This is a genomic window from Streptomyces sp. NPDC044063, assembly GCF_056434285.1.
On sequence record NZ_JBWKFM010000036.1, the window covers coordinates 1 to 55,792 of the forward strand.

Consider the following 55,792-nt stretch of genomic DNA (forward strand, 5'->3'; position numbering starts at 1 on the left):
CCCCCCCCCCCCCCCCCCCCCCCCCCCCCCCCCCCCCCCCCCCCCCCCCCCCCCCCCCCCCCCCCCCCCCCCCCCCCCCCCCCCCCCCCGCCGTGGTGCCGGTGTGCCGCCGTCGTCAGACGGTGGTCACGGCCTGCTCGTAGGACAGGCGCGGCGAGCGCGGACGGTAGGCGTCCGCGCCCGGCTTGCCGATGTTGATGATCATCAGCGGGGTGTGGTCGCCGTCCAGGAACTCCTTCTGCACGGCGCCGAAGTCGAAACCGGTCATCGGGCCGGCGGCCAGGCCGGCGGCGCGGACGCCGAGGATGAAGTAGCCGGCCTGGAGGGCGGCGTTCATCGCGGCGGAGCCCTCGCGGACCGGGCGCTCGCTGAAGAAGAGGTCCTTGGCCTGCGGGAAGTGCGGCATCAGGGCCGGCAGCTCCTCGTGGAACTCGTTGTCCGCGGCGAGGATGGCGACCAGCGGGGCGGCGGCCGTCTTGGCCTGGTTGCCCTCGGCCATCAGCGGGATCAGGCGCTCGCGGGCCTCGGCGGAGCGGACCAGCACGACGCGCAGCGGCGACTGGTTGAAGGCGGTGGGGGCGAGCTTGATCAGGTCGTAGATCGCCTGGACCTGCTCGTCCGAGACCTGCTCGTCGGAGAAGGTGTTGGCGGTGTGGGCCTCGCGGAAGAGGAGGTCCTGGGCGGCGGAGTCAAGAGCGAAAGTCATGCCACCACTGTAGGAATCGGTATGTGAAATTTCAACTAAATGGGCCCGGGTGGGACGGACGTCACAACCGCCCCGGGTTTAATCGCCGTTGGCGGCGCCCTGGCCTCGTTCCCCGCCCTGCTCCTCGGCCTCCTCCCGGGCCAGCGCCGCGTCCAGGCGCGCCCGGGCGCCGTCCAGCCAGCGGCCGCAGATCCGCGCCAGCTCCTCGCCGCGCTCCCACAGCGCCAGCGACTCCTCGAGCGTGCTGCCGCCGGCCTCCAGCCTGCGCACCACGTCGATCAGCTCGTCCCGGGCCTGCTCGTAGCCCAGCGCGTCCGCGTTCCCGTCCGGTGTCGTCGTCGCCATGCCCGACAGCCTATGCGGGGGGCGGGGCCACGGCCCGCACCGTGAGGGCGCCCTCCGCGACCCGCGCCCGCAGCTCCTCGTCCGGCTCCACCTCGTCCGCCGCCCGGACCACCCGCCCGTCCGCGTGCTGGAGCACCGCGTAGCCGCGGCGCAGCGTCGCCGCCGGGGACAGTGCCACCACGCGCGCGTGGGTGTGGGTGAGCTCCGAGTGGGCCCGGTCCAGCAGGTGCCCCAGCGTGCGGCGGGCCCGGTCGGTGAGCGCGTCGATCTGCTCGGCGCGCTCGTCCACCATCCGCCCCGGCCGCTCCAGGCACGGCCGCGCCCGCGCCGCCGCCAGGCCGCGCTCCTCGCGGTCCAGGTGCGCCGTCACCGAGCGCCGGGCCCGGTCGCGCAGGTGCCGCACCCGGGTGAGCTCCTCGCCCACGTCCGGTACGACGCGCTTCGCCGCGTCCGTCGGCGTGGAGGCGCGCAGATCCGCGACCAGGTCGAGCAGCGGGGTGTCCGGCTCGTGCCCGATCGCCGACACGACGGGCGTCCGGCACGCCGAGACCGCCCTGACCAGCTGCTCGTCCGAGAACGGCAGCAGGTCCTCGACGCTGCCGCCGCCCCGCGCCACCACGATCACGTCCACCTCCGGGTGGGCGTCCAGCTCCCGGACCGCGTCGATGACGGCCGGCACCGCGTGGACGCCCTGCACGGGGACGTTGCGCACCTCGAACCGGACCGCCGGCCAGCGGTGCCGGGCGTTCTCCAGCACGTCCCGCTCGGCCGCGGACGCCCGGCCGCACACCAGGCCGATCAGCTGCGGCAGGAACGGCAACGCCCGCTTGCGGTCCGCGTCGAAGATCCCCTCGGCCGCCAGGGACTTCTTCAGCTGCTCCAACCGGGCCAGCAGCTCGCCGACGCCCACCGGCCGGATCTCGGCGGCGCGCAGCGACAGCTGGCCGCGCGGCGCGTACCACTCCGGGCGGGCGTGCACCACGACCCGGGCACCCTCGGAGACGACGTCGGCCACGCGGTCGAAGACGGCCCGGTAGCAGGTCACGGACAGCGAGACGTCGTGGGACGGGTCGCGCAGCGTCAGGAAGACGACGCCGGCGCCGGGGCGGCGGGAGAGCTGGGTGATCTGCCCCTCGACCCAGACGGCGCCGAGGCGGTCGATCCACCCGCCGATGAGGCGCGAGACCTGGCCTACGGGGAGGGGGGCGTCGGGCGAGGTGGTCTGGGCCATGGGGCGAGCGTATCGGCCGGGGGCCGGCCGGAGGGGCGCCCCCTGAGGCTCGGTGCCCCTGCCGGCTGAGGCTCGGTGCCCCTGCCGGGCCCGGGGCGCGTCAGGCCCCCCGCACGGCCGCCACCCGTCGTACCCCCAGCACCAGCAGCCCGGCCACCAGCCACACCACCCCCACCAGCCGCGCCGCCGGCGCCGCCTCGGCGATGACCGCGACCACCACGATCAGCCCCAGCACCGGCACGATCACGTGCCGCACCACCCCGACCTCCCGCCCGCGCCCCCGGACCGCGAACCAGCCGATCACCGACGCGTGCAGCAGCCCGAAGGCCGTCAGGGCCCCGATGTCCACGACGGACACCAGGCGGTCCAGGCCGTCGTCCCGCCGGGCCGCCCACACGGCGGCCAGCAGCGTCACCAGCGCCGCGCCCAGCACGGCGGTCCGGGGCACGCCCGAGCCGCGGTCGACCTTCGCCAGGGCGGCGGGGAGCCGCCGGTCGCGGGCCATGGCGAAGAGGAGCCGGCCCGCGGCCGCCTGCCCCGCCAGCGCGGCGAACGCGGCGCCGATCGCCTTGCTGACCGCCACCAGGTCGTGGAGCCAGGTGCCGGTCGCCGCGTCGACCGTCTCGTAGAAGGCCGCCCCCTGGGTGCCCGGCCGGGCGGCGAGATCGGCGGGCGTCATCGGCGCCAGGAGCGCCGCGAGGTAGGTCTGCGCCGCGAAGAGCACGCCCGCCAGCGCCAGGCACGTGACGACGGCGCGCGCCACCTTCTCCGAGCCGCCCGCCGCCTCCTCGGCGAACGAGGCGATCGCGTCGAAGCCCAGGTAGGACAGGACCGCCACCGAGACCGCGCCGATGACCGCCGCGGCGTCGAAGCCGCCCTCGCCGGTCAGCGGCGCCAGCCAGCCGCGGCGGGGGCCGTCCTCGGCCAGCGCGACACAGGCCGCGGCGACGAAGACGACCAGCACCGCGACCTCCAGGGCCAGCACCAGGGAGCCGGCCCGCGCGGCGGCCCGTACGCCGGTGAGGTTGAGGCCCGTCGTCACGACCACGGCGACGGCGGTCCACACCCACGAGGGCACGGACGGGACGAGGGCGTGGAGGGCGATGCCGGAGAAGAGATAGGCGACCGCGGGGATGAGGAGGTAGTCGAGCATCGCCATCCAGCCGGCGACGAACCCGGCGGTCTCGCCGAGGCCGACCCGCGCGTACGTGTAGACCGAGCCGGCCCGCGGGGCGACGCGCACCATCTGCGCGTAGGAGTACGCCGTGAACGCCATCGCGGCCGTCGCCACCACGTAGACCAGCGCGACGGCCCCGTGCGCCTTCGCCGCGAGGGTGCCGAAGACACCCACCGGCGCCATGGGGGCGATGAACAGCAGGCCGTAGACGACCAGGTCGCGGAAGGAGAGCGTCCGGCGGAGGGAGCCGCCGCCGGCTGCGGGGGAGGGTCCGGCCATGGGCCCAGTATTCGGGCGCCCCGGCCGGGCGGCGGGCGGGCCACGCCGGTGGTACCGGGCCCTTACGATGGACCGCATGACAGCTACCCCCGCCCGCAAGGTTCTGCTCGCCGCCCCCCGTGGCTACTGCGCGGGCGTGGACCGTGCCGTGATCGCCGTCGAGAAGGCCCTGGAGCAGTACGGCGCCCCGGTCTACGTACGGCACGAGATCGTGCACAACAAGTACGTGGTGAAGACGCTGGAGAAGAAGGGCGCGATCTTCGTCGACGAGACGGCGGAGGTGCCCGAGGGCAACATCGTGATCTTCTCCGCGCACGGCGTCGCCCCGGTCGTCCACGAGGAGGCGGCGCGCGGGAAGCTCGCCACCATCGACGCCACGTGCCCGCTGGTGACCAAGGTCCACAAGGAGGCCGTCCGCTTCGCCAAGGAGGACTACGACATCCTCCTGATCGGCCACGAGGGCCACGAGGAGGTCATCGGCACCAGCGGCGAGGCCCCGGACCACATCACGCTCGTGGACGGGCCGGACGACGTGGCCAAGGTCGAGGTCCGCGACCCGGACAAGGTCGTGTGGCTGTCCCAGACCACGCTGTCGGTGGACGAGACCATGGAGACCGTCGACGCCCTCAAGGGCAAGTTCCCCAACCTGCTCAGCCCGCCCAGCGACGACATCTGCTACGCCACGCAGAACCGCCAGATCGCGGTGAAGCGGATGGGCGCCGAGGCGGACCTGGTCATCGTGGTCGGGTCGAAGAACTCCTCGAACTCCGTCCGCCTGGTCGAGGTCGCGCTCGGCGCCGGCGCCCGCGACGCCCACCTGGTCGACTACGCCGAGGAGATCGACGAGGCCTGGCTGGAGGGCGTGAGCACCGTCGGCGTGACCTCCGGTGCCTCCGTCCCCGAGATCCTCGTCGAGGGCGTCCTGGAGTGGCTGGCGCAGCGCGGCTACAGCGACGTCGAGACCGTCAAGGCCGCCGAGGAGTCCATCACCTTCTCCCTGCCCAAGGAGCTCCGCCGCGACCTGCGGGCCGAGGCGAAGGCCGCCGTCACCGAGGGGTGATCAGCGCCGCCCGCGCCTACGCTGCTGGGCATGGACGTATTCGGCGTGGACATCGGCGGATCCGGCATCAAGGGCGCCCCGGTCGACCCGGGGCGCGGCGCGCTCGTACAGGAGCGGTACAAGGTGCTCACGCCGCGTCCGGCCACCCCGGACGCGGTCGCCGACGGCGTCCATGAGGTCGTCGCCCACTTCGGCACGCCCAACGGGCCGGTCGGGGTGACCTTCCCCGGCGTGGTGGTCGGCGGTACGACCCGCACGGCGGCGAACGTCGCCCCGGAGTGGATCGGCCGGGACGCGGCCGGGCTGCTCGGCGAGCGGCTCGGCACCCCGGTGACCGTGCTCAACGACGCGGACGCGGCCGGGCTGGCCGAGATGCGGTTCGGCGCCGGGCGCGGACGCCGCGGCACGGTGATCGTGCTGACCTTCGGCACCGGCATCGGCAGCGCCCTCTTCGTCGACGGCCGGCTGGTGCCCAACACCGAGCTCGGCCACCTGGAGCTGCGCGGCCACGACGCCGAGACCCGCGCCTCCACGCGCGCCAAGGAGGACGAGGACCTCAGCTGGAGCCGCTGGGCCAAGCGCGTGGGCCGCTATCTGGCACACGTGGAGATGCTCTTCTCGCCCGAGCTGTTCGTGATCGGCGGCGGGGTCAGCCGGAAGGCGGGGAAGTTCCTGCCGCTGATCGAGGGCGTCAGCGCCGAGGTCGTTCCGGCCGAGCTGGAGAACGACGCGGGGATCGTGGGGGCCGCGATGGCCGCTGCCGCTGTTCCCGCCGGGCCCGCTGCCGCAGCTTGACCAGCGCGATCCGCCGGACGAGCGCGATCAGCGCGGCCAGCAGGGTGCCCGCGTAGAGCCAGCCGGCGCTCAGCGACAGCATCGTCACCAGGCTCATCAGCCGGCTGCCGAGGCCGCCCGCACCGTCACTGACGGGCACCGCGCCGGCCGCGTACGCGATCGGCACGCTCACGGGCGCGGCCATCAGCTCGGCCGGGCGCACCCACAGGGCGCAGACGGCGCTGGCGATCACGAAGAAGACGCCGTAGACGCGGGGCGAGCCGCCCAGGAAGGCCGCGTCGAAGGCGCCGACGCCCACCATCGCGACGGTGGTGAGCAGCCCGCCGCCGAGCCCGGTGAGGCGGGGCGGGGGCAGGCGCCGCACCAGGGGGGCGGCCGGGCGGCGGGGACGCTGCGAGGCGTCACCGCGGCTCTGTCCTACGGGCACGGCGGGGCGGGGCACGGGGGACCCGCGCCGCACCTTGCGCTGGGGGATGCGCGTGCTGGGTTGCTCCACGCGACCAAACTAGGTGCGGGCGGTCGTGGAATCCGGCCTTGGACACGCCGGTACCACCGGCTTGGCCGTGTGTTCGGGCCATCCTCCGTGCGGGGACCGTGCGCGACCGGACCCGTAGACTGGTGGACCGGGCGCGTCACGGGGCGCGAACCCCTCGCTCCTACGGAACAAACGGGAAGTCGTCACGTGTCGCTCACGATCGGAATCGTCGGTCTGCCCAATGTCGGCAAGTCGACCCTGTTCAACGCCCTGACCAAGAACGACGTCCTGGCGGCCAACTACCCGTTCGCCACCATCGAGCCCAACGTGGGCGTCGTCGGCGTCCCGGACGCCCGGCTCACCAAGCTCGCGGAGATCTTCGGCTCGCAGCGGGTGCTGCCGGCCACCGTCGACTTCGTCGACATCGCGGGCATCGTGCGCGGCGCCTCCGAGGGCGAGGGCCTGGGCAACAAGTTCCTGGCGAACATCCGCGAGTCGGACGCGATCTGCCAGGTCATCCGCGCCTTCAAGGACGAGAACGTCGTCCACGTCGACGGCAAGGTCTCGCCGAAGGACGACATCGAGACCATCAACACCGAGCTGATCCTGGCCGACCTCCAGACCATCGAGAAGGTCCTGCCGCGCCTCCAGAAGGAGATGCGGATCAAGAAGGACGTCGCCCCCAAGGTGGCGGCGGTCGAGGCCGCCAAGGCCCTCCTGGAGGAGGGCACCACCCTCTTCTCGGCCGGCATCGTCCAGGGCTCCGAGAAGGCCGAGCTCCTCCACGACCTCCACCTGCTCACCACCAAGCCGTTCCTCTACGTCTTCAACGTCGACGAGGACGAGCTGACGGACGACGCCTTCAAGGACGAGCAGCGCGCGCTGGTCGCCCCGGCCGAGGCCATCTTCCTCAACGCCAAGCTGGAGGCGGACCTCGCCGAGCTGGACGAGGAGGACGCCATGGAGCTGCTCCAGTCCGTGGGCGCCGAGGAGCCCGGCCTGGCCACGCTGGCCCGCGTCGGCTTCGACACCCTGGGCCTCCAGACCTACCTGACGGCCGGCCCCAAGGAGTCCCGCGCCTGGACGATCAAGAAGGGCGCCACGGCCCCCGAGGCGGCCGGTGTGATCCACACCGACTTCCAGAAGGGCTTCATCAAGGCCGAGGTCATCTCCTTCGAGGACCTGGTCGCCACCGGCTCCGTGGCCGAGGCCCGCTCCGCCGGCAAGGCCCGCATGGAGGGCAAGGAGTACGTGATGGCCGACGGCGACGTGGTGGAGTTCCGCTTCAACGTCTGATCGGACGCCGCGATGCGCTGAGGGGCCGGACTCGGGGAGTCCGGCCCCTCACGCGTTCAGGCGCCATACACGGTGGAACGGTGCGCGATGTGTACCACCCACACGATCAGTTCGCCGTTGTCGATCGTGTAGATCACGCGGTAATCGCCCACCCGGAGGCGGCGCCGGTCGGGCTGAGAGACGAGAGCCGTGGTGTTGAACCCCAGGGGGTCGCTCTCCAGCTCGGTCAGCCTGGCCAGGATGCGGAGGGCCATGTCCCGCGGGATCTTGCGGAGCTCGGCCTGCGCCTCGGGCCGGAAGACGGTGCGGTAGTCACTCACTGCGCGTCAGCGTCTCCCTCATGACGTCCTCGATGGGGATACCCGGCGAGGAGTTCGCCATGCGCTCGTCGATGATCCGGTTGATCTCGCGCTCTTCCCACTCCTGGTACTTGCGCAGGACCTCGATCGACACGACGGCGGCGACCTGCTTGCCCCGGCGCGTGATCACCGTGGGCACGTCGTCGCGGTCCGCACGCTCCACGACTTCCGCCAGGTGGGCGCGCACGTCACGGATGGACTCTATGGGCAGCGGCTGCGTCATGCGCTCAAGCGTACCGAGTGTGCCATGTGTACACAACGCGAGCCGTGCCGCGACGTGGAAAGGGCCGGGCTCGGGGAGCCCGGCCCCTCCTGCGATCAGGCGCGCCGGGGCGGGACGAGCCCGTCCAGGTCCAGGCTCACCTCGAACGGCACCGGGCGCTTGAGGGTGCCGCGGAAGATGCCGGCGGGGGCGTAGGTGCGGGTGGGCTCGTCGAGCTCGTAGACGTGGACGACGGGGGCTCCGCCCTCGTCCTCGACGCACCAGTAGTGGGGAATGCCCGCCTCGGCGTACTTGTGGAGCTTGACCATGCGGTCACGGTGGGCGGACTCGGGGGAGACGACCTCGACGACGAGCTGTACCTCGTCCGGGGTGAACCAGGTGCGGTCTCCGTTGAACTCGGCCGTCGTCACCAGCAGATCCGGTTCGGGCCGGTTTCGCTCGTCGAGGCGGATGGTCATCTCCCGCCCGATCGTGAAGCCTGCCGGAGATTGTGCCCTGAGGGCGAGGTTGAGGTCGGTGACGATCTCTCCGTGCCACCAGCGCTGGGGCGACATCATGAATACAAGGGCTCCATCGATCAGCTCGGTGTGGCGAGGTGCCTCGGGGAGGTTGTCCAGGTCCTCCGCGAACCAGCCTTCCGCACGCGGTGGGCGCATCCAGTCGGGCAGTGCGGTCATGGCCCCACCGTAGCGACCGGGCGTGGCGCGCGGCGCGGGATCGCCGGCGAGGAGCCTTTTATGGAGACTTGCCCCTCATTCCCGCATAGATGCGGAACTGCCGCCGGTGAATGCTCCTCGCATGTGCCCGGCGATCTCACCTACGCACCGCTGAGCTGCAATTCACCACATCCGGTGATTCCTTGGCCTAGAGTTGCGGACCGCAACCTTCGGTTGCCAAGCTGTTGCGGACTGTCAACCCCTTGGGAGTGGACGTGGCCTTCGGTGACCAGCCCGCATACCTTCGCGTCGCCGGCGATCTCCGGCAGAAAATCGTCGCGGGTGAGCTGCCGCCGCACACCCGCCTTCCCTCCCAGGCCCGGATCCGTGAGCAGTACGGGGTCTCCGACACCGTCGCCCTGGAGGCCCGCAAGGTCCTGATGGCCGAGGGGCTCGTCGAGGGCCGTTCCGGGTCGGGTACGTACGTCCGGGAGCAGCCCGTGCCGCGTGCCGTGGTGCGTACGGGGTACCGCGCGGTGGGGGAGTCCACGCCGTTCCGCCAGGAGCAGGCGGACGACCGGGTCAAGGGCACCTGGGAGTCCCGCAGCGAGCAGGGCGTGGCCGACGCCGCCGTCGCCCGGCGGCTGCGGATCGGGCCCGGCGACCGCGTGATGCGCACGGACTATCTCTTCCGCTCCGGCGGCGAGCCGACCATGCTCTCCACCTCCTGGGAGCCCCTGGCGATCACCGGCCGTACGCCCGTGATGCTGCCCGAGGAGGGGCCGCTGGCGGGGCGCGGGGTGGTCGAGCGGATGGCCGCCATCGACCTGATCGTGGACAACGTCACCGAGGAGGTCGGCGCCCGCCCGGGGCTGGCCGAGGAGACGCTCGCGCTGGGCGGGGTGCCCGGCCACTGTGTGCTGGTGGTCTCCCGGACGTACTTCGCGGGCGGCTGCCCGGTGGAGACGGCCGACGTGGTCATGCTCGCCGAGCGGTTCCGGGTCGCTTACCACCTCCCGGTGAAGTAGGCGTGAACCACGTGTGAACTGACTCGCGAGTCAGCGTCACGGCCCTGGCCGCTGGTCCGTACCAGCGAGTAGGAACTGCGGCCTTTGTCCGAGTTTCGTCTAGATTCCCCCACCTCTCCTTACTGTTGTAAAACTCACATAGCCCCAGGTCAGAGCCCTTAGGCGGAATCAAGTCGGCCAAATCGCTCGTACGATGGCGCGGTTTGTGTCCTGCCGTGGGGGAGTTAGAAAGCAAAGGAGATCCGGGGCTTTGAGTACCGAACAGGGTTCGAACTCCAATTACCGCCGGACCCTCGGCACGACGGCGCTGACCGCCGTCGGCCTCGGGTCGATCATCGGCTCCGGTTGGCTCTTCGGTGCTGAACGCGCCGCAGTGCTCGCCGGCCCGGCCGCCATCTTTGCCTGGGTCATCGGTGCCGTCGTGGCCCTGACCATCGCCCTGACGTACACCGAGCTCGGCTCGATGTTCCCCAAGGCGGGCGGCATGGTGCGGTACGGGCAGTTCTCGCACGGCTCGCTGGCCGGCTACATGGCCGCCTGGGCCAACTGGATCGCCATCGTCTCCGTCATTCCCGGCGAGGCGACCGCGTCCATCCAGTACATGAGCTCGTGGAAGTTCGACTGGGCGGCGAAGCTGTTCGACGGCAAGGAGCTGACCGGCACCGGCCTCGCCGCCGCCAGCGTCCTGGTCGTCTTCTACTTCTTCCTGAACTGGTTCGCGATCACGCTGTTCGCCAAGACGAACAACGCGATCACGGTGTTCAAGGTCGTCGTCCCCGCCCTGACCGCGGGCGCGCTGATCTTCGCGCACTTCGACACCAGCAACGTCGGCTCCGCCCACGGCGGCTTCGCCCCCAACGGCTGGAGCGCCGTCTTCAGCGCCGTCGCCGTCGCGGGCATCGTCTGGGCCTTCAACGGCTTCCAGTCGCCGCTGAACATGGCCGCCGAGGCCCGTAACCCCGGCAAGTCGCTGCCGAAGGCCGTCGTCGGTTCCATCCTGATCGCGCTGGTCATCTACATCGCGCTCCAGATCGCCTTCCTGATGGCCGTGCCCGCCGCGGACCTCTCCGGCGGCTGGAACACCCTGGCCTACAAGTCCCCGCTGGCGGACCTCTCCATCACCTGGGGCCTGAACTGGCTGGCGCTGCTGCTCTACGCGGACGCCTTCATCTCGCCCTCCGGCACCGGCATGATCTACGCGGCCACCACCTCGCGCATGATCCACGGCGTCCAGGAGAACGGCCACCTGCCGAAGGTCTTCGGCAAGGTCGACCCCAAGACCGGTGTCCCGAAGCCGGCCCTGCTGCTCAACCTCGCGATCTCCTTCGTCTTCCTGGCCGTCTTCCGCGGCTGGGGCTCGATCGCCGAGATCGTCGGTGTGGCCACGGTCATCTCGTACATCACCGGCCCCGTCGCCGTGATGTCGCTGCGCCGCATCGCGCCGGACATGAAGCGCCCGGTCAAGCTGAAGGCCATGCCGGTCATCGCCCCCATCGCGATGATCTTCGGCTCCCTGGTCATGTACTGGGCCCGCTGGCCGCTGACGGGCAAGGTCATCTTCATCATGGCCATCGGTCTGCCGATCTGGGCCTGGTACGAGCTGCGCAAGCCCTGGGCCGAGCTGAAGCCGCACCTGATGGCCGGCGCCTGGATGGTCACGTACCTGCTGGTCATGGCCGTGGTCTCGTGGGCCGGTGGCACCGAGTTCGGCGGCAAGGGCTACCTGCCGCAGGGCGTCGACATCGCCGTCGTTGTCCTGATCGCGCTGACCTTCTACGTGTGGGGTGTGCGCAGCGCGTGGCGCAACCCGACGCTTGTTCAGGTCGAGCAGGAAATGAAGGACGTCCACCCGGTCGAGGAGACCGACGAGGCGGAGCTCGCTCCGGCCAAGTAACCCTCACGGGTGGCCGAATGCGTACCTCTTCGTGAAAACCCGTATCCGCTGCGTAAAGGTCGGGCGTACGCTCGGGCATATGCGGACTGCGGTTTCTTCGGAAGTCACCGAAGGGCGTGCGCCGGTGCGCGCGGCGACGGGAGGGCAGGGGCGATGAACGACACCGGACCGGTCCTGCCCTGGCTGGTGATCCGCCAGGACGAGAACGGCAACCGCTACCGCGTCGGGCGCTACGCCACCAGAACGGAGGCGGAGCGCGTGGCCGACCGGCTGGACGCGGAAGGCCGTCGCCGCCTGTACATAGTCGAGCGGGTCGGGCGCGCCCTCCCCTAAGGGGTGACATCGTCGCTTCCCGGAGCGGGGGCGCGCGGGAGCGCGCGTACGGCTCCGGGAGTGCGCCCCCGGGGCGGCGCTTCCCAGGCCCGGCGTCGCCCCGGGCCCGGCACCCTCGGTGCCGGGCCCTACGCTTTCCCTCCATGGCGACAGTGCGTGTGGTGGTGGGTGGAGCGGTGTTTCATCAGGGGCGGCTGCTGGCCGCACGGCGCAGCGCCCCGCCCGAGCTGGCCGGCCGGTGGGAGCTGCCCGGCGGCAAGCTGGAGCCCGGCGAGAGCGCTCCCGAGGCGCTCGTCCGGGAGCTGCGCGAGGAGCTCGGCGTCGAGACCGAGCCGCTGGAGCGCGTCCCGGGGGAGTGGCCGCTGAAGCCCGGTTACGTCCTCCAGGTCTGGACGGCCCGGCTGGCGGCCGGCGATCCCCGTCCGCTCCAGGACCACGACGAGCTGCGCTGGCTCACCCCCGACCGCGTGGGCGAGGTCGACTGGCTGGAGCAGGACCGCCCCGCGGTGGCCCTCGCGGCCCGGCTGCTCGCCACCGGGGCCTGACCGGGATCCGATCGAGGCCCGAAAGGCGCTCCCGGGCAGTGCCCAGGGCCTCGCTCTACGCCGAACGTCGCAACGCTCGTGGATGGAGCCCTGCGGGGCGATAGTCCGACCCCTATACCGGGTATGTGCTGATTATTAGCCCCAAAGCCGGACATGCCGGCGTGGGGGCGTCAGCGGTCTGGGAAGTGGTCGGCGTGAGCGAGAGCGCAGGGACCTTGGAATGGACACCCGGCTTCGCCGAGTGGAGCTTCCCCGCCGACGCCGCCGCCGTGCGCACCGCCCGCACCCTCGTCCGCGACACCCTGCGCGAGTGGGGCCTCGACGACGTCACCGATGTCACCGTCCTGCTCGTCAGTGAGCTCGTCACCAACTCCCTGCGGTACGCCAGCGGCCCCATCGGCGTCCGTATGTACTCCCACGCCGGCCCCAGCCTGCTCGTGGAAGTCTCCGATCCGCTCCCCGATCCGCCCCGCGAACGGGTGGCCGAACCCGACGACGAGGGCGGCCGCGGACTGCAGCTCGTGGCACTGGCCTCCCGGCGCTGGGGAACCCGCCCGGGTACCACCGGAAAGACGGTGTGGTTCGAGCTCGGTCTGCCCGGTTAGTAACCCGGGGAGAAGACATAGCGGGTTGAGACCGTGCTGTGATCGTGAAGTCCGTGTTCCGAAGGGCCCCCGTGCTGGATACTCGGCCTTCTGATGCCGGTGCGAGCACATGAGCCGGAGGGGACGGGCACGTGAGCGAAAAGCCAGCGGGGACTGCGGGCAGGTCGGACGGTACGGACGCCACTTCGCTGTGGCAGAACAGCCCGCCCGGGTCGCTGTACGACCACATCCGCGTGGCGTCGTTCTCCCTGGACTCCGACGGCCGGATCGAGCAGTGGAGCCGGCGGGCCAGCGAGCTCTTCGGAATAGCTGCCCGGCACGCCGTCGGCCGGAACCCCCTGGAGGTGTTCGCGCCCGCCGACGCCCGCCACCACCCGCCCCGCCCGGCCCCGCCCTTCCTCACCGAGGGCGGCCTCGACGGCAAGGCCTGGACCGGGCTCGTCCCCTACCAGCGGGACGACCGCCAACAGGGCCTCGCCGAGATCTATGTGATGCCCAGTGAGAACGGCGACGGCGACCGCGCCGCCCTCTGCGTGGCCGTCGACGTACGGGCCCTGCGCGGAATAGAGACGGACATCGCCGCGTCGGAAGCCGTTTTCGGCCAATCTCCGCTCGGCTTCTTCTTCTTCGGCACCGATCTCACCCTGCTGCGCGTCAACGAGAGTTTCGCGCAGACTTTCGGACGGCCCGCCGACTGGCACCGCGGCCGCACCCCCCACGACTTCCTGCCCCGCGGCGAGGCCGACCGGCTGACCGCGGCCCTGCGCCAGGTCCTCGACAGCGGCAAGCCCGTCGCCGACCTCCAGCTCGTCGGCCCGGTGCCCGGCCAGAACGAGCGCCGCCGCTGGTCCGTCTCCCTCTACCGGCTGCACAGCGGCAGCGGACGGCCCATCGGGGTGGCCGCCATCGCCACCGACGTCACCGGCCGCCGCCGCGCCGAACGCGAGGCCGCCGGCGTCCGCCGCAACCTCGCGCTCCTCAACGAGGCCGGCGCCCGCATCGGCAACTCCCTCGACCTGGAGACCACCGCCCGCGAACTCCTGGACGTCGCCGTCCCGCAGTTCTGCGACCTGGCCTCCGTCGACCTCTACCAGGGCCTGCTCGTCGGCGACGAGGCCCCGCCCGGCCTCGCCGACGGCAGCGCCGAACTGCGCCGCGTCGCCTACTCCAGCGCGGTCTCCGGGGCGCCCCTGGACGAGGCCGACGCCAAGCCCATCCAGGTCGGCGAGGTCCACCGCTACCCCTTCCACTCGCCCTGCGCCCAGGCGCTGCGCACCGCCCACGTCCAGGTCGTCCCGGGCCGCGAGGGCGACGACGGGCCCGAGCTGGGCGCCGTCGTCCACTCCACGCTCGCCGTGCCGATGGTCGCCCGCGACACCGTCGTCGGCCTCGCCCAGTTCTCCCGCACCAAGGGCAGCGAGCCCTTCGGCGAGCGCGACACCGCCCTGGCCGTCGAGCTCGCCGCCCGGGCCGCCGTCTGCATCGACAACGCCCGGCTCTACCGCCGCGAGCACGAGCGCGCCCTGATCCTCCAGCGCAGCCTGCTGCCGCCCGGCGACCCCGAGGCCGCCGGGGTGGAGATCGCCTGCCGCTACCTCCCCGGCAACGCCGCCACGGAGGTCGGCGGCGACTGGTTCGACGTCATCGAACTGCCCGGGCACCGCACCGCGCTCGTCGTCGGCGACGTCATGGGCCGCGGGCTGCGGGCCGCCGTCGCCATGGGCGAACTGCGCACCGCCGTACGCACCCTGGCCATGCTCGACCTGGAGCCCGCCGAGGTGCTCTCCGCCCTCGACGAGATCGCCCACGGCCTGGGCCGGCCCGGCGGCAAGCAGTCCGCCTCGCGCGGCGTACGGGGCAGCGTGCGCCCCGCCGACCTGTCCGAGGTCTACCTCGCCACCTGCGTCTACGCCGTCTACGACCCGGTCACCCGGCGCTGCACGGTCGCCAACGCCGGTCATCTGCCCCCGGTGCTGGTCGAGGCCGGGGCGCCCGCGGAGCTGCTGGAGGTGCCGCCCGGCATGCCGCTGGGCGTGGGCGGCGAGCCCTTCGAGGAGACCGAGATCGAGCTCCCCGACGGCGCCCTGCTCGCCCTCTACACCGACGGGCTGGTCGAGTCCCGCGACCATCCGCTCGACGAGGGCCTCCAGGCCTTCCGGGAGGCCCTCTTCGACCCGGAGCGGCCCCTGGAGGACGTCTGCGACCACGTCCTGAGCGCCCTGGACACCCACCACGGCGAGGACGACATCGCCCTGCTGATGGCCCGGCTGCGCGGCCTGCCGCCCGACTGCGTGGGCGACTGGACCCTGCCGCCCGAGCCCCGCTCGGTCGCCCGGGCCCGCGAGCTGGCCCGGGAGAAGCTGGAGAGCTGGGACCTGGACGACCTGGTCGACACCACCGAGCTGCTGGTCAGCGAGCTGGTGACCAACGCGCTGCGCTACGGCGAGGGCGAGATCCGGCTGCGGCTGCTGCTGGACCGCACCCTGGTGTGCGAGGTCTGGGACGGCGGCCATGTCCAGCCCCGCCGCCGCCGGGCCCGCGACACCGACGAGGGCGGGCGCGGCCTCCAGCTCGTCGGCCTGCTCAGCGCGGCCTGGGGCAGCCGGCGCATCCCGCACGGCAAGACGGTCTGGTTCGAGCTGGGCCTGCCGGAGGAGGGCTCCCCGGCACCGGACGCGGTGGAGGCGCTGCTCAGCCTGTACTGACGCGGGGGCGCGGGCCACCGGCCCGTCAGCCCGTCAGCCGGCCCCGGGTCCGTACGCCCCCGAAGGCGGCCGGCAGCAGCCCGGCCAGGACGACGCAGCCCAGGCCGGCCGCGTCCGCGACGTCCTTCTCGGCCAGGGCGCGCGCGGCGGCGGCCAGATCGGCGGCGCGCAGCGCCTCGGCGGCGGTCGTGGCGGTGGCCAGCCGCCGTTCGGCGGCCGCCAGCCGGGTCCGGGCCGGGCAGCCGGCCGCGCCGCGGTGGGTGGCGATGTAGTCCGCGGCCGCGGACACCTCGGCGCGGGCGGCGAGCAGCGCGCGGGCGGCCCGGCCGGGCGGCGGGGCGAGGGTCGCGAGGTGGAGGCGGCGCAGGGCGGCCGCGGTGACGGCGCGGGCCTGGGCGAGGGCGGTCTCGGCGGTGCGCAGCGAGGCCGCGGCCCGGACCGGGGTGCCGGTGAGCAGCGCGGAGCGGGCCTCGGCGAGGGCGGCGCCGGCGAAGGCGAGGCGCTCGCGGGCCCGTGCGGGGTGGCCGGCGACGAGGGCGGCGTCCGGCCCGGCGCGGCACCGGGCGAGCGCGGTGAGGGCGGCCTCCACGGCGCCGACGCGGGGTTCGAGGGCGCGTACGGCGGCCTCCGCGCGTTCCAGGACGGCGGCGGCGCCGGTCCGTACGCCGCGCAGCCGGTCGAAGGCGTCGGACTCGGCGTCGAGCCGGCGGTTGGCGCTGGTGCAGTGGGAGCAGATCTCGTCGAGGACCTGGCGCCGGATGCCCTCGTCCTCGTACGGCTCCTCGTCCAGGCGCTGGCGGAGCCGGAAGGCGTCGGCGAGCTCGCCCCGGGCGTAGGCGACGGCCTCGGTGAAGCGCCGGGTGGCCCGCTCGCCCAGCTGGGCGGTGGCGAAGACGAGCTCCTCGGCGCTGGTGCGCACCGCGTCGTCGGTCGCCACGAGGCTGTGCGCGGCCTCGGCGTCCAGCTCGGGCAGTGGGGTGAGGGGCTGGGCGAGCCGGGCGAGCCCGGGGGCGGTGGTGGTGGCGATGACGGGGCGGTCGGGGGAGACGACGCCGGCCCGGCGGCGGCGGGCCGACCGGCCGCGCCGGGTGGCGGCGTAGAGCCCGCCCAGGCAGAGGGCGGCGGCGCCGGCGACGGGCATCCAGGTGCCGCGGGCGCCGGGGACGAGGCCGTCGCCGCCGGGGTCGCCGGGGCCGGGGCGGATGGGGGGCGGGCGTACGGGCTCGCCGCGCAGCACGGCGGAATAGCCGTCGGCGGCGCCGATGGCGGCCCCGGCCCAGTCGTGTTCCCGGACGGCGGGTGTGATGGCCTCGGCGGCGACGTGGGCGAGCTGTGTGCGGCTCAGGGGCAGGCCGTGGTCGGCGGAGACGGCGAAGGCGCGGGTGTTGGTGGCGACGGCCAGCAGGATGTCCTCGGGGCCGAGGCCGTTGCGGTCGGCGGTGGTGTCGGCCCACTTGCGCGCGGGGCGGCCGGAGAAGTCGTGGACGTAGGTGATGTAGAGCTGGATGTGGTGGGCGGTGTGCAGCCGGTCGAGCGCGGCCTCGACCTGGGCGCGGCGGCGCCCGAGGGCGCCGACCGTGTCCGTGATGCGGCCGCGGGCGTCCAGGTCCAGGGGCGTGTCGGCGCGGGCGGGCGGCGAAGCCGGGAGCAGCAGGGCGCACAGCGCGAAGAAGGCGCTGATCATGGCCCAGCTCCGCGCCCCCGGCCCGTACCGCCACGAAAGCCGCGTCACATTTTGGAGCGTATGACCGGAATGGCCGACCCGCTACCGGGAGGGCCGGAGGTACTACGGAGCGTGTTCGGCCCCACGGTCGGCTCCCCGGCGGAAGATCTTGCTGCCCAGCCAGACCAGCGGATCGTAGGACCGGTCGACCACCCGCTCCTTCAGCGGGATCAGGGCGTTGTCCGTGATCTTGATGTGTTCGGGGCAGACCTCCGAGCAGCACTTGGTGATGTTGCAGTACCCCAGGCCGTGGTCCTCGCGGGCCCCGCGCCGGCGGTCGAGGCCCTCCTCCGCCGCCCCGTCCAGCGGGTGCATGTCCAGCTCGGCCACCCGCATCAGGAAGCGCGGCCCGGAGAACGCGGGCTTGTTCTCCTCGTGGTCACGCACCACATGGCAGGTGTCCTGGCACAGGAAGCACTCGATGCACTTGCGGAACTCCTGGACCCGGCCCACGTCCTCCTGGCGCATCCGGTACTCGCCCGGCTTCAGCCCCGCCGGCGGCACGAACGCCGGCACCTCGCGCGCCTTCGCGTAGTTGTACGACACGTCCGTCACCAGGTCCCGGACCACCGGGAACGTCCGCATCGGGGTGACCGTGACCGTCTCCTCCGGGTCGAAGACCGACATCCGGGTCATGCACATCAGCCGGGGCCGGCCGTTGATCTCCGCGCTGCACGAGCCGCACTTGCCCGCCTTGCAGTTCCAGCGCACCGCCATGTCGGGCGCGGCCGTGGCCTGCAAACGGTGGATGACGTCGAGGACGACCTCGCCCTCGTTCACCGTCACCTCGTAGTCCTGGAGGCCGCCGCCGTCCGCATCGCCCCGCCACACCTTGAAGCGGGCCTGATAACTCATGACGTGAGCTCCTCGTCGGTCAGGTACTTCCTCAGCTCTTCCTTCTCGAAGAGCTCCAGCAGATCGCCCCGGATCGGCGGGGTCTCCAGCCGCTCCAGCCGGATCAGCCCCAGCACCGAGTCGGCCGCCGCGGGCTCGGCGGACTCGTCCGCCAGCCGGCAGACCAGGTTGAGCCGCCGCCAGCGCCGGTCCATCCCCGGGTGGTCGTCCCGGGTGTGCCCGCCCCGGCTCTCCTCGCGCTCCAGCGCCGCCCGGGCCACGCACTCGCTGACCAGCAGCATGTTCCGCAGGTCCAGGGCCAGGTGCCAGCCGGGGTTGAACTGCCGGTGCCCCTCCACGCCCGCCCGCCGGGCGCGGGCGCGCAGCCCGGCCAGGCGGTGCAGCGCCTCCTCCATCTCGCCCGCCCGCCGGATGATGCCGACCAGGTCGCCCATCGTCCGCTGGAGCTCCTGGTGGAGGGTGTACGGGTTCTCGGCCGCCCCCTCGGGCTGCTCGGCCCCGAACGGGCGCAGCGCCTCCGCCTCCGCCAGCTCCACATCGGCGTCCGACACCGCGGGCGCCGCGCCGGTCGCGAAGGCGGCCGCGTAGCGGGCCGCGTACAACCCGGCGCGCCGGCCGAAGACCAGCAGGTCGGACAGCGAGTTGCCGCCCAGCCGGTTGGAGCCGTGCATACCGCCGGCGACCTCGCCCGCCGCGAACAGCCCCGGTACCCCCACGGCCGCCGCCGTGTCCGGTTCGACCTCGATGCCGCCCATCACGTAGTGGCAGGTCGGCCCGACCTCCATCGGCTCGGCCGTGATGTCGACGTCCGCCAGCTCCTTGAACTGGTGGTGCATCGACGGCAGCTTGCGCTGGATCACCTCGGCCGGCATCCGGGTCGACACGTCCAGGAACACCCCGCCGTGCGGGGACCCCCGGCCGGCCTTGACCTCGGCGTTGATGGCGCGCGCCACCTCGTCGCGGGGCAACAGCTCGGGCGGCCGGCGGTTGTGGTCCGGGTCCGTGTACCAGCGGTCGCCCTCGGCCTCGGACTCGGCGTACTTCTCCTTGAACACGTCCGGCACGTAGTCGAACATGAAGCGCCGGCCCTCGCTGTTGCGCAGCACGCCGCCGTCGCCGCGTACGGACTCGGTGACCAGGATGCCCTTGACGGACGGCGGCCAGACCATGCCCGTGGGGTGGAACTGCACGAACTCCATGTTGATCAGCCGGGCGCCCGCCAGCAGCGCCAGCGCGTGCCCGTCGCCGGTGTACTCCCAGGAGTTCGAGGTCACCTGGAACGACTTGCCGATGCCGCCGGTCGCCAGCACCACGGCCGGGGACTCCAGGACGAAGAACCGCCCGGACTCCCGCTCGTAGCCGAAGACGCCGCAGACCCGGCCGTCGTCTTTCAGGACACGGGTCACCGTGCACTCCTGGAAGACCTTCAGCCTGGCCTCGTAGTCGCCGTACTCCCGGTGGTCCTCCTGCTGGAGCGAGACGATCTTCTGCTGGAGGGTGCGGATCAGCTCCAGGCCCGTACGGTCGCCCACGTGCGCGAGCCGCGGGTACTCGTGGCCGCCGAAGTTGCGCTGCGAGATCCGCCCGTCGGGCGTGCGGTCGAAGACCGCGCCCCAGGTCTCCAGCTCCCAGACCCGGTCCGGGGCCTCCTGGGCGTGCAGCTCGGCCATCCGCCAGTTGTTGAGGAACTTGCCGCCGCGCATGGTGTCGCGGAAGTGCACCTGCCAGTTGTCGTTGCCGTTGACGTTGCCCATGGAGGCGGCGATGCCGCCCTCCGCCATCACCGTGTGCGCCTTGCCGAACAGCGACTTGCAGATCACCGCGCAGCGCAGCCCCTGCTCGCGGGCCTCGATCGCGGCACGCAGCCCGGCGCCCCCCGCGCCCACCACGACCACGTCCCAGGCCTGCCGGTCCACCCGTGTCATCTGTGAGGCCTCCTAGAAGAACCGCGGATCGTCGAAGGCGCCACTGGCGACCAGATAGACATAGAGATCGGCGACCGCCACGCTCACCAGGGACGCCCAGGCGAGCAGCATGTGACGGGCGTTCAGCACGCTCACCCACGTCCACATCCGGTAGCGCACCGGGTGCTTGGAGAAGGTGCGCAGCCGTCCGCCGACGATGTGCCGGCAGGAATGGCAGGACAGGGTGTACGCCCAGATCAGCGCGACGTTGGCGAGCAGCACCAGGGTGCCCAGGCCCATGTGGCCCCACGCGCCGTTCTCGTCGCGGAAGCCCAGGGCCGCGTCATAGGTGAGCACCCCCGCCACCAGCACCGCGAAGTAGAAGAAGTACCGGTGGATGTTCTGCAGGACGAGCGGGAAACGGCTCTCGCCCGAGTACGTCGTGTGCGGCTCGGGCACCGCGCAGGCCGGGGGAGAGGCCCAGAAGCCCCGGTAGTAGGCCTTGCGGTAGTAGTAGCACGTCAGCCGGAAGCCCAGCGGGAAGATCAGCACCAGCAGGGCCGGCGACAGGCGCCACCACGAGCCCACGATCCCCCAGTCCGCGCCGCCCGGCATGTCCGCGCAGTTCTCCGCGAGACACGGCGAGTAGAAGGGCGAGACGTAGGGGGCGGCGTAGTAGTCGCTGCCGGAGAAGGCGCGCCAGGAGGAGTAGACGATGAACGCCAGCAGGCCGGCGGCCGTGGCGGCGGGCTGCAGCCACCAGCGGTCTCGCCGCAGGTGACGGGCCGGGATCGCGGCGCGCGAGGCGTGGTGGACACCACGCCCCGTGCGATCCCCGGCCGCAGAGGTGTCGGGTTCGGTTCCAGTGGCCAAGGGGGACTCCGGTGAGGAGTGGGTCGAAGGGGAACGCCGCTGCCTTCGGACCGGTCAGGGGGCGTGCCCGGTACGGGAGCCGAGGCCCTCGTCCTCCGCGTCCTTCCACAGCGAGGCGTCGTACGGGGCGTCGGGGACCAGCACCATGTCCTGCCGCGAGGGCATCGCGGGGCGAACCGTGCCGTTTCCACGCAGAAGGGCGACGCTCTCGCGCAGGTGTCCGGCGTCCGTGCGGACCCGCCGCACCTCCAGGCCGCTCTTGCCCAGCCGCTGCTCCAGCCGGCCGATCGAGCGGTCCATATCGTCGAGACAGCGCTGAATGGTGGTCAGTTCTTCTTCAACGGACATGAAGTGGCCTTCCGCTCAGGTGATTGCGGGTGGCGCCCGGTCATGCGACAGAGAGTGTCGCGCGTCACACCCCTCCAGGGGAAGATAGCCGCCGGGATCAGGCCTTCGGCGGAACGCGCACGCGTGGCGCCGCCCGCCGCCCGTCGTTCCCCCAGGTGGGTGGCGTGACCGCGCGCGGCGACGTGTCGGCATGTCTTCGCCCCGCCTCTCGCCTTCAGTGGGCGGCAAGACAGGCAGCACGCACGACACGGGCGCCCGCGCCCGGCGGAGGTGGCAACCCATGTCGTCCATGCGCATCCGGCGCACCCGGCGCGTCCGCCGCTCCGCCGCGCTCGCCGCGGCCGCCCTGCTGCTGCCCGTGCCCCTGCTCACCGGCTGCGGCGGCAACGAGGAGCCCGAGGACGACGACGGCCCCGCCGTCGCCGCCGACATCGCCCCGGCCCCCCGCGCCAAGATCGCCGACAAGGGCACCCTGACCTGGGGCGTCGACGCCCTGCCCGCCACGTACAACACCTTCCAGGCCGACGCCGACGCCGCGGCCCACCGGGTCGCCGGAGCCGTCCTGCCCACCCTCTTCACCCTGGACTCCCGCGGCCGCCCGCAGCGCAACCCCGACTATCTGACATCGGCCGGGATCACCCGCCGCGAGCCCCGCCAGCTCGTCGTCTACCGCATCAACCCCAAGGCCGTCTGGAGCGACGGCCACGCCGTCACCGCGGCCGACTTCGAAGCCCAGTGGAAGGCCCTGCGCGGCAAGGACAGCGCCTTCTGGGCCGCGCACCACGCCGGCTACGACCGCATCGACCGGGTCGAACGCGGGGCCGACGACCACGAGGTCAAGGTCACCTTCGCCCGCAACTACGCCGACTGGAAGTCGCTCTTCACCCCGCTCTACCCCAAGGCCGTCACGGGCACCGCCGACGCCTTCAACGACACCGCCCGCAAGACGCCGCCGCTCTCCGCCGGCCCCTTCGCGGTGGGCCCGCGGGACGACGGTCAGGGCACCCTCGCCCTCGTCCGCAACCCCCGCTGGTGGGGCGACCGGGCCAAGCTCGACCGCCTCGTCCTGCGGGCCGTGCCCCGCGACCGCCGCATCGACGCCCTGGCGGCCGGGAAGCTCGACCTCGCCGAGATCAACCCGGCCGGTGCCGAACGCATCACCAAGGCGCAGGCCGCGGCCAAGAAGGACCGGAAGGACCGCAAGGACGCGGCGGACAAGGGCCGCGCCGGCGCCGCCCCCGCCGGCGACACGGCGAACAAGCCCGCGGCCGCCGACGTCACCGCCCTGCGCGGCCTGACCGTCCGCCGCTCCCTGGAACCCGCCTACACCCAGCTCGCCCTCAACGGCGCCTCCGGCCCCCTCGCCGACGAGCGCGTCCGCCGCGCGATCGCCCGGGCCGTGGACCGCAAAGCCCTCGCCGAGTACGTGCTGAAGCCGCTGGGCCTGCCCGTCGCGGCGCCCGGCAGCCATGTCCTGGTGGCCGGCCAGCCCGGCTACCGGGACACCAGCTCCGCCCTCGGCTCCGTCGACCCCCGGGCCGCCCAGGACCTCCTCGCCGCCGCCGGCTGGAAGGAGGGCCACGGCACCGGCCCGCAGAAGAAGGCGGCCGGCAGCCTGTCGCCCGTGCCCGTCCCGGCCCGCACCGCCTCCCCCGGGCACAGCCCCGGCCCGGACGACGACGACCCCAGCGGCATCGGCGACGACCCCTCCGGCGACGACAAGGGCGCCCGTGACTCCGGCGGCAAGGCCGTCGCCGCCCCCGCCCGCTACAAGGACGGCAAGAAGCTGACGCTCCGCTTCGTCCTCCCCAAGGGCACCGGCGCCGAGCCGCTCCGGGCCGTGGGCGAGCGCATCGCCCGCCAGCTCGACGCCATCGGCATCCGCACGGAGATCGTCAAGGTCGACGACGCGAGCTTCTTCAAGGACCACATCGCCTCCGGCGACTTCGACCTGGCCCTCTACGGCTGGCCCACCGGCGCCTACCCCGCCACCGACGCCCGCCCGATCTTCGCCAAGCCCCAGCCCGCCGCCGACGGCTCCCTGATCGTCGAGCAGAACTACACCCGGGTCGGCACCGACCAGATCGACCGGCTGTTCGAGCAGGCCACCGGCGAGCTGGACACCGGCGCCTCCCGTGACCTGATGGCCAGGGCCGACGCCCGGATCTGGGCCGTCTCGGCCGCCATCCCGCTCTACCAGCGCCCCGAGCTGGTGGGCGTCCGCGGCAAGGTCGTCAACGCCGGCGCCTTCGGACTGGCCACTCCGCGCTACCAGGACCTCGGATTCCTCCGTACCTAACCCCGGTTCAACCACATCACCGCAGGTCAGAAGGGGCCCTCCCGGCCCTGGGCGGCCGAACGCGGCGACGCCCCGTACCATGGAAGTGGCCGCGGCGTGATCTGCCCGGCAGGGCGCGCGTGCCGGACCGTACGCGCCGTCATCCACGATTCCGGGAGAAGCGCCGCAAGTATGCCCACGCGCCACGACATTCGAAACGTCGCCATCGTCGCTCACGTCGACCACGGCAAGACGACCATCGTCGACGCCATGCTCAAGCAGGCCGGCGCCTTCGCCGCGCACCAGCAGGTCGACGACCGGGTCATGGACTCGAACGACCTGGAGCGTGAGAAGGGCATCACGATCCTCGCCAAGAACACGGCGGTGAAGTATCACCCCAAGGACGGCGGGGCCCCGATCACGATCAACATCATCGACACCCCCGGCCACGCCGACTTCGGTGGCGAGGTCGAGCGCGGTCTGTCGATGGTCGACGCGGTCGTCCTGCTCGTCGACGCCTCCGAGGGCCCGCTGCCGCAGACCCGCTTCGTGCTCCGCAAGGCGCTCCAGCAGCGGAAGCCGGTCATCCTCTGCATCAACAAGACGGACCGCCCGGACTCCCGGATCGACGAGGTCGTCAACGACACCTACGACCTCTTCCTCGACCTGGACGCCGACGAGGACCAGATCGAGTTCCCGATCATCTACGCCTGCGGCCGTGACGGCATCGCCTCGCTGACCAAGCCGGAGGACGGCACCGTCCCCGCCGACAGCGAGAACCTGGAGCCGTTCTTCTCCACCATCCTGGAGCACGTCCCGGCCCCGACGTACGAGGAGGACGCGCCCCTCCAGGCCCACGTCACCAACCTCGACGCCGACAACTTCCTCGGCCGTATCGCGCTGCTCCGCGTCGAGCAGGGCGAGCTGCGCAAGGGCCAGACCGTGGCCTGGATCAAGCGCGACGGCTCGATCTCCAACGTCCGCATCACCGAGCTGATGATGACCGAGGCGCTCACCCGCAAGCCGGCCGAGGTCGCCGGCCCGGGCGACATCTGCGCGGTCGCCGGTATCCCCGAGATCATGATCGGTGAGACCCTGGCCGACCCGGAGAACCCGGTCGCGCTGCCCCTGATCACGGTCGACGAGCCGGCGATCTCCATGACCATCGGTACCAACACCTCGCCGCTGGTCGGCCGTGGTGGCACCGGCAAGGGCGCGGACGCCAAGGCGGCCGTCAAGGACCGCAAGGTCACCGCCCGCCAGGTCAAGGACCGTCTGGACCGCGAGCTGATCGGTAACGTCTCGCTGCGTGTCCTGGACACCGAGCGCCCCGACGCCTGGGAGGTGCAGGGCCGCGGTGAGCTGGCGCTGGCCATCCTGGTCGAGCAGATGCGCCGCGAGGGCTTCGAGATGACGATCGGCAAGCCGCAGGTCGTCACCAAGGAGGTCGACGGCAAGACCTACGAGCCCGTCGAGCGCATGACGATCGACGTGCCCGAGGAGCACATGGGCGCCGTCACCCAGCTGATGGGTGTCCGCAAGGGCCGCATGGACAACATGTCCAACCACGGCTCCGGCTGGGTCCGCATGGAGTTCGTCGTCCCGTCCCGCGGCCTCATCGGCTTCCGTACGGAGTTCCTGACCAACACCCGCGGTACGGGCATCGCCCACTCCATCCACGAGGGCCACGAGCCGTGGTTCGGCAACCTCCAGACCCGTAACAACGGTTCGCTGGTCGCCGACCGCGCCGGTGCCGTCACCGCCTTCGCGATGACGAACCTCCAGGAGCGCGGTGTGCTCTTCACCGACCCGGGCACCGAGGTGTACGAGGGCATGATCGTCGGCGAGAACTCCCGCTCCGACGACATGGACGTCAACATCACCAAGGAGAAGAAGCTCACCAACATGCGCTCCTCCTCCGCCGACTCCTTCGAGGCGATCGTCCCGCCGCGCAAGCTGTCGCTGGAGCAGTCCCTGGAGTTCTGCCGCGACGACGAGTGCGTCGAGGTGACCCCGGAGGCGGTCCGTATCCGCAAGGTCGTCCTGGACCAGAAGGAGCGCGGTCGCACGGCCTCGCGCGCCAAGCACGGCTGACGGCCGGCACGCCCTTCCGAACGAAGGCCCGGCTCCCGCGTCGCACGCGGGAGCCGGGCCTTCGGCGTTCCTCTGTCCGGATAACGCACCCACGACGCCGGATGTCGTGTTAACAGTCCGTTTCGTCGGTGTCTGTCTGCACTGCCTTTGTCCGGATTTCGAACCTCGCGCGGTGATCGATGTGACCAAAGCGAGACCCTATAAGTGTGGTTTAAAGGGCGGTCGTACCCAATAGTTGGGTTCACTGAGCTCGGGTCAACGGGTCACGCGCTGTGGGGAGCGCCGACTCACGAGCACACTCGAGGTGCCGGTTCCGTCTCCGCTGTCAGGGGTGTCAGCGTGGGGCCGGCGCCTCATCTTGTAGTGATTGTGGACTCATGAGGAGGGCATTCCCATGCGCGGTGCCAAGAGCGCTACCTGGGTCGCGACGGCAATCGCCGTCGCGCTGACGGCGACGGCCTGTGGTGGCGGCGGAAGTGACAGCGACGACAGCAACGCGGCTGTCAATCCCGACGGCACCTACACGTACTACAACGTCGAGCCGCAGAACCCGATCATCCCGAGCAACACCAACGAGGTCGGCGGCGGATACATCGTCAAGAACCTCTTCCGCAGCCTCGTCGACTTCGACGAGAAGTCGAAGCTGCGCATGGTGGCGGCCGAGAGCATCGACACCTCGGACAACAAGACCTTCAAGGTCAAGCTGAAGCCGGGCTGGAAGTTCCACAACGGCGAGCCCCAGACCTCCGCCTCCTTCGTGGACGCCTGGAACTGGGCGGCCAACGCCAAGAACGCCCAGCTGAACGCTTCTTGGTTCGAGCCGATCAAGGGCTACGAGGACGTCCACCCGGAGAAGGGCGACCCGAAGACCGAGAAGCTCGAGGGTCTGAAGATCGTCAACGACCTCGAGTTCACCATCGAGCTCAAGCAGCCTGTCGCCACCTTCAAGGAGCAGCTGTTCTACGACGCCTTCTCCCCGCTGCCCAAGGCGTTCTACAAGGACACCAAGGCGTTCGGCGAGCACCCGATCGGCAACGGCCCGTACATGATGGACGGGGACTGGCAGCACAAGGTCGAGTTCAAGACCAAGAAGTTCGCCGACTACAAGGGTGACGACAAGCCGAAGAACGGCGGCGTCGTCTTCAAGTTCTACAACAAGGACGACGCGGCCTACAACGACCTCGTCTCCGACAAGCTGGACATCATGTACCAGGTCCCCAACTCCATGGCGGGCCAGTACAAGAACGACCTCGGCAAGCGCGCCGTGAGCCAGATGTTCGGCGGCAACACCAACATCTCCTTCCCGCTGTACGACGGTGACTGGGGCAAGCCGGAGAAGGTCAAGGTCCGTCAGGGCCTGTCCATGGCGATCGACCGCGAGACCATCGCCAAGACCGCGCTCAAGGGCAGCAAGGAGGCGGCCAACGGCATCACCCCGAAGGTCGTCGAGGGCTACCAGGACGGCGCCTGCGGCGAGTTCTGCAAGTTCAACCCGGGCAAGGCCAAGGACCTCATCAAGGAGGGCGGCGGCGTTCCGGGTAACAAGATCACCCTCACCTACAACGCCGACGGCGCCAACAAGGAGTGGGCGGACGCGGTCTGCAACGACATCCGGCAGAACGCCGGCGTCGAGTGCGTCACCGACCCGAAGCCGACCTTCCAGCAGGCCCGCACCGACATCACCGAGCGCCGCATGAAGAGCGCGTTCCGCATGGCCTGGGTGCAGGACTTCCCGAACATCCAGAACTTCATCTCCGCCCAGTACCGCACCAAGGCCGGTGCGAACGACATGGAGTTCAGCAACAAGGACGTCGACGACCTGATGAACAAGGCCGACGAGGCCAAGACCATCGAGGAGTCGAACAAGCTGTACTTCGAGGCGGAGAAGAAGATCCTCCAGGAGAACATGCCCTCCATCCCGCTGTTCTTCGACCACACCCTCGCCGGGTACTCCAAGAAGGTGCAGAACGTAAAGTTCGACTCCTTCCGCCAGGCGATCTGGACTGACGTCGAGGTCAAGAAGTAACCGGGACACGCTTGCAGTGACGCAGGCCCGGCGGCCGCCCTCCTCCCACAGGACAACGGGGCGGCCGCCGGGCCCCGTCGGCGACAGGAGGAACCATGGGGCGCTTTGTCGCGAGGCGACTGCTCCAGATGATCCCGGTCTTCATCGGGACCACTTTGCTCATCTTCTTGATGGTGTACTCGCTGCCGGGTGACCCCATCAAATCGCTCTTCGGCCCCAAGGCGGCCGACCCGGCGACGGTCGAGAGACTGCGCCACCAGTACGGCCTCGACAAGCCCTTGCTCGAGCAGTACTGGAACTACATCTCCGGCCTGTTCCAAGGGGACTTCGGCCAGAGCTTCACCGGACGTCCCGTCGCCGACCTGATGGGCGAGGCATTCCCCGTGACCATCCGGCTGGCGCTGCTCGCGTTCGGCTTCGAGGTCGTCGTGGGCATCGCGCTCGGTGTCGTCACCGGCCTCAAGCGGGGCAAGACCCTGGACCAGGTCGTCCTGGTGCTCACGCTGATCGTGATCTCGATCCCGGTCTTCGTCATCGGCTACGTCACGCAGTTCCTGCTGGGTCTGAAGTGGAAGGTCATCACACCGACCGTCCAGGACTCCATGGATCTGGGCCAGTTGATGGTCCCGGCCATCGTGCTCGCCGCCCTCTCGCTGGCGTACGTCACGCGTCTGACGCGGACCACCGTGGGCGAGAACCTCCGGGCCGACTACATGCGCACCGCCGTCGCCAAGGGCCTGCCGCGCAAGCGCATCATCGGCGTCCACCTGATGCGCAACTCCCTCATTCCTGTCGTCACGTTCCTCGGCACCGACCTCGGCATGCTGATGGGCGGCGCCATCGTCACCGAGGGCATCTTCAACATCCAGGGCGTGGGCAACACGCTCTTCCGGTCCATCCAGACCAGTGAAGGCCCCACCGTCGTGGGCATCGTGACCGTGCTCGTTCTCGTCTACCTCGTGAGCAGCCTGGTCGTCGATCTGCTGTACGCCGTCCTGGACCCGAGGATCCGCTATGCCTGAGAAGACGCTGGCCCCTGAGGCCACCCCCGCCCCCGAGGCCCCCGAGGCCAAGACGGCGGGCACCAACAAGCCCCGCTCCCTCGGTCAGGACGCCTGGCGCGAGCTGCGCGGCAGCTGGCTGTTCTGGGTGTCCGGCGTGCTGCTGGTCCTCTTCATCATCATGGCGGCGTTCCCGACGCTGTTCACCGATGTCGACCCGCGCCAGGCCGACCTGCGCGGCCACTACCTGGCCCCGCCGAACTGGTCCCACTTCTTCGAGGCCGACTGGTTCGGTTACAACGGCCAGGGCCAGAGCGTCTACGCCCGTACGGTCCACGGCGCCCGTGCCTCGATCATCGTCGGCGTGTGCGTGACCCTCGCGGTCACCGTGTTCGGCGGCTTCATCGGCATGATCGCCGGCTACTTCGGCGGCTGGGTCGACGGCGTGCTCTCCCGCCTCACGGACATCTTCTTCGGCATCCCGCTGCTGCTCGGTGCGCTGACCCTGCTCCAGGCGTTCACCCACCGCACCGTGTGGACCGTGACGCTCGGCCTCGCCACCTTCGGCTGGATGCAGATCGCCCGCGTCATGCGCGGCGCGGTCATCACGCAGAAGCAGGCGGACTTCGTGACGGCGGCCCGCGCCCTGGGTGCCGGCACCGGCCGGATCCTCTTCCGGCACATCCTGCCGAACGTCCTCGGCCCGGTGATCGTCGTCGCGACCATCGCGCTCGGCGGCTACATCTCCACCGAGGCCACCCTGTCGTACCTGGGCATCGGTCTTCAGGACCCCGTGGTCTCCTGGGGTGTCGACATCTCCGCGGCCCAGACCCAGCTGCGCGACGCTCCGCACGTGCTGCTCGTCCCGGCCTCGTTCCTGAGCCTGACCGTGCTCGCGTTCATCCTGCTCGGCGACGCGGTGCGCGACGCCCTCGACCCCAAGCTGCGCTGAGGGAGGCGTACGTGACCACCACCGAGAAGACCGGACGCGTCCCCGAGCCGCGTGCCGGCGACGCGAACGCGTCGTCCCTGCTGGAAGTCCGCGACCTGCACGTGGAGTTCCACACCCGTGACGGCGTCGCCAAGGCCGTGAACGGCGTCAACTACTCCGTCGACGCCGGTGAGACGCTGGCGGTGCTGGGCGAGTCGGGTTCCGGCAAGTCCGTCACCGCGCAGGCCATCATGGGCATCCTCGACATGCCGCCCGGGAAGATCCCGCAGGGCGAGATCATGTTCAAGGGCCAGGACATGCTGAAGATGTCCGCCGAGGAGCGCCGCAAGATCCGTGGCAGCAAGATCGCCATGATCTTCCAGGACGCGCTGTCCTCGCTGAACCCGGTGCTCAGCGTGGGCTACCAGCTCGGCGAGATGTTCCGCGTCCACCAGGGCCTCTCCAAGAAGGAGGCCAAGCTCAAGGCCATCGAGCTGATGGACCGGGTGCGCATCCCGGCCGCCAGGGAGCGGGTGAACGACTACCCGCACCAGTTCTCCGGCGGTATGCGGCAGCGCATCATGATCGCGATGGCGCTGGCCCTGGAGCCGGACCTGATCATCGCGGACGAGCCGACGACGGCCCTGGACGTCACCGTCCAGGCCCAGGTCATGGACCTGCTCGCGGAGCTCCAGAGCGAGTACAACATGGGCCTCATCCTCATCACCCACGACCTGGGTGTCGTCGCCGACGTCGCCGACAAGATCGCGGTGATGTACGCGGGCCGCATCGTCGAGACCGCGCCCGTCGACGAGCTGTACAAGCGCCCCGCCCACCCGTACACCCGGGGTCTGCTGGACTCGATCCCGCGCCTGGACCAGAAGGGCCAGGAGCTGTACGCGATCAAGGGCCTGCCGCCCAACCTGCTGCGCATCCCCAGCGGCTGCGCGTTCAACCCGCGCTGCCCCAAGGCGACGGACCTGTGCCGCTCGGAGATCCCGGCGCTGCACCAGGTGACCGAGCGGGACGGTGCGGAGCTGGCCGGCCGCGGCAGCGCGTGCCACTTCTGGAAGGAGACGATCCATGGCTGAGAACAGCAAGAACGCGAAGGCCGTGGACGCGACGCCGAACGTCTCCGAGGTCGAGGTCAGCGACGCGAGCACGACCGCCGAGGTGGAGGCCGTCCTGGACGCCCCCGTCGAGCGCGGTGAGCCGATCCTTCAGGTGCGCAATCTGGTCAAGCACTTCCCGCTGACCCAGGGCATCCTCTTCAAGAAGCAGATCGGCGCGGTCAAGGCCGTCGACGGCGTGTCCTTCGACCTCTACCAGGGCGAGACCCTCGGCATCGTCGGCGAGTCCGGCTGTGGCAAGTCCACCGTCGCCAAGCTGCTGATGACCCTGGAGACGGCCACCTCGGGCGAGGTCTTCTACAAGGGCCAGGACATCACCAAGCTGTCCGGGCGTGCGCTGAAGGCGGTCCGCCGCAACATCCAGATGGTCTTCCAGGACCCGTACACGTCGCTGAACCCGCGCATGACGGTCGGCGACATCATCGGCGAGCCCTTCGAGATCCACCCCGAGGTGGCTCCCAAGGGCGACCGCCGCAAGCGGGTCCAGGAGCTGCTGGACGTCGTGGGCCTCAACCCCGAGTACATCAACCGCTATCCGCACCAGTTCTCGGGCGGTCAGCGTCAGCGCATCGGCATCGCCCGCGGCCTGGCGCTCAACCCCGAGATCATCATCTGCGACGAGCCGGTGTCCGCGCTGGACGTGTCGGTGCAGGCGCAGGTCGTCAACCTGATGGAGAAGCTCCAGGACGAGTTCAACCTGTCCTACGTCTTCATCGCGCACGACCTGTCGATCGTCCGGCACATCTCCGACCGGGTCGGCGTGATGTACCTCGGCAAGATGGCCGAGATCGGCACGGACTCCGAGATCTACGACCACCCGACGCACCCGTACACGCAGGCGCTGCTGTCGGCCGTCCCGGTCCCGGACCCCGGCGCCCGTGAGGGCCGCGAGCGCATCATCCTCACCGGCGACGTGCCGTCGCCGGCCAACCCGCCGTCCGGCTGCCGCTTCCGCACCCGCTGCTGGAAGGCGCAGGACAAGTGCGCCGAGGAGGTGCCGCTGCTGGCGGTGCCGGAGGTGTTCGCGGGCAAGAGGACGCCGGCGGCGCACGAGTCGGCGTGCCACTTCGCGGAGGAGAAGCAGGTGGTGGGCGCGGCGTAGGCCGCACTCGCGCGGCGTGGGCCGCACTCGCGTCACGGTGGCGGGGCTCGTCCGGGGAGACCGGGGGAGCCCCGCCACCGTTGTGCGTGCCGTTCTCCTTCCGGGCGGGCCCTTCCGCGCACTCCGGGCCGGCCGGGCCCCGCCCGCGTCCGTAGATGATCATGGTGAGGGGGTCTCCGGTACGGCGTGTCACACCGGGCGCCCCGCGTACGTCAACACAGTGAGAGATCACGACGGGAGAGTGCGGGATGGACGCGGAAGCATTTCTGGCCGGGCGCTTCGAGGAGCACCGGCCGCGCCTGCGGGCGGTGGCCTACCGGATGCTGGGTTCGCTGAGCGAGGCCGAGGACGCCGTACAGGAGGCCTGGCTGCGGCTGGCGCGCTCCGACGCCGACGCCGTGCAGAACCTGGCCGGGTGGCTGACCACCGTCGTCGGCCGGGTCTGCCTGGACATGCTGCGCTCGCGGACGTCACGCGGTGAGGAGCCGCTGGAGACGCACGTCCCCGACCCGCTGGTGAGCGGCGCCGACGTGGTCGACCCCGAGCAGGAGACGCTGCTGGCCGACTCGGTGGGGCTGGCGCTGCTGGTGGTGCTGGAGACGCTGACGCCCGCCGAGCGGCTCGCCTTCGTCCTGCACGACATGTTCGCGGTGCCGTTCGACGAGATCGCGCCCGTGGTGGGCCGCACCCCGGCCGCGGCCCGCCAGTTGGCCAGCCGGGCCCGCCGCCGGGTCCAGGGCGGGGCCGCGGCCCCCGACCCGGACCTCGGCCGCCAGCGGGCGGTCGTCGACGCCTTCCTGGCCGCCTCGCGGGGCGGCGACTTCGAGGCCCTGGTCACCCTCCTCGACCCGGACGTCGTGCTGCGCGCCGACACCGGCGCCGTCTCGGAGGGCGTCTTCACCTCGAAGCTGCTCCGTGGCGCCCGTGCCGTCGCCGGCCAGGCGCTGGCCTTCCGCCGCTACGCCGAGGGCGCCCGCCCGGCACTGGTCAACGGGGCGATGGGCACCGTCACGATCGTCGCCGGCCGGCCGGTGTCGGTCACCGCCCTGACCATCGTCGACGGCCGGATCACCGAGATGAACATCCTCGCCGACCCGGTGCGCCTGAGCGCGCTGGACCTGGCCGTTCTCGGCGCGTGACGGGGTGAGATCGTTCTGCTGACCTCGCAGACCACGGGGCATGTCCGAAGGGAAGCAGAACAGTGACGCAGGACCGTCCGTCGATACCCACCCTCCTGTCGACCGCGTGCACCCCGGTGCTCCGCACCGACTTCTCCGACCAGGAGGCGTGGGAGGACGTCCGCCGGACGATCGAGACGCCGACCGAGCGCGACGAGTTCGTGGCGGACGTGACCTTCGTCGACGACGAGTCCTGCGAGGGCCTCACCGCCGAGCGGCTCGCCGCGCTCGTACCGGACGACTACGAGCACCCGCTGCTCGTCCTCGTCGACGAGGTGGCCCTGGCCTCCGACGAGATGCCGCTGCTCTGCGTCGACCTGGCGGAGGACCGGGGCCGCACGCTCCGCGTCGTGGCCACCGAGCTCTGGTCGATCGAGAACAACCTGTCGCTGGCCAACATGGACTTCGACGAGTTCACGGACGCGGCCGAGGAGGACGGGGTGTTCCGGGGGTTCTGAGGGTTGGTTCTGCGGGGGTCGGGAGCCGGCCGGTCCCGATCGGGTGAACCTCCGCGCCGGGGCCCGGGACGTCTGCCGCCGTCCGTATGATCGGGAGTATGAGCCTGGAGCGTGTCACCATCACGATCCCCAGCGAGACCCTCACCGCCGCCAAGGAGGCCGCGGACCGCGAGGGGCTCAGCGTCTCGGCGTGGCTGTCCCGCGCGGCCGAACGGGCGGCGAAGATCGAGGCGGGACTGGCCGCGGCGGAGCGGGTGCTGGCGGAGGTGGGCCCGCCCACCCCGGAGGAGCAGGCCTGGGTCGACGACTTCATGGACGCGGTCGCCCGGCCGGCCGCCGAGGAATCGCCGGGCACGGGTCACCACGCGGCCTGACGGCCGGACGGGGGAGCGGGATGAGTGCCTTGCGTGCCGTCGTCTACGACGCCGGAATGCTGATCGCGGCCGAGCGGTCCCAGGCCAGGGCCTGGCGCGCCCACCGGGCCTATCTGATGGCGGGCGGCGTCCCCCAGGTCCCCGCTCCGGTCGTCGCACAGGTCTGGCGGGACGGCGCCCGCCAGGCGCGCCTCGCCCAGCTGCTGAAGGGGTGCGACGTACCGGCCCTGGACGAAGGGCTCGCCCGGGAGATCGGGGAGCTGCTCGGCGAGTCCGGGACCGCCGACCCCGCGGACGGTGCCGTGGCGGTGCTCGCCGCCCGGTCGGCGGCCGCCGTCGTCACATCGGACCCGGACGACATCCGGCACCTCCTGGACCGGCTGGGAAGCAGGGGCAAGCTCGTCACGGTCCAGGTGATGTGAGCCAGCCGACGGCGACGGTAATAGGTGGGTCTGGCAACTACTTTGGTGTTAGCTTCTGAGCACATGTCACCGGACAGGGTGGGGGAATCGTGCGCGGAGTGGCGAAGGCGGCCGGAGTGGCCCTGGTGGTCGTGGCACTGACGGCCGGGTGCTCCGGCGGCGGGTCCGGCGGGGGCGAGGACGCCACGAGCGGTCCCAGTGCCGCGGGGCCGTCCGCCACCGCCCCGCGCTCCCCGGCGCCGTCCGGCGACGGCGCGCCCCTCGACGGCACCTACGCCGCCCGGTCCGCCGACGGCCCCGTGGGCCTGTCCATCGACCGGGGCAAGGCCGTCCTCTTCAGCGACAACGGCAAGCGCGCCTGCACCGGCGACGTCCGCGGGGAGCATGCCCCCGTGACCCTCGCCCTCCGCTGCGCCGACGGCAACACCGACCGCACGGCGGGCACGATCGAGTCCACCGCGGGCAAGACCCTGGTCGTCTCCTGGGGGAGCGGCCGGAAGGACACCTTCACCAGGACCGCCGACGCGGCCCCCCTCCCCGACCCCACCCACCTCGGCGGCGGCCTCCCGGCCCCGAAGAAGCTGGGTGGCTGAGCGAAGGCGGAGCGGAATCCATCGCACGTCCGTTTGACCTCCGGCTCCTCAAACCTCTTACCCGCCAAGCGATTTCGCCGATTGTCCTACGTCGGGGGTAGTCTCGCGTTCACGCAGGGTTGACGGTGGGCTACCACTGCGGCGGCAGGCGACGAAGTGGCGAACGTAGGCGCGAACGTTGGGGGATGGTGGATGGTCGGTCGCGAGGTGTCACCCGCGGATCATCAGGACAAGGAGATCCGCCAGGTCCTCAAGCGGCTTGTTGCCGCCGGATGGATCCTGCGGAAGGAGGGGCACTGGGGCTGGCGAGTACACGATCTGGGGGGTCGAGGGTCTCGATGGAGTATGAGTTTCTCTTCGTCGTGAGCGGCATCAACGTGGATGACGACGTGGCGGTCGGCATCGTGTTCGACGAGTTCGACGGGTTGCTCACTCATCACCGGGGCAAGCACCTGCTCGATGTGTCCGAGGTCGGCGACAGCGCCGTCGACGCGGCCAATCGCCTGGTCGTACGACTGCGGCGGGAGTTGCCGCAGCTACGCCTGCTGAGGCTGGATCCGGACCTGGTCGGCGTGGGGGAGATCGCCCGGCGGGTCGGCCGGACACGCCAGAACGTCCTTCAGTGGGTGAACGGCGAGCGCCACGGGAACGCGGCCCCGTTCCCCGCTCCCGAGGGCACTGTCGGGCGTTCCCTCGTCTGGCGCTGGGCCGAGATCAACGCCTGGCTGGCGGAGATCGGTGAAGGTGTCGGCGGAGCGGGGGCGACCCGCGAAGACGCCCTGCACATCGACTTCATGCTGCCGCGCTGGCAGCAGGTGCTGGACGACGGACTGCCGATCGTACGCTTCGTGCCGGCCGCCCAGGATGACGACCGTTCGGCCGACCGGGCGCTCGTCGAACGACTCCTGGAAGCCATGCTCGCCGCCCCCGACGTCCTGGGGACGATGCTTTCGGCGTTCCCCTGGAGGGACCATCCACGGCTCGCGATCATCTGCGCCGCGCTGCCCGACCGGCTGGAAACGGTGGCGTCATGCATCCGCAGCGACGACACCTGGGTGATCCTCGCCTGCCAAGGCAGAGAGCGCGAACTGCGCCTGACCCCCATCTCCCCACGTGAGACGCCGGGGGCACGGCCGGTATCGGAGCTCGGCCTCGGCCGGGACGCGACCGTGGGCGATCTCCTTCTGGTCATCGACAACGGGGCGGTGGCCCCCGCCACCCCGGTCACCGTCATCTGACGCATCAGCCCCGGCTGCCCGTCCCCTTGGGAGGGGCCCCTCCCAAGGGCTCACGCGATCGGACCGCCGCGGGACCAGAGTTCCTCCGCGTGCTCCATGAAACGGAAGAACATGCCGCCGTCGCCCCGCCGACGCAGATGCAGCAGCGGCGAGTCGTGGCCGACCTGCCGAGCGAGGTGGGGCGTGACGAGCGCCTCGTCGTCGAAGCGGAAGACGGACAACGAGACGTGGTTCGTGGCGTCGGTGGGTGTGGAGAAGCGTGCCTCCAGGCCGTCGAGCTCGCCCATCCTCGCCAGCTGCTCCAGCGTCATCCGGATCCGCGTCGACACGGTCAGGGTCACGTCCTCGATCTCTTCCCGCTGACGGGTCACCGCGCCCTCGGGATCACCGATCAGGAAACGGACGTGGCAGCCGCCTTCCGCCTTGCGGCGGAGCAGCTCGGGCAGTGCCGGAACCTGGGTCCACAGGAAGTACGACGTGTACCCGCCGAAGAACAGATCGGTCGTCGCGTCGGCGATGAGCTCACCCCATACGGTCGACGGACACGCGGACCGGTACGGGTAGCTGTGCACGTTCTCCTGGTCGCCACCGGTCTTCAGCCGGTCCCTGACCGCCTTCGGCCACGCCATCCGTCTCCGCACCTCCGCAGGCGGGTCTCACCGGCCATGTGGGTCCTTGGACACGAACGATCCCATACCCGGCTCCGTGTAGATGAGCCCTTCGGCTCGCAGCGCGTTGAACACCTTCTGGCTCGTCGCCGTGGCGATACCGAACTCCTCCATGAGTTTGACGACGGACGGCACGCGTGAACGGGGCGGGTACGTACCGTCCTTGATGCGTTGTCGAATGATTTCGGCGACCTGACGCCAGCGTGGAATGTCCGGTGCGAATTCGATCACATGAGCACGCTACGCACACCATCGCGTCCTAGTCGAGGCATGAGGTACCTAGTACGGCTGATACGGCTGCAATACCTGCTACGCCTCCGCTAGCCTCCAGGCAACACGGAACCCCGGCGACCGCTGCAACGGTCCCGGGGCCTGGCCAACGCTGCTTCAGGAGCGTCGACATGACGAAGTCTAACTTTCGCTGGTTCACGTGGCTGAGGGCCGTCAGCGCCCGCCCTCAGCCACGACAGGTCTCCCGAGCCCCGCGAACGCACCCGGCCCTGCCCGCCTCCGTCCCCACCGCCTTCGCCTGGGTCAGTTCCCGCGGCATCGACATCCGCCCCCTCGCCAAGGAGGGCCGATGACCGACTCGGTGCCGGTCGGAACCCTGGTGCACGACACCGCGCGGGACCGGATCAGTGAGGTCCTGTCCCTCGCGGGGAAGCGGGTCACGCTGCGCGCACCCGGTGGCGGGCGTGAGTGGGAGGCTCCGATGGCCGATCTCCGTCCCGCGTCCGGGCGGGACGTACTGCGCGCGCGAGCGCTGGAGGCCAATCGGCGTAGCCGGCAGGCGGTCTGCCGGCCCGAGCCGGTGACCCCGTACCCCCGGTGCGAGGCCTGCTGGAGCATCAAGCGGCGCCGGTACCGGGCCCTCCGGGCCGGGGACCGGGCGGAGGCCGTCCGGATGACCGAGGTCATGGGCGTCCATCTGCGGGAGGCGCACGTGGGCTGAGCGGCCTCAGCCCGCGGCGGGCCCTGTCCGTCCCCGGCCAGGGCCCGCCCCCACTCACGCATACGGGCTCATACATCCGGGCGGTTTATCCCCCCACGCGCGCTTCGCGCCCTTCCTCACATCACCTCATAAGGTGTCATTTGGGGCAGAACGCGACTCAGGGGACGAGGAGGGCAGCCCATGCGTGGACGCACGCGTGCCGGTGGAGGAGCCGGGGCACGCGCCAGGGCCGGGCTGGCCGTCTGCGCGGTGGGGGGTGTGCTGCTGGCCGCCGCCGGGTGCGGTGGGGGCGGCTCCGCCACGGGGGACGGGACCGTGCGGTCCTCCTGGGGCGACCCGCAGAGCCCGCTGGAGCCCGGCAACACCAACGAGGTGCAGGGCGGCAAGGTGCTCTCCATGATCTTCCGGGGGCTCAAGTACTACGACCCCGGGACCGGCGCCGCCCAGAACATGCTCGCCGAGAGCATCGAGAGTCCCGACCAGCAGAACTTCACCATCACCGTGAAGGACGGCTGGACCTTCAGCAACGGCGAGAAGGTCACCGCGAAGTCCTTCGTCGACGCCTGGAACTACGCCGCCGTGGCGGGCAACAAGCAGAAGAACGCCCCCTTCTTCCAGGACATCGAGGGCTACGGCGCCGTCCACCCGGCCACCGGCGAGCCGACCGCCACCACCATGTCCGGCCTGGTGGTGAAGGACGAGCACACATTCACCGTCAAGCTGCGCACCAAGTTCTCCACCTGGCCGGACACCCTCGGCTACAACGCCTTCGCCCCACTGCCCCGGGCCTTCTTCGACGACCACGCCGCCTGGCTCAAGCGGCCGGTCGGCAACGGCCCGTACCTGGTCGACTCGTACACCCGGGGCTCTCAGATGCGGCTGTCGAAGTGGGACGGCTACCCCGGCCCGGACAAGTCCCGCAACAGCGGCGTCGAGCTGCGCGTCTACACCGACAACAACACCGCCTACACCGACCTCCAGGCCGGGAACCTCGACCTCGTCGACGACATCCCCAGCGCCCAGCTGAAGAACGTCAAGGCGGACCTCGGCGACCGCTACATCAACCAGCCCGCCGGGATCATCCAGACCCTCGTCTTCCCGATGTACGACCCGAACTGGTCCAGGGCCGGGATGGAGAAGGTCCGCCGCGGTCTGTCCATGGCCGTCAACCGGGACCAGATCACCGACCAGATCTACCGCAGGACCCGTACCCCGGCCACCGACTGGACCTCGCCCGTACTCGGCGAGAAGGGCGGCTTCAAGGCCGGCCTGTGCGGTCCCGTCTGCACGTACGACCCCGGCGAGGCCCGGCGGCTGATCCAGGAGGGCGGCGGGCTGCCCGGCGGGAAGGTCACCATCACCTCGAACGTCGACAACGGCTCGCACCGCCTGTGGATGGACGCCGTCTGCAACAGCATCAACAACGTGCTGGGCAACGACCAGGCCTGCACGGTCAACCCGGTCGGGACCTTCGCGGACTTCCGCAACCAGGTCGCCGAGCAGCGCATGACCAGCATGTTCCGTTCCGGCTGGCAGATGGACTACCCGCTGATCCAGAACTTCCTCCAGCCCCTCTACTACACGGGCGCCTCGTCCAACTTCGGCAAGTTCAGCGACGCCCAGTTCGACCGGCTGGTCGACGAGGCCAACGCCGAGGCGGACACGGCCAAGGCCGTCGCGACGTTCCAGGACGCCGAACGCATCCTCGCCGAGCAGATGCCGGCCATCCCGCTCTGGTACCAGAACGGCAGCGCCGGCTACTCCGAGAACATCACGAACGTGGAGCTCAACCCCTTCAGCGTGCCCGTCTACGAACGGATCACCGTGAAGTAGTCGGTTCCCGCAGCGAAGACGTCCGTACGCACCGGAAAGGCCCTGGCCTGCATGGGACGGTATGTGATCCGGCGGCTGCTCCAGATGATCCCCGTGTTCATCGGCAGCACGTTCCTGATCTTCATCATGGTCTACGCCCTCGGCGACCCCGTCGCCGCGCTCTTCGGCGACAAGGCCCCCGACCCCGCGACCGCCGCACGCATCCGCGCGGACCTCTACCTCGACGAACCGCTCTGGAAGCAATACCTCCACTACATGGGCCAGATCCTCACCGGCAACTTCGGCACCGCCTTCAACGGTGAGGACGTCCTGGAGCTGATGGGCGACGCCTTCCCGGTCACGCTGCGCCTGACGCTGGTGGCGATCGTCTTCGAGATCGCCATCGGCATCACCCTCGGCCTCCTCAGCGGGCTGCGCCGCGGCCGCTCGCTGGACACCTCCGTCCTGCTCCTCACGCTGGTCGTGGTCTCCATCCCGACCTTCGTCAGCGGCTATGTGCTCCAGTACCTCTTCGGCGTGAAGTGGGCGGTGGTCTCCCCGTCCGTCTCGCCCGAAGCGCCCTTCGACGAGCTGCTGCTGCCGGGCATGGTGCTGGCGCTGACCTCGCTGGCGTACGTCACCCGGCTGACCCGCACGTCCATCACCGAGAACTCCCGCGCCGACTACCTCCGTACCGCCGTCGCCAAGGGACTGCCCCGGCACCGCGTCGTCACCCGGCACCTCCTGCGCAACTCCCTCATCCCCGTCGTCACCTTCATCGGCACCGACATCGGGGCGCTGATGGGCGGGGCCATCGTCACCGAGCGGATCTTCAACATCCACGGCGTCGGCTACCAGCTCTACCAAGGCGTCCTGCGCCAGAACTCACCGACCGTCGTCGGGTTCGTGACCATCCTGGTCATCGTCTTCCTGGTGGCGAACCTGCTCGTCGACCTCCTCTACGCCGTGCTCGACCCGAGGATCCGCTATGCCTGAGCCCGGTCCCCACGACGCCGCGCCGCCCGACGGCCTGTCCCCCGGAGGTATCCCCTCCGGAGGTATCCCCTCCGGCGGCATCGCCTCCGACGGCGTGCCCCTCGAGGCCATGGACACGATCACCCCGGGCGGCGGCGGGGCCATGTCCCTGGCCACCAGCGACGCCGAGACGCTCGAAGGCGGCCCGATCCCCGGCGGCACCAGGAGCGGCAAGGCCCGCAGCCTGTGGTCCGACGCCTGGCACGACCTGCGCCGCAACCCCGTCTTCGTCGTCTCCGCGCTCGTCATCGTCTTCCTCGTGCTGATCGCCGTATGGCCGCAGCTGATCGCGAGTGGCAACCCGCTCAGCTGCGACCTGGCCAAGGCCCAGGAGGGCTCCCAGCCCGGCCACCCCTTCGGCTACGACGCCCAGGGCTGCGACGTTTACACCCGTACGGTCTACGGGGCGCGGGCCTCGATCACCGTCGGCGTCTGCGCCACCGCCGGGGCGGCCCTGCTGGGCGGCGTCCTGGGCGGGCTGGCCGGCTACTTCGGCAGCTGGTGGGACGCGCTGCTCTCCCGCCTCGCCGACATCTTCTTCGGCATCCCGATCATCCTGGGCGGCCTGGTGTTCCTGTCGGTGGTGCCCAGCGGGTCCGTGTGGCCCGTGGTCGGGTTCATCGTGCTGCTGGGTTGGCCGCAGATCTCCCGCATCGCCCGCGGGTCCGTCGTCGGCGCCAGGCAGCACGACTACGTACAGGCCGCCCGGGCGCTCGGCGCCGGCAACACCCGGCTGCTGCTGCGGCACATCGCGCCCAACGCCGTCGCCCCGGTGATCGTCGTTGCGACCATCGCCCTCGGTACGTACATCGCCCTGGAGGCGACCCTCTCGTTCGTCGGCGTCGGCCTCAAACCACCCACCGTCTCCTGGGGGATCGACATCTCCAACGCCTCGAACCAGATCCGCAACGCCCCGCACATGCTGCTGTGGCCGGCGGGCGCCCTGAGCATCACGGTGCTCGCGTTCATCATGCTCGGCGACGCGGTGCGCGACGCCCTCGACCCCAAGCTGCGCTGAGGAGCCCGAAGAAGATGGAGCAGCCGGCGACGCCCCTGCTGGAAGTCCGCGACCTGCACGTCGAATTCCGCACCCGCGACGGCGTGGCCAGGGCCGTCAACGGCGTCAGCTACAGCGTGGGCGCGGGCGAGACGCTGGCGGTGCTGGGCGAGTCGGGTTCCGGCAAGTCCGTCACCGCGCAGGCCGTCATGGGCATCATCGATACGCCCCCCGGCTTCGTCACCGGCGGCGAGGTCCTCTTCAAGGGCAGGGACCTCCTCACCATGGGCGAGGAGCACCGCCGCAGACTGCGCGGCGCGAAGCTCGCCATGATCTTCCAGGACGCGCTGTCGTCGCTGAACCCCGTGATGACGGTGGGCGCGCAGCTCGCCGAGATGTACGAGGTCCACCAGGGCATGACCCGCAAGGACGCCCGCGCCCGGGCGGTCCAGCTGATGGACCGGGTGCGCATCCCGGCGGCGAAGGAGCGCGTACGGGACTATCCGCACCAGTTCTCGGGCGGTATGCGGCAGCGCATCATGATCGCGATGGCGCTGGCCCTGGAACCCGATCTGATCATCGCGGACGAGCCGACGACGGCCCTGGACGTCACCGTCCAGGCCCAGGTCATGGACCTGCTCGCGGAACTCCGGCGCGAGTACCGCATGGGTCTCGTCCTCATCACCCATGATCTCGGCGTCGTCGCCGACGTCGCCGACCGGATCGCGGTGATGTACGCGGGCCGCATCGTCGAGACCGCGCCCGTCCACGACCTCTACGCCACACCGGCCCACCCGTACACGCGCGGCCTGCTCGAATCGATCCCGCGCCTGGACCGGAAGGGCCGCGACCTGTACGCGATCAAGGGCCTGCCGCCCAGCCTCACCGACATCCCCGCGGGCTGCCCGTTCAACCCGCGCTGCCCCCTGGCCCAGGACATCTGCCGTACGGACCGGCCACCCCTGTTCGCCGTGGCGCCGGGGCGCGCCAGCGCCTGCCACTTCTGGAAGGAGACCGTCATGGGAGCCCGCGGCGACGACGGAGGACGGCTGGACGACGGAGTACGGCGGTGAGGGCCGACGGCGAGGCGATCCTGGAGGTACGGGACCTGGTCAAGCACTATCCGCTGACCCGGGGCATCCTCATCAGGAAGCGGATCGGCGCCGTCCATGCCGTCGACGGGGTCTCCTTCGACCTCCGGCGCGGGGAGACCCTCGGCATCGTCGGCGAGTCCGGCTGCGGCAAGTCCACCGTCGCCAAGCTGCTCGTCAACCTCGAACGCCCGACGTCAGGTCAGATCCTCTACAAAGGACAGGACATCACCGGACTGTCGGGCCGGGCACTGAAGGCGGTGCGCCGCAACATCCAGATGGTGTTCCAGGACCCGTACACGTCGCTCAACCCCCGTATGACGGTCGGCGACATCGTCGGCGAGCCCTTCGAGATCCACCCCGAGGCGGCACCGAGGGGCAACCGGCGCCGGCGCGTACGGGAACTGCTCGACGTGGTCGGGCTCAACCCCGAGCACATCAACCGCTATCCGCACCAGTTCTCGGGTGGCCAGCGGCAGCGCATCGGCATCGCCCGCGGCCTGGCCCTGCGGCCGGAGATCATCGTCGCCGACGAACCGGTCTCGGCGCTGGACGTGTCGGTGCAGGCGCAGGTGGTCAACCTGATGGAACGGCTCCAGGAGCAGTTCGGCCTGTCGTACGTGTTCATCGCGCACGACCTGTCGGTCGTCCGGCACATCTCCGACCGGGTGGCGGTGATGTACCTGGGCCGGCTGGCCGAGGTCGGCACGGACACCCAGATCTACGACCACCCCACACACCCGTACACACAGGCACTGCTGTCGGCCGTCCCGGTCCCCGACCCGGCCCTGCGGGAACGCCGCGGAAGAATCCTGCTGACCGGCGACGTCCCGTCCCCGGCCCACCCGCCGAGCGGCTGCCGCTTCCGCACCCGCTGCTGGAAGGCCCAGGAAAGATGCGCCCGGGAGGTCCCGCCCCTGGAGACCCCCGACTGGTTCCGCGAGGGCGGCGGCCCGACGGCCCACGCCTCGGCATGCCACTACGCGGAGGAACGCGAGGTGGTGGCGGCACCACCGGGGGCCGCCGTGGACTGAGGGCGCTCAGCCACCCAGCTTCTTCGGAGCCGGGAGGCCGACAGACAAGGGCTCTCCTCAACTCAGAAATTGCTGCGCCGCCATGTGAGACTCCAGTTCGGAATTTCGAACATTTTCTCTAGGTTTTAATCAGATTAATCGTTTCTCCTGCGACCTTCCTTGGGGTGACCTGCGATTCACCCGCTTGGAATTTCACAACAGGGCATGATCAGCTCTAGGGTGTGCGGCATGAGGCCGAGCACAGACTGTTCCACCGACGCGAACCTTCCTGGAGTCGGAGGCGATCTCGGGCGGTGGCTGCATTCGTTCTCGCTGCAGTGCGATCAGCAGATCGATGCACATGAGGCGACACTCGAACAACTACGCGCCTCAATCGCCACCGCAGAGGCAGAAGTGCGCCGCGTTCGTGAAGCTCGAGCTGATGCCAAGAGTGTGCTTGAGGACTTGCGAGGGGTCGAGGAGCGAGCCGCCGCCCTGCGTGTTACTTCCATTCAATGGGAGGGCGGCGCGAGACTCCGCGTGGTATCTCAGGAAGTGCCTCAATCGGCACGGGATAATTCGCGGTCTTCGGAAACAAAACCTCACTCTCCCAGGTCATCTGAGCGTGTTATCGCGATCAGTGGCAAGCGGTCGCTCCAGCTCCTGGAAATCATGTCCAAGAGGCCGAACGACCCGTGGAGTGCCGGTGAAGTCGCTGAGCATCTCGAAGGAGAGGCATCCGACGACGACACGAACAAGGTACGCGCAGGTCTCGATTATCTCTGCGGGAAGGGAATCCTTGGGAAAGTCCCGGCTTCCGGGAGGCCGAGGGTCGGTGTTCCGGGTCATTCTCGCGTGCACTACCGCATCATCCGGCAATGGAAGGTGAAGTGAGAGCCGCACACTGAAGACAAAAAGCGACGACCGCCGTCCAGTACACTGCCCCGGTTTGGTAGCCCTTGGTCAGTACAGGACGGCGGTCAGTGCTGCAAGACGACCGCGCTGACGGCCCGCTCGAGCACACCTGGATCTTATCGCCTCCGGTAAGACTCGCAGTGCGTGTTCGACGGAATTCACCCTGCCCACGTAACGGGATGTCGAACACGCATGTATTTTTCGATCGCTTTTTCGGGCACTGCTGCGCATCTGAGCGGCAGGCGCTTCTCTCGCCCCTGTGCACTGAAGCTGCGACGGGATGCGAGATTTTTCCGCACCGTCAGCCCCGGTGCCTGCGGTTGGAGGACTTCTGTCGACTTCCGCGGGCGCGGAGGAAGGGGCAGGGTGAATCAAAAAATCAGGCACTTCCTGAAGGTCGCATCACCCGCTCATTTGGCTCGAGTGGGCGAGCAGCTCTTGGTCGTCCGTGAGATCTACCGGCGGGAAAGATCTTTCATCGCTGGAGTTCTGCAAGCCAATGCCACCGAGATGACCCTCACGGTCGCGAAAACCTGGTCTGTCGGGGATGAGCACGTTCGCCGTGCAGTGCGCGAAGCCTTGAAGGCGCAGTGGTTTGCGCGGTGCACGCGTAGCCGACCTGCCTTTGGGGCTGGATTGAGATCTGAAATGGTCTCCAGGCTCATGCGCCTGGTGCGGGCGGGTGAAGAGTGCCAACCGGTGGTCGAGATCCCGATGGGCATCATGATCGATCTTGGCACGCTTGTGTGTCAGCCTGACGGCTGCATGCGCCGGCATGAAGGCCATAGCTTTCTCGACGTGGCAGCGGGCACAGATCGCCGTGCCGTCGGACATACCGACAGCCTGCTCGGTGCCAAGGCCGGGTCCCGGACTCGCGACGTCGCGAGCCTGCGGGCCGTTCTCAGGCAGCCGCTGTGGCAGGCTGACCTTGCGTATCTCTCCACAGAAGACATGCCTACTCTTCATCGGCATGCTGTCGGCCTCGCCGAAGCCGCACTCAAATTCAGCAGATGATCACTGTCTGTGGCCGCCCCGTCGAGTTGTCAAGCGATCTTCTGGAGAGCGCCTTTTCTATGTCTGCCGACGCCGCGAATCCTGTTTCCCTGCCCGAATTGCCGTCCAGCGGAGTGCTTGCCACGAGGCCGCACCGAGGCGACTGGGCCCTCCCTCGGGTACCTGGATTGTTGCCCCCCGTGCTCGGCCTCCAGCGCCGCTATGCTGACCGCGGGCTGCCAGCGAACCGCGATCGAGAGAGATGGCGCATGACCGTACAGCACACCGACCGCGATGGTCCGCTCATCCCCAAGCCCGCCTTGACACTTCCCGCCCTCCGCCAAGCCGTGGCGGCGGTCGCTCCGTCGCGGCTGCCGGAGTTCTTCGAGGACATGCAGAAGGTGTTCGTCCAAGCCGGCGACGAGGGCAGCGTCGTTCCGATCCGGATGTTCTACCGGCGTTGGGGCGTGGTCGTCGAGATCGAGCGCCACCCGCAGATCGCGCGGCGGTTGCACCAGGCGGAACGCGCGATGGACAGCGAGGACGCGGCAGTGCGGGAACAGGCTGTCCGAGAGGCCGGCGAGATCGTTCGCGCGGCGCACCGTGAGGTCGAGAGTGGCTGACTGGCATTGGGAGTACGACCCCGATGACCTTCCGAACGGGCTTCCACCTCAAGCCGTCGCCGAGACCGAGCTCTTGGCTCAGGCGATCGCGATGCGCGACTCCATGGTCTTTCTCGACGGAGCGTCGTACGAAGGGGTCAGTCCTGGACTGCGCTTCGAGAGCGGGAAGCACGTGATGATCACCTACCTGACGGATGTACGGCGAGAGCGCATCGTCATCGTCCAGATCGCCTGGTTCGGCTGATCGAGCCCCTCAGGGCCTTGTCGCCGCCCCGCGCCTCCGGTACCACGCCCGTGCCCCCGCCGCCGTCCGGTTCAGCCCGATCAGCAGCAGGACCGTGCTGTTCGTGAGGCAGATCCAGAAGACCGACTGCGCGACCGGGCCGTTGACCGTGTGATGGGTGCCGTTCGAGCCGACGCAGTACGAGTCCGGTGGGAAGAGGCGGTAGCCGTAGTCGTCGGGGTCGCCCGGGTGGCAGGGGGACGTCTCCGGGAAGAGGAAGGGCTGGGCGTTCGTGACGAGGTGCAGCCAGAGCAGCAGCGCCAGCGGTGCCGTCACGAACCAGCTCACCCGCCACCACAGCGGCACCCGCGTCTCACGGAACAGCCCGCGCAGCGCGAACCACAGCACCATCACACAGACCAGCGGTACCGCGAACGTCAACGCACCGCTCCGCGCGCCTGGTGACGGAGCATCGGGCGCGCGCCCGACGGTGTGAGGGCGCACGGAGCGGCCGACCAGACGGTCGCGACGATCCCGGCCAGACCGAGCAGCAACAGAACGACGAAGTACATCCGACGAGCCGATCACCTGCCGCCCGTCGCGTGCTGTGGCGCGGGCCACAGATTCGGGAACAAGCCTGTCACAGATGCCTCACCCCTCCTCTGCCGGCGACTCTTCCGGCGCCCCTTCCGGCGCCCCTTCCGGGAAGAAGCAGGCCGTCAGATGGTCCTCTCCGCTGCCCTCGGCCCGCCGCAGCGGCGGCTCGGATTCCGCGCAGCGGTCGCGCGCCTTCCAGCAGCGCGTGCGGAAGCGGCAGCCGCTGGGCGGGTCGAGCGGGGACGGGACGTCGCCCGTCAGGCGGATGCGCCCGCCCGGCCTCCGCGCATCAGGAGCCGCGTCCGCCGGCTCCGGCACCGCCGACAGCAGCGCGTGCGTGTACGGGTGGCGGGGGCGGTCGTAGATGGCCTCGCGGGGTCCCGTCTCGACGATCCTGCCCAGGTACATCACCGCCACCCGCTGCGAGAAGTGGCGCACCACCGCCAGGTCGTGCGCGATGAAGAGGAAGGCGATGCCGAGCTCCCGCTGGAGGCGCTGGAGCAGGTTGATCACCTGGGCCTGGATGGAGACGTCCAGGGCCGACACCGGTTCGTCGGCGACGATGACCTTCGGTTCGAGGGCCAGGGCGCGCGCCACCCCGATGCGCTGGCGCTGGCCGCCGGAGAACTCGTGCGGGAAGCGGTTGTAGTGCTCGGGGCTGAGACCGACGGTTTCGAGGAGTTCGCGGACGCGGGCCTCCCGGCCGCCCGGCGGGTTGATGCCGTTGATCTCCATGGGGCCGGAGATGATCGTGCCGACGGTGTGGCGGGGGTTCAGCGACGAGTACGGGTCCTGGAAGATCATCTGGATCTCGGAGCGGATGGGCGCCAGTCGTCTGCGGTCCGCGTGGGTGATGTCCTCGCCCCGGTAGAGGACGCGGCCCGCCGTCGGTTCCAGCAGGCGGGTCAGCAGCCGGCCGGTCGTGGACTTGCCGCAGCCCGACTCGCCGACCAGGCCGAAGCTCTCGCCCTCCCGTACCGCCAGGTCGACACCGTCCACGGCCCGTACGGCACCCACCTTCCGCCGTACGGGGAAGCCGCCCATCACCGGGAAGTGCTTCGTCAGTCCCTCGGCCACCAGGATCTCCGCCGGATCGGCGGGTCGGTCGACAGGCCGGTCACTTCTCATCTGCCACCCTCTCCTCCACCACCCGCCGCAGGTGGCACGCCGCCCCCCGGCCCTCCGGCAGTACCGGGCGTTCCGTCCGGCACCTGTCGCCCCCCACCTCCGCCACGTACCCGCAGCGCGGGTGGAACGGGCACCCCGGCGGTGGGTCCAGCAGGCTCGGCGGGCTGCCCGGGATCGGGGTGAGGGGTTCGCCGAGGGGCGCGGCGAGGCGCGGCATCGAGGCCAGCAGGCCCCAGGTGTACGGGTGCCGGGGCGCGCGCAGGACCTCCCGGGCCGTGCCGCGCTCGACGGCCCGGCCGGCGTACATCACCAGGACGTCGTCGGCGGTGCCGGCCACCACCCCCAGGTCGTGGGTGATCAGCACGATCGCCGTGCCCGTCTGCTGCTGGAGGTCCTTGAGCAGGTCGAGGATCTGGGCCTGCACCGTCACGTCCAGCGCGGTCGTCGGCTCGTCGGCGATCAGCAGCTCGGGGTCGCAGACCAGGGCCATGGCGATCATCGCGCGCTGGCGCATGCCGCCGGAGAACTGGTGCGGGTAGTCGTCGACCCGCAGCCGGGCGTTGGGGATGCCGACCTTGTCCAGCATCTCGACCGCCCGCAGCCGGGCCTCGCGCCGCGAGGCGCCGGTGTGCTTGCGGAAGGGCTCGGCGATCTGGCGGCCGACGGTGTAGTAGGGGGAGAGGGCGGTCAGCGAGTCCTGGAAGATCATGGCCATCCGGGCGCCGCGCAGCTTCTCCAGTTCGGATTCCGGGGCCCGGGTCAGATCCCGTCCGTCGAGGAGGATCTCGCCGTGGATCTCGGTGGTGCGGGGGTCGTGCAGTCCCAGCACGCTGAGGTTGGTGACGGACTTGCCGGAGCCGGACTCGCCGACGATGCCCAGCGTCCGGCCGCGCCGGACGTCGAAGGACAGGCCGTCGACGGCCCGGACGACCCCGTCCTCGGTGGTGAAGCGGACGTGGAGGTCCCGTACGGACAAGAACGCCTCGTCCCGCCCCGAGCCCTCGTCCCGCCCCGAGCCCACGATCGACCCGCCCTCGGTGCTCGTCGTCGTCATGGTCTGCTCCCGTTCCCGGCTCTACGCGAGCCGCACGCGCGGGTCGATCAGGGCGTACGCGGCGTCGACGACGATGTTGGCCACGACGATCGCGGTGCAGCCCACCAGCATCACGGCCATCAGCGTCGGCAGGTCCATCCCGGTCACCGACGAGACGGCCAGCCGGCCCAGCCCGTGGAGGCTGAACGTGAACTCGGTGATGATCGCCCCGCTGAACAGCGAGCCGAGGTCGATGCCGAACATCGTCACGATCGGCGCCATCGCGCCCCGCCAGGCGTAGCGGAAGAAGACCGTGCCCCGTCCCATGCCCTTGGCGCGGGCGGTGCGGACGTGGTCCTCGGCGAGCTGCTCGACCATCAGGGAGCGGGTCATGCGGCTGTAGCTCGCGACGAAGATGATGGAGAGCACCAGCCAGGGAATGATCATCCCGGTGAACCACTTCACCGGGTCCTCGGTGATCGGGTAGTAGGCCGGGTTGTCCATCCAGTGCAACCCGCTGACCAGCGCGGCCAGCGCGATGACCCCGACGAAGTAGATCTGCAGGGCGTTGCCGAGCAGGGCGAAGGAACTGAACAGCTTGTCGATCCAGGTGCCCCGGAAGGCGGCGGCCAGCATGCCGATGCCGACCCCGGCGACGAGGAACACCGCCGCGCCGCCCAGCGCGATGGACAGGGTGGTCGGGAAGCGGTCGACGATGGTCTCCCACACCGGCTGCTGGTTGGCGAAGGAGTAGCCGAAGCAGGGCGCCGGGCAGTGGCCGGCGGGGAGGTCGCGGCCGCTGATGATGCCCGCCATGTAGTGCCAGTACTGGACGGGCACGGGCTGGTCGAGCCCCAGGTTCTTGTTGATGGAGGCGATCGAGTCCGGGCCGCAGTTCTTGCCGCAGGACATGAGCGCGGGCTCGGAGGGCAGCGCGAAGAAGAGGAAGAACGTGATCGCGCTGATGAGCAGGACGATGACGAGGGCGCCGAGCGTGCGGCGGGCGAGGAATCTCAGCATGGGTCGGAGGGGTCCCTACTTCACGAACACGCCCGTGGGGTCCACGCCGCCGTAGACCGGGTGGTAGCGGACCCCGCCGAGGCCCGAGCCCCACAGCGAGAACTGCCGGTTGTAGAAGGTGGGGACGCCGGGCACGTCCTTCTCCAGGACCTGGTCGGCGAGCTTCTGCCACTGGGGTGCGGCCTGCTTGATGTCGGGGATCGCGTTGACGCGGTCGATCTCCGCGTTGACCGCGGGATCGTTCAGATGGCCGTAGTTCTGGGCGCCGTCGGCGATCTGCCGGCCGTCGAAGAGCGGCGGCACGACGGTCGAGGAGACCGGCCAGTCCGCGCCCCAGGAGGTCCGGTAGATGTCGAAGCCGTTCTTGACCTCGGCGATCGCGGCGCGCCAGGTGTTGACGTCGACCTCCTTCTTCTGGACCTTGAAGCCGGCCCGCTCCAGCGCCTGCGTCACCACGACCGACACCTTCTGCTGGGTGTCGGTGTTGGCGTAGGCGTAGACGATCTCCTGGCCGACCTTCCCGGCCTCCTTCAGCAGCTCCTTGGCCTTCTCCGGGTCGCCGGCGGGCTTGGCCTTCTTCCCGTACGGGTCGGTGGCGCGGTAGCCGTCCATGGCGGGGGAGAGGTAGTTGGTGGCGATCACTCCACCGGTGGCGCCGCCGTTCTGTTGCAGGATCTGGCCGTTGGGCATGGCGTAGGCGAGGGCCTTGCGGACCCTGACGTCCTTGAGGCGGTCGGTGTTGAAGCTCATGTAGTCGACGTAGGGCTGGACCTCCAGCAGGCGGCGCGTCTTGGTGTCGGACTGGTTCAGCACCTTCTCCGTCATCTCCGGGGCGACGGCGTTGCTGAACGAGAGGGTCGTCCTGTCCGAGCCCTGGTCGGCGAGGAAACGGCGGGTGGAGTCGGCGTACTGATGGCCGAAACTGATCTCGAACCGGTCCGCGTACTGATGCCGGACGGGGTCCGTCCGCGCGTCCCAGTGCTCGTTGCGCACCAGGGTCAGCGACTTGCCGGGCTTGTAGTCGCCGACCTTGTACGGGCCGGAGGAGAAGGGCGCGTTGTCGTACTTCTGCTTGGTGTCCTTGTCCGCCTTGACGGCCCCTACGTTGGGCATCGCCGCGGCGAAGGGCGTGTCCGCGTGCGGCCGGCGGAAGTGGAAGACGATCGTCTTGTCGTCCGGGGTGTCGAGCACGGACGCGGGCAGGTGCTTGCCGTCGTACGGGCCGTCGGGCAGCGCCTTGCGGAAGTCGTTGCCGTCGCCGGAGAGCCACTGCGGGATGTAGAGAGGGCCGTCGGACTGGTACGAGGCGTAGAGGCGCTCGATGCCCCACCGCACGTCCCGGGCGGTGATCGGGGAGCCGTCCTCGAACTTCAGCCCGTCCTTGAGGGTGAACGTCCAGGTCTTCCCGCCGTCCGACGGCGTGCCGGCGTCGGTGGCCAGATCCCCGACGACCTTGACCCGGCCCTTGTCGTCGATCTTGTAGGCGGTGAGGGTGCGGTTGTAGAGGAGCTGGTTGGTCAGGACGTCGATGTAGTAGATCTGCCCGGGGTCGAGGTGCTGGAAGGCGTCGCGCTGGAGGACGCCGATCGTGCCGCCCTTGCGGGCGCCCGCGACGGCGGGGGCGGGGCCGGTGGAGTCGGCCTTGGTGCCGATGGAGTAGTTGGCGGACGTCGTCTTGTCCTCGCCCGGCCCCTCGCTCCGGCCACCGCCGCCTCCCCCTCCGCTGCTGCATCCGGAGAGCACCACGGCGCCCGCCGCGAGCGCCACGACGGTGGGACGGCCTCTGTCCCTGAGGGCTTTGCGGAACCTCGACGTGGGGGTCATGGGTCGATGCACCTGCCTGTCCGTTGGCTGTCGGTCGTCACCATTCAGCGCCGGGTCTTCGGGTCGAACGCGTCCCGGACCGAGTCCCCGAGCAGGTTGAAGGCGACGACGAAGACGATCATCGCCATGCCGGGGAAGAAGATGTACGTCACGTCGCTCTCGTAGTAGCGGGCGCCACCGGCGAACATGCGGCCCCAGTCCGGGGTGGGCTCGATGATCCCCACGCCGATGAAGGACAGCCCCGCCTCGGTCGTCACGAGCGTCGGCAGCATCAGGGTCGACTGCACCAGGATCGGCGTCCACAGATTGGGCAGCAGCTCCCGGGTGATGATCCGCCACGGCGAGGCGCCGGTGACCCTGGCCGCCTCCACGAACTCGCGCTCCCGCAGGCTCAGCACCTGCCCGCGCAGCAGCCGCGCGAGACCCATCCAGCCCAGCGCCCACAGCACCAGGATCAGGGTGATCACGCGCAGGGCGGTCGGCGTCTCCTTGCCGGGGCTGACGAAGAGGGAGTAGACGACGGGCGTGAAGGCGATGAACGACAGCTGGGCCGGGAAGGCCAGCAGCAGGTCGATGAACCGGCCCAGGAAGTAGTCGGTCCGGCCGCCCAGATAGCCCGCCGTCACCCCGATCAGGACGCCCGTCAGCACGCACAGCACTGTGGCGGCGGCGGCGATCAGCAGGGAGGTGCGGATGCCGTAGACGAGCTGGGTGAACACGTCCCGGCCCATCGTCGGCTCCAGGCCGAACCAGAAGCGGCCGGAGATGCCGCCGTTGGGCGCGACCGGATAGCCGAACTCGTTCAGCAGGCCCGGCTCGTCCAGTCCGTACGTGGTCGTCGGATCCTTGCCGTAGAGCTTGGAGATCAGCGGCGCGGCGAGGGCGAGGAGGAAGAAGAAGGCGACGACGTACGCCGAGACGACCCCCGCGCGGTCGCGCCGGAAGCGGCGCCGCATCAGCTGTCCGGGGGAGCGGCCCACGAGCTCACGGGGCTCTGTCTGAGAAGGCATCGGCATCGCGTGGATCCCCCGCACTGTCAGTCTCGTCGGCCCTGCGCGGCAGTCGTGAACGCGGTTGGGTTGAGCGGACTTTCGCAATGGATGAACAGTGCAGTCAAGGGGGCTGCGGTGGGCGGCGCGGCCTTTCCCGCCTTCTTGAGCGAAGGTTGTGCAGATCGAGGTCACGGCGTGCTTGACAGCGACCGTCAAGCACGCCGTCCCCTCAACCACTCGTCAGGGTCGGTCAGTGGATGCCGGGAGTCCCAAGGAACGCTTCAGGAAGTCGACTTGGAGCAGCAGCAGGTTCTCCGCGACCTGCTCCTGGGGAGTCATGTGGGTCACCCCGGACAGCGGCAGCACCTCGTGCGGACGGCCCGCGGCCAGCAGGGCCGAGGACAGCCGCAGGGTGTGCGCCGCGACCACGTTGTCGTCCGCCAGACCGTGGACGATCATCAGCGGACGGGTTTGTTCCGCGGGCGACGACAAACCGTCGTCGGTGACGAGCGAGTTCCGCGCGTACACCTCCGGCCGCTCCTCGGGGTGCCCCAGATAGCGCTCGGTGTAGTGGGTGTCGTAGAGCCGCCAGTCGGTGACGGGGGCGCCCGCGACGGCCGCGTGGAAGACGTCGGGACGGCGCAGCACCGCCAGGGCCGCCAGATAGCCACCGTACGACCAGCCGCGGACGGCCACCCGCTCCAGATCCAGCGGATGGTGGGCGGCCAACACGCGTAGCGCCTCGACCTGGTCGTCGAGGGTGGTGCCCGCGAAGTCCTCGTGGATGTCCTTCTCCCAGCCGGGGGAGGTGTGCGGGGTGCCCCGGCCGTCGGCGACGACCACGGCGAACCCCTGGTCGGCGAACCACTGGGAGGTCAGGTGGGCGTTGTGCGCGGCCACCACGCGCTGGCCGTGCGGGCCGCCGTACGGGTCCATCAGCACCGGCAGCGGGCCGTCGCCCTCCCGGTGGCCGCTGGGCAGCAGCACGGCGCACGGGATGCCGCGCCGGCCCGCCCGGGTGATCCGGGGCCGGGCGGTCAGCACCGGCGTCTCGGCGTACGAGGCCACCGTGGCGGCCCGCTTGCCGTCGCGCAGGACGCGTACGGTCGCCCCGGGGCCGGCCAGGGAGGACGACGCGAGGACGGTCACCGCGCCCGAGCGTGCCGCCGAGTGCCAGCCGGGCCCCTCCGAAACCCGCTGCGCCCCTCCTTCGTTGACGCGGTAGACGTGGCACTCGCCGGTCTCGGGGTCCTCGGCCTCCGGTCCGGCCGACGCGGCGATCAGTACGTCGTCCGGGCCGATGTCCAGCACGGTCCGCACATGCAGCCGGGGTCCCGTCAGGACCCGGTCGCCGATGGCCAGGACACGCGCGCCGTCCTCGTCGGTGATCCGTACGAGGCGGCCGTCGGCCGTCCATGCGGGCACACCAGCGAAGAGTTCCAGCCACTTCGGGTCCGCGTCGGTGTGCAGCGTGCGCGTGACGCCCGTGGTGATGTCGACCTGAAGATATGCCTGGTTCCGCTGGTCGCGGGTCTGAACCAGGAGCAGCGGCGGGCCGTCCGCCGACCAGTGGACCCGGGCGAGGTAGGGGTAGCGCTCCCGGTCCCACGCGATGTCCCTGCGGGAGCCGTCGAGGCCCAGCAGGGACAGCGACACCTCGGCGTTCGGGGTGCCGGCGGCGGGGTAGGCGACCTCGGCGGGCGCGCTGCCGGGGTTGGCCGGGTCGGCGATCCACCAGCGGCGCACGGGCGCGTCGTCGACCCGTGCGGCCAGCAGCGCGTCACCGTCGGGCGACCACCAGAAGCCGCGCGAGCGGTCCATCTCCTCGGCGGCGACGAACTCCGCCAGGCCCCAGGTCTCGGTGGCGGTCGCCGGCTCGGCCAGCGCCCGGTCACCGGTGCCGTCGGCGGCCACGACCCGCAGGGCGCCACCGGCGACGTAGGCCACCCGGCGGCCGTCCGGGGAGGGCCGGGGGTCGGCGACGGGGCCGGGCACCACCAGCTCGCGGGCCGTGCCGCCGCGCAGCTCGGCGACGTACAGCCGCCCCGACAGGGCGAACGCCGCCAACTCCACGGTGGCGTCCACCGCGTATCCCACGACCCCCGCCGAGCCCTCGCGGCTGCGCTCGCGACGCGCCCGCTCCTCGGCCGACAACTCCTCGTCGGCCCCGCCGAGCAGGACCCGCGGATCGGCGGCCGGGTACTCGCGACCCTCGTCGAGGTCGAGCACCCACAGGACGTTCGTACGGTCGGTGCCCGAACGGGAGCGCAGGAAGACGACACGCGCGGCGTCCGGCGACACGCTGAACGCGCGCGGCGCGCCGAGCGAGAAGCGTTGGGTGCGGGCGTGCTGACGGGGGAACGAGAGCTGACCTGTCATGCGGGCGAGCCTAGGCCGTGCGCGCCCCGGCGGCCCTACCATCCGGTTCACCCAAGACGGCGAGAACTCGCCGTGCGCCCCGTGTTTGCTCCCGTGCACCGAGTCATGCGCACGCACGGAAAGTTATGATCGCTCGCGCATAGTGGATATGACTCCCTGGCGTCGTATGCCACCCGGGCATTCGTATGCCGCCCTTCCGACCGCGCGTACCTGGAGGTGAGCCGCTGTGGCACTTTCGATTTCGGCGGTGGTGCTGC

At 70.6% G+C, this 55,792-nt stretch carries 57 protein-coding genes (1 of these 57 cut by a window edge); 34 read left to right on the top strand and 23 right to left on the bottom strand.

All coding sequences use genetic code 11. The features are described from left to right. Window positions 1-115: 115 nt before the first annotated feature. The 4 genes from AC07BS_RS30645 to AC07BS_RS30660 all read right to left on the bottom strand — a co-directional run bounded on the left by AC07BS_RS30645 (window position 116) and on the right by AC07BS_RS30660 (window position 3,738). Entirely contained in the window at window positions 116-706 is a 591-nt protein-coding gene (locus tag AC07BS_RS30645; RefSeq protein ID WP_478642977.1) for a malonic semialdehyde reductase, read from the bottom strand. 78 nt (window positions 707-784) lie between these two features. Continuing rightward, window positions 785-1,051, bottom strand: coding sequence for an exodeoxyribonuclease VII small subunit (locus AC07BS_RS30650; RefSeq protein ID WP_478642974.1), 267 nt, complete (start codon window positions 1,049-1,051; stop codon window positions 785-787). A gap of 10 nt (window positions 1,052-1,061) precedes the next feature. Then, a complete protein-coding gene (xseA, locus tag AC07BS_RS30655) occupies window positions 1,062-2,282 on the bottom strand; it encodes an exodeoxyribonuclease VII large subunit (RefSeq protein WP_478935132.1) in 1,221 nt (406 codons plus the stop codon). 100 nt (window positions 2,283-2,382) lie between these two features. Continuing rightward, on the bottom strand, window positions 2,383-3,738 hold the full coding sequence (locus AC07BS_RS30660; RefSeq protein ID WP_478642969.1) for an APC family permease: 1,356 nt from the start codon (window positions 3,736-3,738) through the stop codon (window positions 2,383-2,385). A 67-nt stretch (window positions 3,739-3,805) separates the two neighbouring features. Between AC07BS_RS30660 and AC07BS_RS30665 the strand changes: the two genes are divergently transcribed. Both AC07BS_RS30665 and ppgK read left to right on the top strand, forming a co-directional pair. After that, window positions 3,806-4,798 (top strand): 4-hydroxy-3-methylbut-2-enyl diphosphate reductase, encoded by a 993-nt coding sequence (locus AC07BS_RS30665; protein WP_478935133.1) that lies wholly within the window; start codon window positions 3,806-3,808, stop codon window positions 4,796-4,798. A gap of 30 nt (window positions 4,799-4,828) precedes the next feature. Next, entirely contained in the window at window positions 4,829-5,593 is a 765-nt protein-coding gene (ppgK, locus tag AC07BS_RS30670; RefSeq protein WP_478935134.1) for a polyphosphate--glucose phosphotransferase, read from the top strand. Here ppgK and AC07BS_RS30675 read toward each other — a convergent pair. Then, window positions 5,490-6,089: a DUF6542 domain-containing protein gene (locus AC07BS_RS30675; protein ID WP_478642960.1), complete on the bottom strand. Its 600-nt coding sequence runs from the start codon at window positions 6,087-6,089 to the stop codon at window positions 5,490-5,492. The two genes, ppgK and AC07BS_RS30675, sit on opposite strands and share 104 nt — an antisense overlap. 186 nt (window positions 6,090-6,275) lie before the next feature. On the opposite strand from AC07BS_RS30675, the gene ychF reads away from it, so the two are divergent. Next, window positions 6,276-7,364, top strand: a complete 1,089-nt coding sequence (gene ychF / locus AC07BS_RS30680; protein ID WP_478642957.1) for a redox-regulated ATPase YchF — start codon at window positions 6,276-6,278, stop codon at window positions 7,362-7,364. A 56-nt stretch (window positions 7,365-7,420) separates the two neighbouring features. Here ychF and AC07BS_RS30685 read toward each other — a convergent pair whose 3' ends face one another. From AC07BS_RS30685 to AC07BS_RS30695, 3 genes are all read right to left on the bottom strand, one after another. Then, window positions 7,421-7,684: a type II toxin-antitoxin system RelE family toxin gene (locus AC07BS_RS30685; RefSeq protein WP_478642955.1), complete on the bottom strand. Its 264-nt coding sequence runs from the start codon at window positions 7,682-7,684 to the stop codon at window positions 7,421-7,423. Beyond that, complete coding sequence (locus AC07BS_RS30690; RefSeq protein ID WP_478935135.1) at window positions 7,677-7,946, bottom strand: type II toxin-antitoxin system Phd/YefM family antitoxin; 270 nt, start codon at window positions 7,944-7,946, stop codon at window positions 7,677-7,679. Before AC07BS_RS30690 ends, AC07BS_RS30685 begins: the two co-directional genes overlap by 8 nt. A 95-nt stretch (window positions 7,947-8,041) precedes the next feature. Further along, complete coding sequence (locus AC07BS_RS30695) at window positions 8,042-8,623, bottom strand: Uma2 family endonuclease (protein WP_478935136.1); 582 nt, start codon at window positions 8,621-8,623, stop codon at window positions 8,042-8,044. Between the two features lie 254 nt (window positions 8,624-8,877). Between AC07BS_RS30695 and AC07BS_RS30700 the strand changes: the two genes are divergently transcribed. The 6 genes from AC07BS_RS30700 (at window position 8,878) to AC07BS_RS30725 (ending at window position 15,712) form a co-directional block, all read left to right on the top strand. After that, window positions 8,878-9,630: a GntR family transcriptional regulator gene (locus AC07BS_RS30700; protein ID WP_478935137.1), complete on the top strand. Its 753-nt coding sequence runs from the start codon at window positions 8,878-8,880 to the stop codon at window positions 9,628-9,630. Between the two features lie 250 nt (window positions 9,631-9,880). After that, window positions 9,881-11,524 (top strand): APC family permease, encoded by a 1,644-nt coding sequence (locus AC07BS_RS30705; protein ID WP_478642948.1) that lies wholly within the window; start codon window positions 9,881-9,883, stop codon window positions 11,522-11,524. A 153-nt stretch (window positions 11,525-11,677) separates the two neighbouring features. After that, window positions 11,678-11,857: an SPOR domain-containing protein gene (locus tag AC07BS_RS30710; protein WP_478642946.1), complete on the top strand. Its 180-nt coding sequence runs from the start codon at window positions 11,678-11,680 to the stop codon at window positions 11,855-11,857. Window positions 11,858-12,000: 143 nt separating this feature from the next. Further along, window positions 12,001-12,402 carry a (deoxy)nucleoside triphosphate pyrophosphohydrolase gene (locus AC07BS_RS30715; RefSeq protein WP_478642943.1) on the top strand — a complete coding sequence of 134 codons (402 nt, stop codon included), beginning with the start codon at window positions 12,001-12,003 and terminating at the stop codon, window positions 12,400-12,402. Between the two features lie 185 nt (window positions 12,403-12,587). Next, on the top strand, window positions 12,588-13,007 hold the full coding sequence (locus tag AC07BS_RS30720; protein WP_478643242.1) for an ATP-binding protein: 420 nt from the start codon (window positions 12,588-12,590) through the stop codon (window positions 13,005-13,007). Between the two features lie 131 nt (window positions 13,008-13,138). Then, window positions 13,139-15,712, top strand: coding sequence for a SpoIIE family protein phosphatase (locus AC07BS_RS30725; protein WP_478642940.1), 2,574 nt, complete (start codon window positions 13,139-13,141; stop codon window positions 15,710-15,712). A gap of 25 nt (window positions 15,713-15,737) precedes the next feature. Here the strand turns inward: AC07BS_RS30725 and AC07BS_RS30730 are convergent, their stop codons facing one another. Genes AC07BS_RS30730 through AC07BS_RS30750 form a run of 5 tightly spaced genes read right to left on the bottom strand, consistent with a single transcriptional unit; the run spans window position 15,738 to window position 21,415 of the window. Continuing rightward, window positions 15,738-17,444: a TPM domain-containing protein gene (locus AC07BS_RS30730; RefSeq protein ID WP_478642937.1), complete on the bottom strand. Its 1,707-nt coding sequence runs from the start codon at window positions 17,442-17,444 to the stop codon at window positions 15,738-15,740. Window positions 17,445-17,498: 54 nt separating this feature from the next. Beyond that, window positions 17,499-18,290, bottom strand: a complete 792-nt coding sequence (locus AC07BS_RS30735; RefSeq protein ID WP_478935138.1) for a succinate dehydrogenase/fumarate reductase iron-sulfur subunit — start codon at window positions 18,288-18,290, stop codon at window positions 17,499-17,501. Then, entirely contained in the window at window positions 18,287-20,215 is a 1,929-nt protein-coding gene (locus AC07BS_RS30740; protein ID WP_478642932.1) for a fumarate reductase/succinate dehydrogenase flavoprotein subunit, read from the bottom strand. Before AC07BS_RS30740 ends, AC07BS_RS30735 begins: the two co-directional genes overlap by 4 nt. A 12-nt stretch (window positions 20,216-20,227) precedes the next feature. Beyond that, the gene (locus AC07BS_RS30745; RefSeq protein ID WP_478935139.1) at window positions 20,228-21,067 is read right to left on the bottom strand and encodes a hypothetical protein; all 840 of its coding nucleotides are present in this window, start codon (window positions 21,065-21,067) and stop codon (window positions 20,228-20,230) included. A gap of 54 nt (window positions 21,068-21,121) precedes the next feature. Next, window positions 21,122-21,415 carry a hypothetical protein gene (locus AC07BS_RS30750; RefSeq protein WP_478642929.1) on the bottom strand — a complete coding sequence of 98 codons (294 nt, stop codon included), beginning with the start codon at window positions 21,413-21,415 and terminating at the stop codon, window positions 21,122-21,124. Window positions 21,416-21,704: 289 nt separating this feature from the next. On the opposite strand from AC07BS_RS30750, the gene AC07BS_RS30755 reads away from it, so the two are divergent. The 13 genes from AC07BS_RS30755 (at window position 21,705) to AC07BS_RS30815 (ending at window position 36,240) form a co-directional block, all read left to right on the top strand. Further along, window positions 21,705-23,714 (top strand): ABC transporter family substrate-binding protein, encoded by a 2,010-nt coding sequence (locus tag AC07BS_RS30755; RefSeq protein WP_478935162.1) that lies wholly within the window; start codon window positions 21,705-21,707, stop codon window positions 23,712-23,714. A gap of 171 nt (window positions 23,715-23,885) precedes the next feature. After that, window positions 23,886-25,787: a translational GTPase TypA gene (typA, locus tag AC07BS_RS30760; RefSeq protein ID WP_478642926.1), complete on the top strand. Its 1,902-nt coding sequence runs from the start codon at window positions 23,886-23,888 to the stop codon at window positions 25,785-25,787. A 394-nt stretch (window positions 25,788-26,181) separates the two neighbouring features. Further along, window positions 26,182-27,813, top strand: coding sequence for a peptide ABC transporter substrate-binding protein (locus AC07BS_RS30765; protein WP_478642923.1), 1,632 nt, complete (start codon window positions 26,182-26,184; stop codon window positions 27,811-27,813). A gap of 95 nt (window positions 27,814-27,908) precedes the next feature. Continuing rightward, window positions 27,909-28,835 carry an ABC transporter permease gene (locus tag AC07BS_RS30770; protein ID WP_478642920.1) on the top strand — a complete coding sequence of 309 codons (927 nt, stop codon included), beginning with the start codon at window positions 27,909-27,911 and terminating at the stop codon, window positions 28,833-28,835. After that, window positions 28,828-29,766, top strand: coding sequence for an ABC transporter permease (locus tag AC07BS_RS30775; protein ID WP_478935140.1), 939 nt, complete (start codon window positions 28,828-28,830; stop codon window positions 29,764-29,766). The genes AC07BS_RS30770 and AC07BS_RS30775 overlap by 8 nt, the downstream gene beginning before the upstream one ends. 11 nt (window positions 29,767-29,777) lie before the next feature. Continuing rightward, the gene (locus AC07BS_RS30780; RefSeq protein ID WP_478642915.1) at window positions 29,778-30,836 is read left to right on the top strand and encodes an ABC transporter ATP-binding protein; all 1,059 of its coding nucleotides are present in this window, start codon (window positions 29,778-29,780) and stop codon (window positions 30,834-30,836) included. Continuing rightward, window positions 30,829-31,977, top strand: a complete 1,149-nt coding sequence (locus AC07BS_RS30785; RefSeq protein WP_478642913.1) for an ABC transporter ATP-binding protein — start codon at window positions 30,829-30,831, stop codon at window positions 31,975-31,977. Before AC07BS_RS30780 ends, AC07BS_RS30785 begins: the two co-directional genes overlap by 8 nt. Before the next feature lie 248 nt (window positions 31,978-32,225). After that, window positions 32,226-33,116 carry a sigma-70 family RNA polymerase sigma factor gene (locus AC07BS_RS30790; RefSeq protein WP_478642910.1) on the top strand — a complete coding sequence of 297 codons (891 nt, stop codon included), beginning with the start codon at window positions 32,226-32,228 and terminating at the stop codon, window positions 33,114-33,116. Window positions 33,117-33,178: 62 nt separating this feature from the next. After that, window positions 33,179-33,613 carry a DUF6924 domain-containing protein gene (locus AC07BS_RS30795; protein WP_478642907.1) on the top strand — a complete coding sequence of 145 codons (435 nt, stop codon included), beginning with the start codon at window positions 33,179-33,181 and terminating at the stop codon, window positions 33,611-33,613. A 98-nt stretch (window positions 33,614-33,711) separates the two neighbouring features. Beyond that, window positions 33,712-33,987, top strand: coding sequence for a hypothetical protein (locus tag AC07BS_RS30800; protein WP_478642904.1), 276 nt, complete (start codon window positions 33,712-33,714; stop codon window positions 33,985-33,987). Window positions 33,988-34,007: 20 nt separating this feature from the next. Continuing rightward, window positions 34,008-34,409 (top strand): twitching motility protein PilT, encoded by a 402-nt coding sequence (locus AC07BS_RS30805; RefSeq protein WP_478935141.1) that lies wholly within the window; start codon window positions 34,008-34,010, stop codon window positions 34,407-34,409. 89 nt (window positions 34,410-34,498) lie between these two features. Then, complete coding sequence (locus AC07BS_RS30810) at window positions 34,499-35,002, top strand: hypothetical protein (RefSeq protein ID WP_478642900.1); 504 nt, start codon at window positions 34,499-34,501, stop codon at window positions 35,000-35,002. Window positions 35,003-35,340: 338 nt separating this feature from the next. Beyond that, window positions 35,341-36,240 carry a helix-turn-helix transcriptional regulator gene (locus AC07BS_RS30815; RefSeq protein ID WP_478935142.1) on the top strand — a complete coding sequence of 300 codons (900 nt, stop codon included), beginning with the start codon at window positions 35,341-35,343 and terminating at the stop codon, window positions 36,238-36,240. A 50-nt stretch (window positions 36,241-36,290) separates the two neighbouring features. Here AC07BS_RS30815 and AC07BS_RS30820 read toward each other — a convergent pair whose 3' ends face one another. Beyond that, window positions 36,291-36,869: an XRE family transcriptional regulator gene (locus AC07BS_RS30820; protein ID WP_478935143.1), complete on the bottom strand. Its 579-nt coding sequence runs from the start codon at window positions 36,867-36,869 to the stop codon at window positions 36,291-36,293. Window positions 36,870-36,896: 27 nt separating this feature from the next. After that, on the bottom strand, window positions 36,897-37,139 hold the full coding sequence (locus AC07BS_RS30825; RefSeq protein WP_478642896.1) for a winged helix-turn-helix domain-containing protein: 243 nt from the start codon (window positions 37,137-37,139) through the stop codon (window positions 36,897-36,899). Window positions 37,140-37,309: 170 nt separating this feature from the next. Here AC07BS_RS30825 and AC07BS_RS30830 point away from each other — a divergent pair, with 170 nt between their 5' ends. The 11 genes from AC07BS_RS30830 to AC07BS_RS30880 all read left to right on the top strand — a co-directional run bounded on the left by AC07BS_RS30830 (window position 37,310) and on the right by AC07BS_RS30880 (window position 46,583). Then, a complete protein-coding gene (locus tag AC07BS_RS30830) occupies window positions 37,310-37,492 on the top strand; it encodes a hypothetical protein (RefSeq protein ID WP_478935144.1) in 183 nt (60 codons plus the stop codon). Continuing rightward, window positions 37,489-37,860, top strand: a complete 372-nt coding sequence (locus tag AC07BS_RS30835; protein ID WP_478935145.1) for a hypothetical protein — start codon at window positions 37,489-37,491, stop codon at window positions 37,858-37,860. The genes AC07BS_RS30830 and AC07BS_RS30835 overlap by 4 nt, the downstream gene beginning before the upstream one ends. A 180-nt stretch (window positions 37,861-38,040) precedes the next feature. Then, entirely contained in the window at window positions 38,041-39,693 is a 1,653-nt protein-coding gene (locus tag AC07BS_RS30840; protein ID WP_478642893.1) for a peptide ABC transporter substrate-binding protein, read from the top strand. 51 nt (window positions 39,694-39,744) lie between these two features. Next, complete coding sequence (locus AC07BS_RS30845; RefSeq protein WP_478642890.1) at window positions 39,745-40,668, top strand: ABC transporter permease; 924 nt, start codon at window positions 39,745-39,747, stop codon at window positions 40,666-40,668. Further along, on the top strand, window positions 40,661-41,725 hold the full coding sequence (locus AC07BS_RS30850; RefSeq protein WP_478642887.1) for an ABC transporter permease: 1,065 nt from the start codon (window positions 40,661-40,663) through the stop codon (window positions 41,723-41,725). The genes AC07BS_RS30845 and AC07BS_RS30850 overlap by 8 nt, the downstream gene beginning before the upstream one ends. A 14-nt stretch (window positions 41,726-41,739) precedes the next feature. Beyond that, complete coding sequence (locus tag AC07BS_RS30855; protein ID WP_478935146.1) at window positions 41,740-42,777, top strand: ABC transporter ATP-binding protein; 1,038 nt, start codon at window positions 41,740-41,742, stop codon at window positions 42,775-42,777. Beyond that, on the top strand, window positions 42,774-43,829 hold the full coding sequence (locus AC07BS_RS30860) for an ABC transporter ATP-binding protein (protein ID WP_478935147.1): 1,056 nt from the start codon (window positions 42,774-42,776) through the stop codon (window positions 43,827-43,829). Before AC07BS_RS30855 ends, AC07BS_RS30860 begins: the two co-directional genes overlap by 4 nt. Window positions 43,830-44,057: 228 nt before the next feature. Then, window positions 44,058-44,702, top strand: coding sequence for a hypothetical protein (locus tag AC07BS_RS30865; RefSeq protein WP_478935148.1), 645 nt, complete (start codon window positions 44,058-44,060; stop codon window positions 44,700-44,702). 387 nt (window positions 44,703-45,089) lie between these two features. Further along, window positions 45,090-45,737: a hypothetical protein gene (locus AC07BS_RS30870; protein WP_478935149.1), complete on the top strand. Its 648-nt coding sequence runs from the start codon at window positions 45,090-45,092 to the stop codon at window positions 45,735-45,737. 248 nt (window positions 45,738-45,985) lie between these two features. After that, window positions 45,986-46,339, top strand: coding sequence for a hypothetical protein (locus AC07BS_RS30875; protein WP_478935150.1), 354 nt, complete (start codon window positions 45,986-45,988; stop codon window positions 46,337-46,339). Continuing rightward, window positions 46,332-46,583, top strand: a complete 252-nt coding sequence (locus AC07BS_RS30880) for a hypothetical protein (protein ID WP_478935151.1) — start codon at window positions 46,332-46,334, stop codon at window positions 46,581-46,583. Before AC07BS_RS30875 ends, AC07BS_RS30880 begins: the two co-directional genes overlap by 8 nt. A 9-nt stretch (window positions 46,584-46,592) precedes the next feature. Here AC07BS_RS30880 and AC07BS_RS30885 read toward each other — a convergent pair whose 3' ends face one another. The 8 genes from AC07BS_RS30885 to AC07BS_RS30920 form a co-directional block, all read right to left on the bottom strand. After that, window positions 46,593-47,003 (bottom strand): hypothetical protein, encoded by a 411-nt coding sequence (locus AC07BS_RS30885; RefSeq protein ID WP_478935152.1) that lies wholly within the window; start codon window positions 47,001-47,003, stop codon window positions 46,593-46,595. Continuing rightward, window positions 47,000-47,134, bottom strand: coding sequence for a hypothetical protein (locus tag AC07BS_RS30890; RefSeq protein WP_478935153.1), 135 nt, complete (start codon window positions 47,132-47,134; stop codon window positions 47,000-47,002). The genes AC07BS_RS30885 and AC07BS_RS30890 overlap by 4 nt, the downstream gene beginning before the upstream one ends. A gap of 79 nt (window positions 47,135-47,213) precedes the next feature. Further along, on the bottom strand, window positions 47,214-48,287 hold the full coding sequence (locus AC07BS_RS30895) for an ABC transporter ATP-binding protein (protein WP_478642881.1): 1,074 nt from the start codon (window positions 48,285-48,287) through the stop codon (window positions 47,214-47,216). After that, window positions 48,277-49,341 carry an ABC transporter ATP-binding protein gene (locus AC07BS_RS30900; protein ID WP_478935154.1) on the bottom strand — a complete coding sequence of 355 codons (1,065 nt, stop codon included), beginning with the start codon at window positions 49,339-49,341 and terminating at the stop codon, window positions 48,277-48,279. The genes AC07BS_RS30895 and AC07BS_RS30900 overlap by 11 nt, the downstream gene beginning before the upstream one ends. A gap of 21 nt (window positions 49,342-49,362) precedes the next feature. After that, the gene (locus AC07BS_RS30905) at window positions 49,363-50,340 is read right to left on the bottom strand and encodes an ABC transporter permease (protein WP_478935155.1); all 978 of its coding nucleotides are present in this window, start codon (window positions 50,338-50,340) and stop codon (window positions 49,363-49,365) included. A 15-nt stretch (window positions 50,341-50,355) separates the two neighbouring features. Then, entirely contained in the window at window positions 50,356-52,164 is a 1,809-nt protein-coding gene (locus AC07BS_RS30910) for an ABC transporter substrate-binding protein (protein ID WP_478935156.1), read from the bottom strand. Window positions 52,165-52,208: 44 nt separating this feature from the next. Further along, the gene (locus AC07BS_RS30915) at window positions 52,209-53,180 is read right to left on the bottom strand and encodes an ABC transporter permease (protein WP_478642874.1); all 972 of its coding nucleotides are present in this window, start codon (window positions 53,178-53,180) and stop codon (window positions 52,209-52,211) included. A 216-nt stretch (window positions 53,181-53,396) separates the two neighbouring features. Further along, a complete protein-coding gene (locus AC07BS_RS30920) occupies window positions 53,397-55,535 on the bottom strand; it encodes a S9 family peptidase (RefSeq protein ID WP_478935157.1) in 2,139 nt (712 codons plus the stop codon). A gap of 226 nt (window positions 55,536-55,761) precedes the next feature. On the opposite strand from AC07BS_RS30920, the gene AC07BS_RS30925 reads away from it, so the two are divergent. Beyond that, window positions 55,762-55,792 carry the 5' portion of a hypothetical protein gene (locus AC07BS_RS30925; protein ID WP_190063425.1) on the top strand. 164 nt of this gene lie beyond the right edge of the window, so only the first 31 of its 195 coding nucleotides appear in the window; the start codon lies at window positions 55,762-55,764; its stop codon lies off the right edge, out of view.

Bases quoted from the DNA above. Each gene is read 5' to 3' on its own strand.
- AC07BS_RS30645 (WP_478642977.1), bottom strand. From the start codon at position 706: ATGACTTTCGCTCTTGACTCCGCCGCCCAGGACCTCCTCTTCCGCGAG.
- AC07BS_RS30650 (WP_478642974.1), bottom strand. From the start codon at position 1,051: ATGGCGACGACGACACCGGACGGGAACGCGGACGCGCTGGGCTACGAG.
- xseA (WP_478935132.1), bottom strand. From the start codon at position 2,282: ATGGCCCAGACCACCTCGCCCGACGCCCCCCTCCCCGTAGGCCAGGTC.
- AC07BS_RS30660 (WP_478642969.1), bottom strand. From the start codon at position 3,738: ATGGCCGGACCCTCCCCCGCAGCCGGCGGCGGCTCCCTCCGCCGGACG.
- AC07BS_RS30665 (WP_478935133.1), top strand. From the start codon at position 3,806: ATGGACCGCATGACAGCTACCCCCGCCCGCAAGGTTCTGCTCGCCGCC.
- ppgK (WP_478935134.1), top strand. From the start codon at position 4,829: ATGGACGTATTCGGCGTGGACATCGGCGGATCCGGCATCAAGGGCGCC.
- AC07BS_RS30690 (WP_478935135.1), bottom strand. From the start codon at position 7,946: ATGACGCAGCCGCTGCCCATAGAGTCCATCCGTGACGTGCGCGCCCAC.
- AC07BS_RS30695 (WP_478935136.1), bottom strand. From the start codon at position 8,623: ATGACCGCACTGCCCGACTGGATGCGCCCACCGCGTGCGGAAGGCTGG.
- AC07BS_RS30710 (WP_478642946.1), top strand. From the start codon at position 11,678: ATGAACGACACCGGACCGGTCCTGCCCTGGCTGGTGATCCGCCAGGAC.
- AC07BS_RS30715 (WP_478642943.1), top strand. From the start codon at position 12,001: ATGGCGACAGTGCGTGTGGTGGTGGGTGGAGCGGTGTTTCATCAGGGG.
- AC07BS_RS30735 (WP_478935138.1), bottom strand. From the start codon at position 18,290: ATGAGTTATCAGGCCCGCTTCAAGGTGTGGCGGGGCGATGCGGACGGC.
- AC07BS_RS30740 (WP_478642932.1), bottom strand. From the start codon at position 20,215: ATGACACGGGTGGACCGGCAGGCCTGGGACGTGGTCGTGGTGGGCGCG.
- AC07BS_RS30750 (WP_478642929.1), bottom strand. From the start codon at position 21,415: ATGTCCGTTGAAGAAGAACTGACCACCATTCAGCGCTGTCTCGACGAT.
- AC07BS_RS30755 (WP_478935162.1), top strand. From the start codon at position 21,705: ATGCGCATCCGGCGCACCCGGCGCGTCCGCCGCTCCGCCGCGCTCGCC.
- typA (WP_478642926.1), top strand. From the start codon at position 23,886: ATGCCCACGCGCCACGACATTCGAAACGTCGCCATCGTCGCTCACGTC.
- AC07BS_RS30765 (WP_478642923.1), top strand. From the start codon at position 26,182: ATGCGCGGTGCCAAGAGCGCTACCTGGGTCGCGACGGCAATCGCCGTC.
- AC07BS_RS30770 (WP_478642920.1), top strand. From the start codon at position 27,909: ATGGGGCGCTTTGTCGCGAGGCGACTGCTCCAGATGATCCCGGTCTTC.
- AC07BS_RS30775 (WP_478935140.1), top strand. From the start codon at position 28,828: ATGCCTGAGAAGACGCTGGCCCCTGAGGCCACCCCCGCCCCCGAGGCC.
- AC07BS_RS30785 (WP_478642913.1), top strand. From the start codon at position 30,829: ATGGCTGAGAACAGCAAGAACGCGAAGGCCGTGGACGCGACGCCGAAC.
- AC07BS_RS30790 (WP_478642910.1), top strand. From the start codon at position 32,226: ATGGACGCGGAAGCATTTCTGGCCGGGCGCTTCGAGGAGCACCGGCCG.
- AC07BS_RS30800 (WP_478642904.1), top strand. From the start codon at position 33,712: ATGAGCCTGGAGCGTGTCACCATCACGATCCCCAGCGAGACCCTCACC.
- AC07BS_RS30805 (WP_478935141.1), top strand. From the start codon at position 34,008: ATGAGTGCCTTGCGTGCCGTCGTCTACGACGCCGGAATGCTGATCGCG.
- AC07BS_RS30815 (WP_478935142.1), top strand. From the start codon at position 35,341: ATGGAGTATGAGTTTCTCTTCGTCGTGAGCGGCATCAACGTGGATGAC.
- AC07BS_RS30820 (WP_478935143.1), bottom strand. From the start codon at position 36,869: ATGGCGTGGCCGAAGGCGGTCAGGGACCGGCTGAAGACCGGTGGCGAC.
- AC07BS_RS30830 (WP_478935144.1), top strand. From the start codon at position 37,310: ATGACGAAGTCTAACTTTCGCTGGTTCACGTGGCTGAGGGCCGTCAGC.
- AC07BS_RS30835 (WP_478935145.1), top strand. From the start codon at position 37,489: ATGACCGACTCGGTGCCGGTCGGAACCCTGGTGCACGACACCGCGCGG.
- AC07BS_RS30840 (WP_478642893.1), top strand. From the start codon at position 38,041: ATGCGTGGACGCACGCGTGCCGGTGGAGGAGCCGGGGCACGCGCCAGG.
- AC07BS_RS30845 (WP_478642890.1), top strand. From the start codon at position 39,745: ATGGGACGGTATGTGATCCGGCGGCTGCTCCAGATGATCCCCGTGTTC.
- AC07BS_RS30850 (WP_478642887.1), top strand. From the start codon at position 40,661: ATGCCTGAGCCCGGTCCCCACGACGCCGCGCCGCCCGACGGCCTGTCC.
- AC07BS_RS30855 (WP_478935146.1), top strand. From the start codon at position 41,740: ATGGAGCAGCCGGCGACGCCCCTGCTGGAAGTCCGCGACCTGCACGTC.
- AC07BS_RS30865 (WP_478935148.1), top strand. From the start codon at position 44,058: ATGAGGCCGAGCACAGACTGTTCCACCGACGCGAACCTTCCTGGAGTC.
- AC07BS_RS30875 (WP_478935150.1), top strand. From the start codon at position 45,986: ATGACCGTACAGCACACCGACCGCGATGGTCCGCTCATCCCCAAGCCC.
- AC07BS_RS30890 (WP_478935153.1), bottom strand. From the start codon at position 47,134: ATGTACTTCGTCGTTCTGTTGCTGCTCGGTCTGGCCGGGATCGTCGCG.
- AC07BS_RS30895 (WP_478642881.1), bottom strand. From the start codon at position 48,287: ATGAGAAGTGACCGGCCTGTCGACCGACCCGCCGATCCGGCGGAGATC.
- AC07BS_RS30900 (WP_478935154.1), bottom strand. From the start codon at position 49,341: ATGACGACGACGAGCACCGAGGGCGGGTCGATCGTGGGCTCGGGGCGG.
- AC07BS_RS30905 (WP_478935155.1), bottom strand. From the start codon at position 50,340: ATGCTGAGATTCCTCGCCCGCCGCACGCTCGGCGCCCTCGTCATCGTC.
- AC07BS_RS30910 (WP_478935156.1), bottom strand. From the start codon at position 52,164: ATGACCCCCACGTCGAGGTTCCGCAAAGCCCTCAGGGACAGAGGCCGT.
- AC07BS_RS30915 (WP_478642874.1), bottom strand. From the start codon at position 53,180: ATGCCGATGCCTTCTCAGACAGAGCCCCGTGAGCTCGTGGGCCGCTCC.
- AC07BS_RS30920 (WP_478935157.1), bottom strand. From the start codon at position 55,535: ATGACAGGTCAGCTCTCGTTCCCCCGTCAGCACGCCCGCACCCAACGC.